This is a genomic window from Spirosoma sp. 48-14 (assembly GCF_001898575.1).
Taxonomy (GTDB): domain Bacteria; phylum Bacteroidota; class Bacteroidia; order Cytophagales; family Spirosomataceae; genus Spirosoma.
This window is the reverse complement of record NZ_MKUD01000028.1, coordinates 57,672-115,342: the sequence shown is the minus strand read 5'-3', so window position 1 is coordinate 115,342 and position 57,671 is coordinate 57,672. Positions and strand designations below refer to the sequence as shown.

The window sequence follows — 57,671 nt, the reverse complement described above, 5'->3', positions numbered from 1 at the left end:
CGGCCCATTCGGCAGAGAGTGTCCCCATCGACTGGTCGGCCGTGTAGGTATCGGTGAAGAGTCGATCACGAAGACCGCTTAGCAATGGATCGAGTTTCGTAAGGAATTCGTCAGAAGGAAGGCCCTCGAACTCGCTATGCCAGAGCGCCTTATGGCCTGCCGCACAGCGTGAATGCTTGAGTGTTAGTGGATTAGTATTGCCCGTCAGCACGGCCGAAATCCAGTCGCAGTGTTCGATCCACGAAAACGCATGTTGCCGAACGGCTTCATCGACGCGCAGGGTCCGAAGCAGTTTGGCCCAGAACCATTCGGACGAATAAATCCCACCGACGTATTTAGTATAGTCGACATCCCAGTGATGAGCCAGATCGTTGATTTCGTCGGCTTCGGCATTGGCAGTATGATCTTTCCAGAGAATAAACATCCCGTTGGGGTTCTCGGCAAAATCGGACCGTAATGCCAGGGGCAGTCCTGTTTCATCAACTGCACAAGGAGTTGAACCGGTGGTATCGATGGAAATACCAACGACCTGCTGACGGGCCTCAGCCGGGGCCTGTGCCAGTGCTTCGTTAATCGTGACTTCCAGCCCTTCGAGGTAGTCAAGCGGGTGCTGACGGAATTGGGACGTGGCCGGGTCGCAGTAAAGACCCTGTTTCCAGCGTGCATATTCGTGGACATGGGTGCCGACTGCCTGTCCAGTGTGTGCGTTAACGACTAACGCCCGTACGGAATCGCTACCAAAATCGACGCCGATAACGTATTGATTATTCATAAAGAAAATGACTGGGTATACCGATAAAGAGAGTCTCTTTTTGAATCGTGTATATGTGACACAATATTAGGACGCCTTTGTGTTATTTCCATGAAAAATAGAAATTATTTTTCGGTTACTTTCTGACAGGATTTGCATGATGTACAGGATATTTTCGATGATCAATCCTGTACATCGTGCAAATCCTGTCAGAAGAACACTATGTCAAAGTCAATTCGGGGAAAAAGCTAACGTAATCGGTGAGGTATTGCTGATACTTCTCGGTATTAAGGCGAAACAATTGCCCCTTTTTGGTGGCTGAAGTTGTATCTTTCTCGCCTGTAGCTACTAATAAGTCCGTAGATAGAATCTTCCGACTGAAATTTCGACGATCGAGCTGGCGATTATAGATCGCTTCGTAGAGTTTCTGGAGTTGTGGAATCGTAAACTTTTCGGGTAACAGCTCGAATCCGATGGCGTGCAAAGCGGCTTTATACCGAAGCTGACGGAGTGCCTGTTCCACCATCTTATCGTGGTCAAAAATCAGTTTTGGCTTTACATTCAGGCCAATCCATGAGGCATTATGCGTCCGAATGGCGGCCACATCCTGATCCTGAATATTGACCAGAGCGTAATACACAACTGAAATCGTGCGTTCGACGGGGTCCCGGTTCACGGCTCCAAACGTTTGTAATTGTTCGAGGTAGTTGTTGGTCAGTCCGGTAAGCGTATACAGAATCCGATTGGCAGCTACTTCAAGGTCTTCTTCTTCGTTGAGAAACCCACCCATCAGTGACCATTTTCCCTGTTCTGGCTCGAAATTGCGTTTGATCAGCAATAACTTAATTTCTTCACCATCGAAACCGAAGATGATACAATCCAGAGCAACCAGAATGCGATTTGGGTGGGTATAATGAATCATAGGCAGTTAATAGTCAGTCAATCTCGGACTAAAAGCGCATGGGGTGTGAGGCTTACTCAATTACATAAATGGCAATCAGCGACGAAACTAAGCACAAAATAGCGTTTCCTGAGAAAATGGGTGGCCAACCCATCAAAAGATCACCTTACTCCTTTACAACTGGTTTCCAGTGATCGCTGCCCGCCAGGATGATATCCGGTTTGTACACTTTGACTTCTTCAGCCGATAATTGCTTCGACCAACTTACCCGACTCGTGGGATTAGCGCCTGGTCCTTTAGAGCCATACTCAGCGTAGAATGTTGTTTTTTCAGCATTGGGTTTGTCCCAGTTGTGCCAGCCTTCGGGTTTGATATGACCGCCCAGTTGGCAATGGATAAACACGGTTTTGGCAAAGTCGCGCCAGGGGCGACCCAGGTAAATGCTGGCGGCTGGCGCGTTGCTGGTGAGCGTGCAGTTCAGGAATACAAACCCATAGGGTTTCCCTTCAGGTGTGGCGGCTGCGGTTACGTAATTCCCATTCGTTTTACTGCAAATCGTGCAGTGGTCAAATACTGCCGTGGCCGACCCGAAAATGAAATCAATCGTTCCTTCGATATAACAGTCTTTGTAATACTGCCGACCGTATTGGCTGGGCATACCGGTATAGAGCGTGTCCTGATTTCCCAGAAAACGGCAGTTGATAAACACCGCCCGGTCGCCGGTTACGAAAGCGGCCACCGCCTGACCGACTGGCCCGGCCGTATTTTCGAACGTCAGGTTTTCGGCCCGGAAATCATTGCCAAAGATGTAGAAAGAGCCTGATGTTGAGGTTCGTAATTTCGTGCCATCGGGGAGGGGCTTGCCCGAATAATCGTCGTAGGTAAGTATGGTCGTGGCTTTGTCTTCTCCAATCAGGGTGACGTTATGCTGGGTGGAGTCGAGCTTTAGTTTCTCCTTATACGTCCCTTTTTTGATGTAGATCGTGATGCGCGTTGAGTTATTAGCCGGAACCGTGTTGAGGGCAGCCTGTACGGTTTTGTAATCGCCATGACCATCCTGCGCTACCGTAATGCGCTGTCGCTGAGCGATGGCTGCTGTGAGATGGACGGATAAAAGAAGGAGTAAGCCAGGAAGAGGTATCCGTAAACGCATAAGTAAAGGTTAGGGCACAAGTATGTTTAGGTAGATTTCGATATTGGTATACTGATCACTCAGCTTGAACTGGCTGGCATCGGCAGGGTCTTTGGGATTCAGGCCGGTTGCTGCTTCCCAGCTATCGGGCATGCCGTCTGCGTCGGTGTCGACTTGGGACGCTTCAGACTTCAACACAGGCCAGCCACCCACATCCGTTTGGGAGTCGATGATTCCTTTTTTGTCTTTACCGGCTGAGGCTATTCCCATGCGGGCGTCGGCAACGATCCTGGTATCGACGGCATCGCGATGAAGACTAGCTCCGGCTTTCGCCAGTACCTGTTCGTACGCTTGTTGAGCGTTTTGTTCGGCAATACGTTCGACCAGAAACGGTTGCGTTGCAATGGCTGAGTCGGGCTGGTCGCATTGTACACCCCCAGCAAGGTTATTAAGGCTAAGGGCTTCATCACCCGATACGACATTGCCCGATACGTAAAATTTGCCATAAGGCTTCGACGGATTGATAATTCGATTCCGGAGTTTTTCGGGCGTTGCCGGACCAGGCTTGTAATAATTGTTGACCAGGTTATGATTGCCACGTTCACCACCATACGCACTGTTGATGCCCCAGTTATAAATTACGTTGTTCCGGAAATCAACGATCTCGCGCGTTGGCTGATTATGATAGCGGGCTCCGCAGAAACGCGGGTTGCGGCTATGCTGGTGCGCGAGCAAATTGTGATGAAAGGAAGCGCCCAGACCACCCCAGATTCCACCGTAGCCATGCTCACCTTTCTCATGCACCGACTTGTTCAGGCTTTCGGAGACGATACACCACTGCATCGTAAAATTTTCGTTGTCGTAAAACGAAGCGCATTCGTCGGTAGCCCAGCTCATGGAGCAATGATCGATGATGATCTTCTTCTGACGGAGTCCCGTTATGGCGTCGTCCTTTTGGCGGGCTTCGTCGCCCAGCCGGAATCGCATATAGCGAATAATAACGTTGTTGGCTTCGATGCTCAGGTTATAATTTTTCAGGCAAATACCATCGCCGGGTGCCGATTGACCTGCAATGGTCAGATTCCCTTGCCGGATGAGTAGCTTAGACTGAAGGGCAATGGTACCCGACACGGTAAAGACGATGATGCGTGGCCCTCGGGTTTCGATGGCTTCGCGCAGGCTACCGGGGCCACTATCGTTCAGGTTACGAACAATCAATACGTTGCCTCCCCGCCCGCCCGTTGTATAGCGTCCGAATCCTTCAGCCCCTGGAAAGGCAAGTGCTTTGGAGAACGATGTCTGCCCCCACACACCAAGCGGGATCAGTAAACTAAGCAGGAGCGCGAGGAACAGGCTATTGACGCAGGGTCGTATCATGGCGTTGAACGTTGAACCGTATCGGCTGAATAACGTTGAATAAGCTACGGGTTGATACGCGATTATCGGATTTGTTGTAACGCGGGTGGAAACCCGCGCTTTTACGAATGATCCCCTGATTACGACATATCACAACAGGCATTATAGAAAATTATCTTTTTGACTAGCCTCAAATCTGACCAGCACGGGGTTTGCCTTAATTAAGCTCGTGCTGGTTTTGGCAAAAGACGAAATTAAAATTTGATGGCGAAATCATCGTGAACAAGTATATGATTGCCTTTTTTTATGCAATCGTTGCCGGGAACGTTCTCAAAAAGAATTGTTCTACTGGATTACGGGAAGAATCTGGGGGAACAGCAGGGGCAGCCGTGAACCAGTTTAACTGCTCAGCACAGACTAAGAACGATAGGAAGAGGCTGCGTTTGTTCAGAAATCGATTGTAGGATATTATCCTGAAAACGCCCCTTCATTGCGCCTATAGCATAAAAGCTGGAAATTTCGGTTTGATTAAAACAGAACTTCCCGAAAAGCCAAACCTTTCGGGAAGTCACGATCAGATGAGTAGTTACTTTCCGGCTTAAGCCAGGGAAGCATCAACTGTAATCTTTGTATTGAATAGTTTGGAAATCGGGCAATTCTTTTCGGCATCATCGATGGCTGCCTGAAACTTCTCATTATCGATACCTGGCACACTGGCCTTCACAACCAGATGCGATTCGGTGATACCGCCAACCGCCGGATCGAGCGAGATGGTGCATTGGGTGTCAATGGAGTCGGCAGTAAAACCGGCTTCCTGAAGGTTGAAGGCTAATTTCATGGAGAAGCAGCTTGCGTGAGCTGCCGCTACCAGTTCTTCTGGATTCGTACCTACGCCATCGGCAAAGCGCGTGTTGAAGGAATACTGAGTTTGGTTGAGTACAGTGCTGGCGGTAGATACAGTGCCTTTGCCTTCTTTACCTGAGCCTTCCCAGTGTGCAGAAGCATTCCGTTTAATTGGCATACTGACTTGATGTTAAGTGGTTAATGAAACACGTATTGAGCCGTCAGGAAAGACGTTTATTCTCTAAGACAAAAATAGAGCAACTTTGTTTGATGCGACAAGCCGGATGAAAATGTAAAGAATAATTAAAGGTCAGGCACGTTTTTAGCAATAAGGCTAATCAGTGACGAGGCCGAATGTGAACGAATTGTCATCAAACTGTTAATAATATTGGATTTTTCTTGTATAGATTTGATTAATAACTATATTGGCCCGGAGATTGCCTGACTAGTACTAAACTCTGTACAAAACCTTACGAAATACGCTGCAAACAGCGCCGATTGCCAGGAGGAACAACTGGGGATCGGAATGAACTTGAACCGGCTAATCCCCCTCCCAGTGGGAAGGGAGACGCCGTAGTTCAGATTAGGTTGGTTTGGAAAGCATAGTAGATATTCTGCTATGCTTTTTTGTTAAAGACCCCCGACAGCTTTTTCTTACTCATGTATCAACATAAATTATTTCTTTTTAATCGGGTTTTTAACTCCTGCTTGTCCACAAGCGTACAATAGCTGTCCAAAAACGGACAATCGTACAGTATTGATGATTGACTAAAAGCCCTTTTCTGCTCGGAGAGGGCTTTTTTTTTATTTGGTCCGGCATTTGACATACGGAAATAGATGAAATGAGAGCCTCCCGACAGACAGACAGATTAATAGTTGATATATGCGACGAAGTGATTTAGGCGAATTTGAAGAGGTAGTCCTACTGGCAGTAGCGGCACTGTCGCCGAGCGCCTATTCGGTAAGTATTGCGGAAGAACTTGAGCACGAGACAGGCAACGCTGTCAGTACGGGAGCCGTGCATGCGGCTTTACAGCGACTGGAGCAAAAGGGGTACTTGCGTTCGGAACTGGGCGAGGCTACCGCCGAACGGGGTGGGCGACGCAAACGCCTGTTTACCGTTACTGCTCTGGGTGGCCGGGTACTGAGCGATGTACGTGCCGTTCGGAATCGCCTTTGGGACCGTATCATTCCCAATATCCGACTGGAGTGGTCATAATGAAAAATGTAGAATGTGAAATGGACAATGATTTCTGACTAATCCTCTACGTCATTCTCCATTAGTCATTGGCCATTATCCATTACTTTTTATGTCTCCACCTCGCCTTGCCGACCGACTTTTGACCTGGTTCTGCGCTCCTCATCTGCGGGAAGAGGTGCTGGGCGATTTGCATGAACGCTATGCCATTCGGGTGAAGCGGGTAGGAGCGACTCGTGCCCGACGACGCTATTGGCGGGATGTGATGACGTATATGCGCCCGGAGTTTTTGAAACGGCAACCACAAAACTTTTCGAACCCAAAGACTACTGATATGCTACGAAACTATATTACTGTCGCCTGGCGGAATCTGATGACGAATAAGTCATTTACCGCTATCAATATGCTAGGGTTGGCTATCGGGCTGACCAGTTTCATGCTCATTGCGGTGTATGTATATAATGAATTGAGTTATGACAAATACCCAACTCATGCCAATCAAATCTACCGAATACACCTTTCCGTAACTGGCAATGGCGATGTGGCCGTTTATCCGAACGTCGATGTGGCGGTGGGCGAAGGGATGCAAAAGGCTTTTCCTGAAGTAATTGCATCGACAAGGCTTGGGCCTGCCATCGACTACGTTCAGTATAAAGACAATCAGTTTAAAGAAACCCATCTTGCTTTTGCCGATTCTAATTTTCTGCAACTGTTTTCTATTCCCTTTATTAAAGGCAATCCGGCAACCGCCCTGGTAGCCCCCAATAGTATTGTGGTTTCGGAAGAGTTCGCAAAAAAGTATTTCGGCAATGAAGACCCTATGGGTAAATCGCTGGCCGTGGGTACACAACGATCCGCATTTACTGTAACCGGGATCATTGACAAAATACCCGATAATTCACACTTTCATGCCGATGCTTTTCTGAGTTTATCGACCCATCACATCACCAATCCGACCTGGAGTAACCTTGGCTTTTTTACGTATCTGGAATTGAGCGAAAAAGGCGATCCCAAAAAACTGGAAGCGAAATTCCCGCAGCTAGTGGCAAAGTATGTGGTGCCGGAAGTGCAGCGTGATATGGGTATCAGCCTGGCCGAAGCCCGGAAATCCATCGATACGTTCCGTTTTTCGTTGCAGCCGCTTACCGATATTCATTTGTATTCAAATACCAAGTATGAGATGGAGCCAAATGGCGACATCAAATACGTCTATATTTTCTCCGCACTGGCACTGTTTATTCTGTTGCTGGCCTGCATCAATTTTACCAATTTATCGACCGCCCAGGCGGCAAAACGCTCCCGCGAGGTGGGTATTCGGAAGGTGATGGGGTCTGTGAAAAACCAATTGGTTTTTCAGTTTCTGACAGAGTCCGTATTGCTGACACTATTGGCGATGGTTGTTGCGTATGGCCTACTGTTCCTGTTGTTGCCTTATTTCAATCAGGTTGCCGATAAACAGCTTAGTTTTTTCTATTTCCTGGATTACCGGACCATCCTTACTCTTTTTGGGGTTAGTATTTTGTCTGGAATCATAGCGGGTGTTTATCCTGCGTTTTTTCTGTCGTCGTTCAGTATTATCAAGACGCTGAAAGGCGCATTTTTCGGTAAAGGCTCACAGAAAAAATCACTCCATAGCGGGTTGATCGTCTTTCAGTTTGCTATTTCGACCATCCTGCTGATTGCTACCCTGGTCGTATACAGGCAACTACAGTACATGCAGAATAAAAAGCTGGGCTACGACAAAGATCAGGTAATTGCTTTGCCCGATACTCGTCTGTTAGGTGATCAGCAACTAGCGTTTAAAGAGCAACTGGCCCAGAATTCGCACGTTGTTGCGGCCAGTCTGTCGCGCTACACGCCGGGAGGCATCATGATGGATGGTACGCAGATTTACCCCAAAAATGAAACCTCGAATGGTGCCGAAATCCATGCCAACATTTTCCATGTCGACTACGATTATTTACGTACATTAGGTATACAGGTGTTGCAGGGCCGCAATTTCTCCCGAGATTTTCCCACAGACTCTATTTCCGGTATATTGATCAACGAATCGGCGGTGCGCGAATTGGGGTGGAAAAACACGAATCCTGTCGGAAAATCAGTGGTTCGTTCTGGGAATCATGAGTTTAAAGTCATTGGCGTTGTTAAGGATTTTAACTACGTATCGGTCAAGCAAAAAGTGGCTCCACTTATGCTGATGATGGGCCGAAATTCGGGTGGTATTGTCGTTAAAATAAAGACCACCGATGTGTCTGGATTTCTGGACGATTTGAAAAAACAATGGACCGCGTTTAATGCTAATGGCCCGCTGGAGTATCATTTTCTGGACGATCAGTTTGCTACGTTCTATGCCAGTGAGCAACGTACGCAACAGTTGTTTACTGCTTTTGCCGTATTGGCTGTTATCATTGCCAGTCTTGGCTTATTTGCGCTGTCGGCTTTTGTGATCGAGCAGCGTACCAAAGAAATTGGCATTCGCAAAGTGATGGGCTCTTCGATACCGGGCATCGTGCAATTGCTGGTCAAAGATTTTATTCAGTTAGTTGTAATTGCCGTTGTGATTGCTTCGCCAATTGCCTGGTATGCCATGAATCATTGGTTGGAGGACTTTGCCTATCGCATTGACGTTGAGTGGTGGATGTTTGCACTTTCTGGGTTGATGGCACTTTCCATTGCCTTGCTGACGGTCAGCTACCAAAGTATCAAAGCGGCCCTGATGAACCCCGTGAAATCATTGCGGTCTGAATGATTTGTGTAGAGACGCCATCCTTGGCGTCTCCTGACCGGATGGTCCACCTGCCAGATGGTTTATTGCTGACGTAACAAATTGCTGACGCCAATGAGACGCCAGGTATGTCGTCTCTACATAGACTCATGAAACCACCTCGTCTCGCCGACCGACTTTTGACCTGGTTCTGTGCTCCGCATCTGCGGGAGGAGGTGCTGGGCGATTTGCATGAACGCTATGCCCTCCGGGTCAAAGGCCGGGGAGCCGCCAAAGCAAACGGGCGCTACTGGCTGGATGTGCTGGCCTATGTACGACCCGAATTTATTCGAAGACAACCTAGTGACTACCCTCAACCAACAAATACAACCATGCTACGGAATTATCTTAAAATCGCCTGGCGAAACCTGATACGGGAAAAAGGCTATGCATCGCTCAATATGGCCGGGCTGGCGGTGGGCATGGCAGCTTCTACGCTCATTTTCCTCTGGATTCAAAGTGAGCTTACCTACGACCGTTTTTATAGTAAAACGGATCGACTGTTTCAGGTATATAATCAGGATGTATTTAGCGGAAACCCGATGGTGTGGGGAACAACACCCTTACCGTTGGCCCCTACGTTAAAACAAAATTACCCCGATGTCGAGGAGGCTACCCGGTATCGACCCGCCAGTTTACTGCTGACAGCTGGCGATAGGAAGATGAACGTGGACGGCGCTTACGCCGATCCGTCCTTTCTGAATTTATTTGATTTTGATCTCCTCGCGGGTAATCGGGAGAAGGTGCTTTCCGGTGCCAATGGAATCGTAATTACCAAATCCTTAGCCGAAAAGCTGTTTGGAACCAGTGACGCCATTGGTAAAACGCTTCAGATTGACCACAAGGATAGCTTTTCGGTATCGGGAGTTCTGGATGACCTGCCGAACAATACCCAGTTTAACAAGCTATCCTTTCTGCTTCCCTGGGCCTATTTTATACCACCAGGCTGGGACTCTGATGGGTGGGGTTCGAACAATAACTATACGTATGTTCTGCTAAACGATAAGGTTAATGCAAGTGCCGTAAATGAGAAGATCAAACACGTTACGGCAGAAAAACTCAAGGGCGTTATTGAAGACGTATCCCATCGGCAGATTTTCCTGCATCCGGCTAGTAAGTGGCACTTATATGCTAAAGAAGAGAATGGGCAACTGGTTGACGGGAAGATCGTTCACGTGCGGTTATTTAGCCTCATTGCGGGTTTAATCCTGCTGGTGGCAGCTGTCAACTTCATTAATTTAACGACCGCCCGAAGCGAAAAGCGGGCAAAAGAAGTTGGCGTTCGAAAGGTAGCAGGCGCTCAGAAACAGTCACTGGTGTTTCAATTCATCAGCGAATCGTTATTGCTTTCCTTCTTTGCTGGCCTGCTCGCCCTGCTAATTGTACTACTGTTTATGCCGACGTTCAACAGCCTGACCGACAAACAACTGTCTTTGGAGTTAGGGTCGGTTAATTTCTGGTTGGGGGCTATGGCATTCGTTCTATTTACGGGCTTACTGGCGGGTAGTTATCCAGCTTTTGTTCTGGCTAATTTTCAACCCGGAAAGGTGATGAAGGGCATACATCATTCGGTAAACTCTGTTTTCTCACTGCGAAAAGGATTAGTAATTACTCAATTTAGCTTTGCTATTGTGTTGATTATAGGTACGTTGGTTATTAACGATCAAATTCAATACGCCCAGAACCGGGATAACGGATATGACCAGAACAACCTACTGTTTATGAACATGACCGGGGATTTGTCAACGCATTACGCCCCTTTTCAGCAGGAAATGCTCCACAATGGAGCGGCTGTTTCGGTGAGCAAATCCCTTGGCCCGATTACTAGTCTTAATTCCCGGCAATGGGGACTTTCGTGGCCGGGCAGCACAAAAGCCGATAAAGATGTGGAGTTTGATCGCTTTGCGGCCGATGAGAGTTTCCTCAAAACGACAGGTACACGATTGATTGCGGGCCGGGATATTGACGTTCGGAGCTATCCAACAGATTCGACGGCCGTTTTGCTGAATGAAACAGCCGTAAAAACGATGCATCTAAAAAATCCAATTGGAACAAGTATCCGGTTTGATTCGCACGATTGGCATGTTGTTGGCATTGTGAAAGATTTCATCTTTGCCTCACCTTACGAGCCGATTAATCCCGTTGTCGTTCATGGGCCTGCTGGCTCACTTCCGCTTTCCTGGATCAGTGTTCGGCTAAATCCGGCGAACACCACAGCCCAGAATCTGGAAATTGCCGAAACACTGGCTAAGAAATATAACCCTGGCTACCCGTTCGAGTACATCTTTGCCGATGAGTCATACAAGGCGAAGTTTGCCGACGAGCAACGGACTGGTTCATTAATCAGTCTGTTTACGGGTTTAACCATTATCATTTCCTGCTTAGGATTATTTGGCCTGGCAGCCTACACCGCCCAGCAGCGTACGAAAGAAATTGGCGTCCGTAAAGTGCTGGGAGCCAGTGTGACCAGCATTATCGGGCTTCTAACCAAAGAATTCATTCAGCTAGTTGGGATTGCTTTCGTCATTGGTGCACCCATTGGCTGGTGGTTCATGGAGAAATGGTTGCAGGATTACAGCTATCGCATAGCTATTGGTGCGGGGGTATTTCTGCTGACTTTGGTATCTGCCATTCTCATCGTAACCCTAACCGTCAGTGTTCAGGCCATCAAAGCCGCGTTAACGAACCCCGTGAAATCATTGCGGTCTGAATGATTTGTGTAGAGATGCCATCCTTGGCGTCTCCTGTGCGTCAGCAACAAACCATCCGGTCAGGAGACGCGAGTATCGCGTCTCTACATACAAAATACATCCCATGAACCCACCCCGCCTTGCCGACCGCCTTTTGACCTGGTTCTGTGCTCCTCACCTGCGGGAGGAGGTGCTGGGTGATCTGCATGAGCGGTATGCCATCCGAGTGAAACAGCGGGGCGAACCCAAAGCGAAGTGGCGCTATTGGCTGGACGTGCTGGCTTATGTACGACCCGAATTTATTCGAAGACAACCCGAAGAATACCCTCAACCAACCAATACAACCATGCTACGGAATTATTTAAAAATCGCGCTTCGGAACCTGACACGCAACAAGGTTTCGTCGTTCATCAACATTGGTGGGCTGGCAGTCGGTATGGCCGTGGCCATGCTCATTGGCCTTTGGGTGTATGATGAATTTTCCTTCAACACCTACCACGAACATTACGACCGAATTGCTCAGGTGCAGAGCCGTGAATATGGTGAACATGGAGTAGGCATAAATAACTCAATACAGTATCCGTTGGGTACTGAACTCAAAAAGAACTATAAAACTCATTTCAAGCACCTTGTCATGGCATCGTGGAATGTCGACAATGTGCTGTCTGCGGGAGACACGAAAGTCTCCCGAAAAGGGCTTTTTATGGAACCCGCAGCCCCTGAAATGTTGACACTGAAAATGGTGTACGGCTCTAGGGCTGGCCTGAACGATCCGCATTCCATTTTACTTTCCGAGTCTACGGCCAGGGCATTATTTGGCGATATTGACCCCGTCAATCAATTGATGAAAATCAACAACAAGCTGGACGTAAAAGTGACGGGGGTATATGAAGATTTGCCACTGAATACGCAGTTTAATGAGGTGAAATTTCTGGCCCCATTCGACTTGTGGGTATCCGATAATGCCTGGATCAAAGAGAAGGCCATGACCGATTGGCAAAATCATTTTCTTAAAGTCTACGCCGAAATCAACCCTAATACTGATTTCGAGACCGTTTCGGCCAACATTAAACAGGCAGAAATGAAGAATCTGGCTAATTTTCCGGAACAGGCTAAACTGACTCCTGAGGTTTTTCTGCTGCCTATGCGTGACTGGCATCTGCACAATTATAAACGTGGTGTTATTGACCAGGGGCCGATGCAGATGGTATGGCTCATTAGCATTATCGGGGCCTTTGTGCTGTTGCTGGCCTGCATCAACTTTATGAACCTGAGTACGGCCCGAAGCGAAAAGCGGGCCAAAGAGGTAGGCATCAGAAAGTCGGTAGGGTCGGTGCGAAGTCAGTTGGTGAATCAATTTTTCAGTGAGTCGTTTTTAGTGGTTGTATTGGCCTTTGGGCTGGCTCTTTTACTGACTTTTGTTGCCTTGCCCTGGTTCAACGACGTAGCCGCCAAGCAGATGGCAATTCCCTGGACGAATCAATGGTTCTGGATCGCTAGTTTACTCTTTATCGGTTTTACAGGCTTTATCGCTGGTAGTTATCCTGCGTTGTATCTGTCTTCATTCCAGCCCGTTAAAGTGCTTAAGGGGACTTTTCGGGTGGGGCGTTTGGCCGCTATACCCCGCAAAGTGCTGGTGGTAACACAGTTTACGGTTTCTGTTACCTTGATTATTGGCACCATTATCGTCTTCCGGCAGATTCAGTTTGCGAAAAATCGGCCAGTGGGCTATACCCGTGATGGGCTGTTGATGGTGGAAATGAAATCGGGCGATTTTTATGGCAAACATGAGGTACTCCGAACCGAGCTTCAGCGTACTGGGGCGGTCGAAGAAATGGCCGAATCAATGGGAAAGGTTACCGAGGTTTGGTCGGGCAACGGTGGGTTTAACTGGAAAGGGAAAGACCCGTCATTGGACGATAGTTTTGGAACACTGGTCGTAACGCCGGAGTACGGCAAAACGGTTGGCTGGCAGCTCGTAAAGGGGCGTGATTTCTCCCGCGATTTCATAGCCGATTCGTCGGGTATCGTTATCAACGAAGCGGCTGTTAAGTACATGGGATTGAAGCAGCCGATTGGCGAACGGGTTAGCTGGAAATTTCAGGATCAACCCATTCTGAATTTCAGAATTTTAGGGGTCATTAACGATGTGGTGATGGAATCGCCTTATGAGCCAATCGTTCCAACGGTTTTTATGATTCGGGCACATGGCCTCCCCAACTGGATGCATATTAAAATCAAGCCAACCGTTAGCGTGAGCGAAGCGCTGCCTAAGATCGAAGCCGTCTTTAAAAAGCTAATTCCGTCGGCTCCCTTCGAATATAAATTTGCCGATCAGGAGTACGCTCTAAAATTTGCCGCCGAAGAACGGGTGGGTAAGCTGGCTTCGTTCTTTGCCGTATTGGCCATCTTTATCAGTTGCCTGGGCCTGTTCGGTTTGTCGTCGTTCATTGCCGAGCAGCGTACTAAAGAGATTGGTGTTCGCAAAGTGCTAGGGGCCAGCATACTCAATCTGTGGGGATTACTCTCCAAAGAGTTTGTGAGTTTAGTGGCTGTTGCGTTTGGTATTGCCACGCCGATTGCGTATTACTTTCTCAGCAACTGGCTTCAGAAGTACACCTATCGAACCGAACCGTCGTGGTGGATTTTTGTCGCTACAGGTGTGGGTGCTTTGCTGATTACCTTATTGACGGTCAGCTTCCAGAGCATCAAAGCGGCATTGGTAAACCCTGTGAAGAGTTTGCGATCCGAATGATTTGTGTATAGACGCCATCCTTGGCGTCTCCTGTGCGTCAGCAACAAACCATCCGGTCAGGAGACGCGAGTATCGCGTCTCTACATACAAAATACATCCCATGAACCCACCCCGCCTTGCCGACCGCCTTTTGACCTGGTTCTGTGCTCCGCATTTGCGAGAGGAAGTGCTGGGAGATTTACATGAACGCTATGCTCTCCGGGTCAAAGGCCGGGGAGCCACCAAAGCAAGCGGGCGCTACTGGCTGGATGTACTGGCCTATGTACGACCCGAATTTATCAAACGTAAACCCGAGGAATATCCTAATCCAGCAATGACAACTATGCTACGGAGTTATCTTACGATTGCCCTTCGAACCCTGCTGAAAAATAAGGGCTATTCGGCTATTAATAGTGTTGGGCTGGCGCTGGGTATCGCCTGCTGCATGGCAATTGGTCTGTACGTCGTCGACGAGTGGCAGTATGACCGTTTTCACGCCAACTTCAATCGGATATACCGGGCGGTTGAGCACCAGAAACAGGCCGACGGGATGCATAATGTGGCGGTTACACCCGGTCCGCTGGCTCCCACATTGACTAAGGATTTTCCGGAGGTAGAGCAGACCGTCCGAATTGGCCGCTGGTCGGGGACCGTCGGTTACAAACAGAAAGTCGCCGAAGCGACCGGTATGCTGATTGTAGACCCTTCATTTTTTCAGGTGTTCGATTTTCCGCTGGTGGCTGGCAACGCCCGGAAAGCGCTGTCGAGCCCTAATGAGATTGTTATTAGCGAGAGCATGGCCGAGCGGCTGTTTGGGCTGAACTGGGCGCAGCAGCCTATTGTTGGCCAACCCATTGAGTTTACGAAAGACGACCATTTTACGCTGGCGGGCGTAGCGAAGAATCCGCCTGTCCGGTCGCACCTTCAGTTCGATGTATTGCTGCCCTACAAATGGCTGGAGAAAACCGACGAATGGAGCCAGAAATGGAACAGCAACAGCTACCATACCTATATACTCCTAAAGCCTGGTCTGAGTGATGCGTCTGAAGACCTGGCTCGTTTCGAAACTAAACTAAGTGGACAGCTCAAGCACTATCAGAGCGACACCGAGAATACGCTGTATCTGCAACCGTTGCGTGACATTTATCTTCGGTCGGTATTTGATTTTCAGACCGATTGGGGCAAACGAAGCGATATTCTGTACGTGCGCATATTTCTGGCAGTGGGCTTTATTGTGCTGCTGATTGCCATTGTCAATTTTATAAATCTGGCTACGGCGCGGGCTTCGCAGCGTGCACGCGAGGTGGGCGTACGAAAAACAATAGGGGCGAAACGGTCGGGATTGATTATGCAGTTTCTGGGCGAATCGCTGCTGATGACAAGTCTGGCCGTTACGATTTCTCTGGTACTATTACAGACCAGCATGCCGCTTTTCAACGATCTGACGGCTAAAAGCCTGGAACTGCCTCTTCATGAGCCAATGTTCTGGCTAGCGCTGTTCGGGCTGACCCTGGTGGTTAGTCTATTGACGGGTCTTTATCCGGCCTTCTTTCTGTCGTCGTTTCGTCCTGTACAGGTGTTAAAAGGAACAGTGAACTCGCTGGGACTGTCGGTGCGGTCCGGCCGTCGATTCCGTCAGTCGCTGGTGGTGGGGCAGTTTACCCTGGCTATTGCATTGGCTATCGGGAGCGTCGTGATTTATCGGCAACTAGCCTTCATTCAGGATAAAAAGCTGGGCTTCGATCAGTCGAAACTACTGTATGTCCGGATGAAAGGCGACCTGCGGTTCAACGCTCTGCGGCTCAAGCGCGAGGTCGAAAAGCTTCCCGGTGTAGCCCGCGTATCGGCCACGACAAGTGATCTGGTAGACATCACCAACTCCTCTAATGTTGAGTGGGAGGGGCAGCAACCTAACGATGCGTTTCTAATCACGAATATGAATGTCGACGCCGATTTCGTATCCACAACGGGTATGCAACTGGCGGCTGGCCGCAATTTTTCCTGGCGAATCCCGTCGGATACGTCCTCAACGATGGGCGCGTTTCTGATTAACGAAACGGCCGCCAGGCGCATGGGCTGGACGCCCGAACAGGCTATTGGCAAACGTATCCGGTTCTGGGGGCCATTGGGTCGGGTAGTGGGCGTATTGAAAGATTTTCATTTCCGGCCCCTGCGTGTTTCCATTGAGCCTTTTCTATTCCGTTTCCGTCCAGATAATGCGTATTTCAATATGCTGGTGAAAACTGCACCGGGCGCTTCGTCCGAGCGAGTCATTGCCGGACTATCGTCCGCTTACAAAAAATTCGAGCCGGTGAGTTCATTCCAGTATGGCTTTGTGGATCAAGACCTGGATGCGCAGTATCGGACCGAACAGCGTACGGGACGCATCATTCTGTATTTTTCTATTCTGTCGATATTCGTTTCCTGTCTGGGGCTGTTTGGCCTGGCGGCTTTCACGGCTGAGCAACGCACCAAAGAGATTGGCGTTCGGAAAGTGCTGGGGGCTAGTGTCGCCAGTATTGTTACGCTGCTTAGCAAGGACTTCCTGAAACTGGTGTTCGTAGCCATTGTGCTGGCCTGTCCACTGGCCTGGTATGCCATGAATCGCTGGCTTCAGGATTTCGCTTACCGGGTCGATATCGAATGGTGGATGTTTGCCCTGGCGGGCCTGCTGTCGGTGACTATTGCGCTATTGACGGTTAGTTTCCAGAGTATAAAAGCCGCGTTGATGAACCCCGCCAAATCGTTGCGGTCGGAATAGCGAGAAGAATGGCGTGAGTTCGCTTGTCAGTTCTTCGTTTTCTGCATCGTGGGTAAGGTGTTTACTGCATAGCCAATGGCCGATAAGCCGTATGAGTACATATTGGAAAAAGCTCTGATCTGATTGAATGGCGGAAGCGTACCATTATCGATCTGCAAACTCCTTCGGCGACTGACCCGTAAACTTGCGAAAAGCCCGGTTGAAGGTAGCTTTGGAGTTGAAACCGCAATCCAGCGCGAGGCCAAGTAGGCTTAAATGGGCGTTGGCTGGGTTACGTACCTGTAGTTTAAATTCTTCGACCCGGTATTCGTTGATGAAATCGTTGAAGTTCTTACCTGTCCCCACATTAATTACCTGCGATAGAACGACCGCATTGGTGTGTACCATTCGGGCCAGGTCGTTTAGGGATAAATCAGGTTCGAGGTAGGGCTTTTCAGTGGTCATATAGCCGAGTAGTTTATCCCGCAGCGTAAGCAGTTCATCCGAAATAGCGGGGGACAGGGTCGCTGGGTTTTGTAATGGCTGGCTGGAGGCAACGGTTTCGGTTAATTCGGACAGGGGTATTGACAACGTTGCTGTTGTCAATACCGGGGCTGATTCGGGAGTATGAAAGGCCAGTCGCCTGCCGGGTTGGAGCTGTGAAAAACCATTGATGCTGACGTAGTAAATAAGGACTACCTTCGCCAGTTCGTCCCACCAGTCCTGCCAGAAAGATAACTTTAGGGAGATACTTAAGCCGGTCATCAGAAAGCCAAAAACAGTGGTCAACGTCAGGGCGATAATAAAGTTTCGGAACCAGCGAAAACTGATCGTCTCGGTTTCTGAAAACTGGTTTTTGATCCATTCCCGGTATTGACGGTACAGGCGCAGGCTGAGGTATAAGTAAAACAAATCGATTAAAACGCCGATCCAGAACTCGATGGAATCAATGTGGTAGAGGGCCTGTACGTTGGCTTCCCAGAAACGTACAAAATCGCTCCCCATGGCAAACACACTAAGGTGATATATAGTCTGAACCAAAAACGGTACGGTATGCCAGAGGTCACGACGGGAAAATTGAAAATCGGCGTTCACCTGCGTGCGCAGGTAGAAATAGCATAAAACCGGAAACAGATACCCCAGCGTTCGGGGGAAGAATTCCAGCTGCTTCCATAATAGTTCAATGCCACCGAAGCCCAGCATGTACTCCCAGATGTTGAACGCCATGCCAACCAGCACCCACCCCAGCAAAATGTCGGACAGGCGTTCTTCACGCCGGCCACGCAGCCAAAGTAAAATGGCGTAGACCCAGGCTTGCAGGAAGCCAAACAATAAGGGGGAGGAGTAGGCACTGAAATAAAAATCCATGAACGAGTTGTGGCTTCGCGCTTACGAATTACTCAAAAATGTCGAATATGTGAAAATTATCGGCCTGACGAACCGTCAGAAAGGGCTTATGCTGGTCAATACGTTTTCCGCTCATAACCAGGTCCACCTGCTTAGGGTTGGCTATGTATAGCTTTGTGCCGGGTGGAACGTTGACTTTTCGAACACCTAAAGGCCATAAAATAGCAATTGTCGTTCCGTTTCCTGCTTCATCGGGCCGGTACGTGATTAAGGCAATCCGGCGGGGTAAGAAGCTGTTGTTCCGCAGCAGGACCGTCACATTAGTTGGTTCCCCAATCGGTTTAGTCACCTTTGGTTTAGTGTCCTTTACGTCCATACCGAGGGTTTCGCCAGCGTCGGCTGCCGTTACGGTCAAAATTAGCCCGGCTGTCGTTTCGCCATCCTGACTAAAGTATAACTTCGACCCCACTGGCCAGTTGCAGGCTACACTCTCCCGTTTGTTCATCGTGAAACCATAGGCAATGCCGGGGCCTTCGACACGAAACATGCGGTGGTAACCGAGGGTGTTTTTCAGGGTGAACGGTATACGGGGAACGCTTTCGGGGCTAGCCTGTTGGGCCTGCGCGGCCAATGATAGAAAATAGATAACAAGAAGTAGAAGGACGTATTTCGTTTGCATTGTCGTTGTAAGTTTTCGTTAAGGAATTAATTGAATTTGTTTCCCATGATCATCCGGCTTTGCCACTAACAGCAACCTGCCCGTGGGGCTAAGGCTTTTCATCGTTGCGTTAATTTCCTGCTGATTGATCTGGGAGAGTGGAGTAACAATTCGGATGGTCACGTCATGGATTTGCCCCGGAAATAGATTGATTGTGAAGTCGTTTCAAGATCGGTTCTGTTTATAAGTTTCCTTTGGTTTTGATACGTCCGGCGTCCTGGCCAGTTTCCCGTTCGCGGGCGGCTTTCACGTCGCTGCTACCCAGTCGGTAGCTAAACCGAATCGTTAGCCGACGGCTTTCCCATTTACGGTCAATGTAGAATTGCTGAGTCTGACCTTCAGCTAGTTGAGGGTTGCCAGTCCATGAAATGTCGGATTGCCGTGTACTGCTATTGGACCATCGCCACCGCATGGTGTTAAATACGTCGTCAATACCGATGGTGAGTTTACCCCGGTCATGCAGGATTTTTTTCTGAACACTGAGGTTTAGCGCCCCCAGCCCCCGATAATGGTAAATGGTTTGGTTGGTTGGCGCATTCCAGAAGCCTGATACCTGCGCCGACCAGGAGGTCGAGAGCGTAAACGAGTGCTGCATATACCCCTCAAAGGCGAACGTACGGGTGTCGAAGGAGCTTGACGGTGTGATGTTTCCCGTAAAATGATTCCAGGTGGCCCCGGCGTAAACATAACTGCTCCACCATTTTGTGAACTGATAGGGCGTGCTGAATGATAGGTTCAGTGCATCGGCCCGGCCTACGTTGGCAACTGTAGCGTAAGCCGTTATGCCCTGTTGTTGAATGACTTCCTGCGTATACCCATCGGTACGGCCATAGCTTATTTTTAGGGTCGAGGCCCATTTGTATGTATAACTCAGGGCCAGTGTATGCTCAAAAGAAGGTCGTAAATACGGATTGCCCCGTTCGCTGGTGTAAGGATCGACAGGGAAAGTGAAGGGGTTTAGGGATTGATAATTAGGACGGTTTATGCGACGGCCGTAGTTCAGGGCGAATTGGCTGTTGTTGGTCATCTGATACTGGATAAAAGTCGTTGGGAACAGGTTCAGGTAGGTGGTATCGGGCCGGTCGATCCGTTGATTCAAGAGGTCGGTCGAACGCCCCCGAATGGTGGAATGTTCGGCCCGAAGCCCTGCCTGTAAGCTCCACTTTCCCGCTGATCGATTCAATGACGCATACGCTGCACTGACCTGTTCGCGGTAGGTAAACCGATTGGTCCGGCTTACGTCGATCTGTTCCGACAAGCCGCCATAAGCCTGTAAATCGTTGGTTGTATTGACATCGGTATGCTTCAGCCCCATTTCGAGCTTCAGGCGTTTGCTCTTCCATTCCTTCACTGCGTCGGTTTTCAGGGTCAAAATGGTAATGGCTGTTTGGCCGTCCTGCCGCGAATGCCGGGTAAACAGTGGTTCGCCAGCCAGGGCGTAATAAACGCTGGTTAGTGTGTTGGGAGCCGTGTTGCTAAAGCGGGTGAGGTCGGCATCCAGGTTCAACTCGAAGCCTAGCGTATCAGTGTATCGGTAGTTGAGGGCTGCGTTGAATCGGTGGTTTCGGGATGGATTATCCACTGTGTTGGCAATGCTGGAATCAGGCTGGTTTTGGGTGTTGAAAATTCGGGTAGTCGTGTATGTTCCAAAGCGATTGGCCGCATGGTTACCTGATACAATCAGGCCGAGCGTTTGTTTGGCGTTGATAAAGTAGTCGATGCCGGTTTTATAAACGATAGCCTGTGTCCCATCGTGGTCGGCCCCTCGTTGTTGAAAATATTGGTTAGCTGTCAGCCGGTCAACGGCTACGTTAGTAATCTGAAAATTGTCACTGACCGCTACGTTACCGAACAGGTTCAGCCACCTGGTGCGATAATTCAGGTCGAGGGCTGCGTTGGCGCGGTGATGATCGCTTTGGCCATACCCACCCGATACGTTTCCGTTCAGACCCAGGCTCTTGTCGCGCCGGAAGCGGATGTTGATAATGCCTGCCCCGCCCTGAGCGTCATACCGAGCTGAAGGGTTTGCAATTAGTTCAACGTTCTCAATGTTGGTAGCGGGGGTTGCCCGTAGTAGATTGGCCAGGTCGTTTGCCGAAAGATTCGTTGGTTTTCCATCGAGGTATACCGTTGCGCCCTGTTTTCCCGCCATTTTAATGTTATCGTTTGGGTCGATCATGACGCCGGGTGCCTGCTGGAGCAGTTCATAGGCGGTTTTACCCTGAGCCGTGGCGTCAGCGGCTATATTCAAAACAGTTTTGTCGATCTGTTGCTCGATGTATGCCTTCCGACTACGTACCGTTATACTCGCCAGTATCTGGGTAGAGGTTTGCAGCCGGAGTGGTTCAACGGTTAGTGACTGCCCCGTATTTAGTGTAACGGCGTCGCTGATGGCCGTCGTCATACCAATCAGTGATGCCTGAATGCGATACACCCCGACCGGAATAGCAGCCAACACATACTGCCCATCCTGATTGGCTACGGCACCTCTTACCAGTGTGGAGTCTGTCAGACGGAGTAGTTTAACGACAGCGTAGGCGGCTGGCTGCTGGTTAGCATCCTGAACCGAGCCGGAAATTGTTTGGGCCTTACCCGAAAAAGCGGTCAGTAGCAGGGGAAGTATGTAAAGGAAGCGTTTCATAAGCGTGTCATCATTTGGGCTGATTGATGACACAAAGGTGGCTAAGCAGCTTTCTCGCTTCGACTCATGAATAATTTGAGACGGCTCAGGTTATAATTTGAGACCTAAATGATAGCTCAGGGCCATTGAGGGGCTAATTGTAAGCCATTACGAGTCGATATTGACTGGTGGACGTTTACCCTGAGCTGTCATTGACCATTGCATTATTGGTAGCTAGTTTCCAGAGTGATTAAAGAGCGAAAGAGTGAATGAGTGAAAGAGCGAAAACCTGCCGGACGGCTTCGCTCTTTCACTCATTCACTCTTTCGCTCTTTAAAATCAGATCAACTTATTCGTAATCGCTAGTTTGATCAACTGGGCAGTGTTTTGGACGTCGTATTTGGCCAGCATGTTTTTTCGGTGGCTGTTGACGGTACTGACGTCGATAAAGAGCTGGTCGGCAATTTGCTGGTTGGTCAGGCCATCGGCGATTTTAATCAGAATCTCTCGTTCCCGTCGGGTCAGTACAGGAAGGGCTATGGCGTCGGGTTTGTTGAGGGTTATTGAGGCTGACAGACTAAAGTATTTTCGATGCTGTATGACCGTTTTGATGGCGTCTACGATTTCGTGTTGAGCTGCATCTTTCAGGATATAGCCGCTGGCCCCGTTTTCGATCATCTTTTTAATTATGCCTTTTTCATTGTTAATGCTAAGCGCCAGAATATGAATCGCGGGGTGGTTTGCCTTAACCTGCTTACAAAGGTCGAGACCGTTGCTATCGGGGAGGTTGATGTCGAGGACAATCACATCCGGGTGTTGGTGCTGAAGCTTACTAAGCAGGTCTTTACCCGTAGCCATTACGCCCAGACAATTGATGTCCGGTTCACGCTCGAATATGGCTTTCAGCCCCTCCGAAACAAGCGGGTGATCTTCTACAACCAGTAGGTTAATCATGGGTTAGCGGAATTTCGATGTAGTACGAACAGCCTTTACCGGGTTCAGTCTGTAGGTCGATGCTGCCTTTAAGATACGTAATCCGATGGTAAACATTCTGAATACCCATGCTTCGGTTATCATTCACTCGCCTGGGGTCGAACCCCTGCCCGTTATCTTCAATGGTAAGATTAATCTGCTGGCTCTTCGCCATGATCTGAACGAGCACCTCGGTCGCGTTTGCATGCCGAACAATATTTGTCGTCAGTTCCTGCACCACGCGATAGATGGTCGTTTTATACAGATTGTCGAGGGGAACGCTATCGAGCCCGAAGGTTTGGTATGTAACGTTGATGCCCGTGTTTTCGGTTAGATCTTGGATGTAGTCCCGGAGGGCATCTTCGAGGCTGAGCCTGACTAGTGTTTCTGGCATCATATTGTGCGATACCCGGCGTAGTTCTGCCAGGGAAGCATCCAGCAGGTTCATGCTTTTTTCGAACGCCAGCGCGTTTTCTTCCGATAGGACAAAGGTTTGTTTCATGGCTTGAAACGAATATTTAACACTGGATAAAATGCCGCCGAGGCCGTCGTGCAGGTCTTTGGCCAGGCGGCTCCGTTCGTCTTCCTGTCCTTTCACAATGGCGTGGCTGGCCAGCAACTGCTTTTCGTGTTCCAGTTGCCGGAGCGTTTGTTCGTACAAGGCCTTTTCCTGCTTCCGAATCCGCGCCCGGTTCTGCATCCAGAGGCCAAAGAAAAACAGGGCGCCTACCAGCACAATTATCGAAAATGCCAATAGACTGACGAGTCGCTTCCGGTTCTGATTTTCGAGCGAAAGTTGCTGAAGAGCAGCCTCTTTCTTTTCGGTTTCGTACTTCGTAGCCAGTTCGCGTGTGGTTTTTACGATGCTGTTGTTCAGGCTCACATCCCGCAGTGAGTCGGCCAGTTGCTCGTAATGGGCGGCTCGCTGCGGGTCACGTTTATCGGCCAGCAACAACCGGGCGTAATGGGTATAGTAGGCCTGTAGGTGCTGAATATTGCCCGATTTACGCCCTTCGATCAAGGCCGTTTCGAGATGGGATAGGGCAGGGGTAAACTGGTTTTGATAGTAATAACCGACCGAGAGCCAGTAATGAGCCTGAGCTGTTCGGTCGGGCGATTGCAGGCCCGGACTTAACTGCTGCAAGGCCTGTGCATGAGGTAAAATAGTCTGAAAATGCCCCGTTTCCAGATCGTGCTGACATTCGTTTTGCAGCGCATCGGCCATGGCTACGGTGTCGTTGAGTTTCCGGGCGAGTGTCATAATCTGTTGGTTCGTCTGGTTGGCTTCGGTACGTCGGCGCAACTTCCAGAGAATGGCTTCTTTATTGACCAGATGACTTAGGTAAAACCCGTCTTCAAACGCCCGGCTAATGGCAATGGCCTTGTTGATGTACGTCAGGGCAGTTTCTGGTTTATCGGTTTGCATAAATACCGAACTGAGGTTGTTGTACACATTCGCCAGTTTGACGCTGTCCTGAAACGACTCGAAAATGGGCATCGACTTAAAATAATAGACTGTTGCCGAATCGAGCCGCTGCATTAGTGCAAAGGTATTACCCATATTCTCATACATGATGCCTTCGCGCATGGGGTCTTTTCGGGCCCGACTCAGCGCAACGCCCTGTCGGAGCAGCACCATGCACTGATCGTATTTGCCTTCCAGATTCAGCAGTTCGCCCTCGCTCGAATAATACCGGATGATGCCTCGCACAAAGCCCAGTTTCTGGCTCAGCAGGTAGCCATCGTGGTAGTAGCGCCGGGCTGTTTTGATGTCGTTGTAGGCATACTCGTCACCAAGTTTGTTCAGGAGCTTAACCCGGTTTGTATCGGGTTGGGAGGTAGCCAGCTTTTGTCGCAAGGCCACCAGGTTACCCGTCTGTGCCCAGCAAGTCATATCGTGCCTCAATATAAGTAAGACAGCTAAAGCGATAAGGAAGCGGCTGGCAGTCAGCTTCATGGCTTATAGGTAAGGATTGGAATAAAGACTCAAAAAAAGGGCTTTTTCGGTAATAAAAATTCCCCTTTTTTGGGGAAATGGAATGCCGGCCATTTTCCTACTTTTGGCTCGTTTCCCAGACCTCCATTCCCGATTATGAAACGAGCCCTTATGAGTTGCTTTCTGTTATTGGCTGCTTATGGACTTACCTATGGCCAGTTAACGACGCTATTCCCACCAGCAACCGCAGGTTATAAACCCGTGGGCAAACCCGACTGTACGTCGATGAACATGGCTGGTCTACCGCCCATGAACACCTGTTCGCAGAAATACAGCAATGGCAAACAGATCATTACGATCTCCCTAACCGAATATCCGAAGGGCAATCCCACGATGGTGGACTATGGCGCTGGTGGCAATCGGCAGGGCGATGACCCATCTGCGGGTGCGCACAGCTACGAAAAGCTGGTTGTGGGCCGTGCCAAAGGGAGTGTTACGTTTATGAAACAGACAAAATTAGCTACTGCATCGCTGACTGTAGATAACACGCTATTGCTGGACGTAAATGGTGCCAATCAGCCTGATGCCGAAGCTGTAAAAGCCTTAGCCAAAGCGTTGAAACTATGAAAACAGCTCTTTTGCTGCTGATCGGTTGCATGGTATCAGGCGCCTGTTTGGGGCAGGAGGGCCGTCCGGCTCTGGAAGCTGAAACCGCCGAAGATGAGCGGGTAAAAACGATCATTCAGAAAGCATTACCGCATGACCTGCCAGATTGGCGAGTTGAGGACGAATCGAAAACGACGGGCGTCACCTGGTTTCACGACGGGGGGGCAGCCGTAAAGTACCCGTTCGCACATGGTTATTCGATTCGCTATGTCCGGCAGAATGTGAGTGAGGCCGAAAAAGATCAATGGCGAAAAATAGCCGTAGATGTGGCCGGTGTTCAGAAGATGCTGGATGAAACCGAGTGTGAGATTAAGGTTCGGGTAAATGGTTTCAGTAGTCGGTTAGAAACAGATGGCACTGCCCAGAAACGCGGTTTCCCGTCGTTTGATCTGGCACTGATCGGTCCACATGAAAGCCGGCTGATGATGGGAATTGGCTGGAATACAGCGAAGGCCGAAGCCCTGGATGACCAGCGAATGGCTTATTCGCTGTTGGCTCCTTTGAACCGGGCAATGCCAATGACTCAGATTCAAACGGTGCTTCTGGAGGTGAAAGGATCGCCTGCCGTGCTCGACTATTTTTTGAAACAGATGGATATAGCTGCTTTGCGTACGTTGGTAGGAGCGCAGAAAATAAGTAATCAGGCGATTTCATCGGCAAAGGCAGTCGCGAACGAAGTTGAAAAACCGTTGACCAACCCACTGGCTGGCATCAATGAAATAGAATTCACCCTCAACGGAGGTAATTTTCAGAATCGGCATATTCGCCTGAAGCATTCCAGCGATGGTGAATTCGGTTATCTACGCAATAACCACCCTAACCCAACTACCACTGAAAATGCCGTAACGCGTATTCTGATTCAGGAAGATGACGACTTTAAAACGAAAATGAAGAGCGGCTTTCTGGATATTACTATCCCATTCATCCGAAAAACAGGCACATTTGAGGTTTATGCCGGTGCCGAAAAGGCGTCGTTTTCGGGAGGCATTAACTGCTGGGATGGCTGCGAGTACAGTTTTGATGCCAATGGGCTGACGGTGACGGTTACGCGTTATGATCCCGTCGGTGGGTTTATTGAAGGTACATTTACGGGCGACGTAAAAGTAGGCTATCGGCTCAATCAACCTTTGGATAACGATCAGAAAAAACGGCCCAACGCCCAAATCAATGGCCGGTTCAAAGTACGTCGGAAGGCCGACCGATTCTAAAATTTAACCATTCACAATCACGAAAAACGAATTATGCAAACGTACTTTTTATTGGGCATTGCCCTGCTTACAGGTGTAGGCGCATTCGCTCAGGATATGAAGGCCTATCAGAATTATGATTTTGTAGCCGGGGATAAGATCATCTTTAGCGATGACTTTCAGGATAGTCAGGTGGGCGAATTCGGTACCCACTGGAAGTTGAAAGAAGGGCAGGCCGTTGTAAACAAATCAGGCGACGAAAAAGCCTTTTTCATTACCAAATTTTACACGGCTTTAGCCCCCCGCGTTAAAACGCCAGCCTATTTGCCGAAAGACTTTACCGTCGAATTTGATGCCTGGCTGGATGCTGGCTACGACTCAAATCCGGGAGTGAGGGTTGAGTTCACGAATGGTGAGGATGCCGTTATTACTGTGGAAACGAACCGGGATTATACCACCTTCTACGGGCCAGAAGGGAAACTGAATGGCGACAACCCGGAAGAGGTCCGGGCCGAAAATTATTTCAACAAATGGATTCACTATGCCATTGCTGTAAAAGGTAACCAGCTAAAAGTATATGTCAATCAGTACAGGGTTCTGACTGTGCCCGATGTGACGTTTAAGGCTACCAGCTTATTGGTAAAAGGGGATGCCAGTGAAGGCAAACCCATGGCATTCAAGAATTTTAAACTAGCGGCTGGCGGTGACCAAAACCTGATTGGCAAAGCCTTTACCGATGGCAAATACATCTCTCACGGGATCAACTTCGATGTCAACAAAGCCGTCATCAAACCGGCGTCGATGGGTGAAATCAATGCCATTGCCAACATTCTCAAACAAAATCCATCGCTTAAGTTTGAGGTGGGCGGCCACACCGATTCGGATGGTGATGATGCCAGCAATCTCAAACTGTCGGAAGCACGGGCCAATGCCGTAAAAGCTCAGTTGGTATCGATGGGGATTGATGCTAGTCGGCTGATGATCAAAGGGTATGGCGAAACTAAGCCCATCGGCGATAACAAAACCGTGGAAGGTAAAACCGAAAACCGTAGGGTGGAATTTGTGAAAATTTGACTCTACGGTTTTTGCATCACGCTCCTTGATCCACGCGTTCAATACACGACAACCTCCGGTTTAGAAGACTGTAATTTCTGGTACGGATTAGTCAGAAATTCCTGTATCAGACGGCCCCATTCGGCCCCACCAACGCCATGAGCGTGATTCTTAAACAAAACTCGCTGGCTATTGGGCATGTAGTGATGAATCCTGTCGATATACAGTGGACGGCAGGCATTATCCATTTCACCGTCGGCCAGTAAGGCTGGTTTCGCTGAATAAAAAGGCTGTTTAGTGGCTGGTGTTATGGGCGGTACGTTCCAGCAATCACACATGGCTTTATACACGTCATTAATAGGATAGCCCTTTAGGTACGGATAGACTTCATAGAGTTGCTGAAGAACTTTTTCGCTGTGATACGCTGTCTGATCGGCGCAATACACAGAAATACGCATACCTGAAGGGCCGTTTGTTCGTTCGAGTTTGTGCTCCAGGAAAGGCCTTATGTATCGGTTGTGGTTACCTTTTATCATTTCTGTGATAGCATACGGCACTTCCTTCATCGATGTATTGACCAGAATATCCAGCAACTCCCTACGCGTATAGTTGATCAGTAGCGTATCCGTTTTACCTTTGGCTACGTAAGGCATTGTAAACTTTTTGCCGTCGATAGCAGTAAAATACTGCTCGAATTTTGCCTTCAGATTCCTATAACGCGCTTTATCCGTCGAATCGCTTTCTACATGCCGAAACAGCACGTTCAGGGATTCGGCAAAATTGGCTGGTTCATCTTCATCAATCGGTACAAACGTTGGCAGCGGTGAATCCAGGATTAAAGACCTAATTCGTGAAGGGTCGCGCTGGAGCACAGCAGTCATTAAGCCACCACTATAGGAAATGCCAATTAAATTGACCGAATCGACCTTGAGCGTTGCCAGCAGATCGTGCATATCCGATACGGTTTCATCGGTATTATAGCCAGTAAGGTCAATGCCTTTCGCTTCCAGTGCTTTTTTATAGCGTTTTACCCCAACCACTACCATACTGTCTTTGTCCAGATTTCTCCGATAGGATTCTGCGATGGCATCCGACAACTCATTACTCCACAGGTTCGGCACCGCAAAATGAGTACCTCGCTGTTCAAAAGCAATGCAATCGCGGTCATTGATAATGAGCGACTTCGATGCACCCTGAGCCCAGCCTAATGAACTGCCGCCGGGGCCACCACTCGTGAACAGCACGGGGTCTTTCCGTTTAGCAGGATTTTTACTCTCGACCCAAATGAAAGGCAGCTTAATGGTTTTGCCATTCTTCTTTTTCCGATTTTCGGGGACAATCAGATAGGCACAATGCGTCCGAAAACTGCTGTCTATGTTGACCTGGCAAGGGCAAGCCTCTAACTGGCGAACAACACCCGGCTGGCTTCTAACCGGGGTCAGGAATGAAACGAAAAGGGGAATGAGTACGGTAACGATTGATAATCGGTTCATCAGCTGCTGTTTTTTCTGCAAATGAATCGGAATTTTCACGCCGATTTTAGTAAAAAACGGACATTCTCAATCCAGGCAGCTTATTGAAAAGTTACTTTCGAAATCGTACAGGTTGTATCCATTCCTGAACAGAGCCACGTTGTTATTGCCCCAAAACAATCAGGTTGATGAGGTAATCTGTTCGTTCTTACGTTCTGCGCTCGTTGACTTTCTGCCCCGTAAATCTGACGACATCCCTGTAGAAGTGGCTCATGTCGTAATAGCCAAAGTCATCGGGTGAGAAGCGATCGTTATGGGCAACATAACTGGATAAAGCTGCCCGCACTCTCATCATCGAAAGGTATTGCTTGGGTGGGGTGCCGATAACCCGATGAAAATACCGATTGATGGTTTTTGATGTCAGAAACATCCGATCGGCGAGTTGGCTCGTGTTTAGTTCCATGCCGTTCGCGCCGAACGTACCAATCGTATCACTCACCATTGTCCGGTAATGATCGGCCTTTTTACGGTCCTGTAACTGGTTTAAAAAGAATGACTCAATCAGATGGACGCGCTCTTCGAAATGGATGGCCTGTTTAATGCGCTGAATAAGCAGGATGGGTAAAACCGTTTCCAGCGGCACCACCTGATCTTTGAATTGAACCTGATTGATACCTGAAATGGCTTCCAGACCGCCCGGAAAAAACTTGATCGTGAAAATGTGATCGGTCGGCAGATTATGCCGCTCAACGATGTTGTTGCGCAGAATGAGCACATCGGTCTGTTTCTGAATCTGGTATACTGTTGGGCCCACAGTTAGCTGATACGGTTCCCCTAGATTGATGTAACAGGTTGGGGTCCAGCTCGGAAACATCCTGACTGTAAACGAATTATTGGCCACGTGCCGAAAGGTTTCTTCTGCCGACGATTCTGAAATGAACTCAATGTAATCCGTCAGTTCATTGTTGGGAATGTAGAAGCGATAAAGCTTTCGGATGTTGTCAAATATCTCCGTCATTCTTTTATGGATAGGGAACTTCTTTTATCAATATGTCCAATCGGTATCTCCGTTTGTTTAAACCCTGTATGTTTCTGCTCCACTTCCACTAATGCTGTTGATGCGATTTTGTAAGATCGATAATTTTTCAATAAGGGCGGCAAACGATAGTGTTTCGCCATAAATCATGTTTTCCTGCATTTGGCGATAATCGACTTGCCATTCGGCTAGTAAGTGGTCAGGTGGCACAAAGGCCAGTTTGTCGGGGCTATGATTGCTGTAATCTATCCCGGCAATGGAGGTGAACCGTTTGCGGTGGTCCACAATGGTTTGGTATAAATCAGTATCGTTTAAAGCGATGTCGGCAAAGGCAGATTGGCTTAGCTTTTCAATGTCGTACAGGTGGCGGCTCAGGCGATCGACTCGGATTTTGTCGGCGGGTTTCTGAAATTCTTCGTGTAGCAGAAAGATTTTTTCCAGAAAGGTTCGTTCGGGATTTACCACCGGGATGGTTATTGGCGCGTCGGCAAAGGGACGGTCGCTAAACTGCTCCGCAACCAGTGTCGTAAAGGTTCGGGCGGTGGTTGGTTCCCTCAGCGATCGACAACCAACCTCAACCAGCACACGGGGCTTTACGTATGTCTCCTGCTCGGTCAGACTTGGATAATAAATCTCAATAATAACCGGGTCCTGATCCGAATGCCCCGTATGTTGATAGCCTACGGTTACACCCCTAAAGCCAGCTTCGTTGAATGTAGTGGTGAGTTCTGGTAGGAACGTTTCCGTCATGAATTGGTACGACTTTTTACGAAGCTTTTTGATGGTTTGCCGGTCCAGATCGCCCGGATAGCCAAGGTAATCCCGGTCGATAGCCAGGTCAATATCTTCGGAAAACCGCTGAATCAAGCCCCAGCCTTTGCTTAACGATGTGCCGCCTTTGAAGATCAGCGCAGGGGCGCATTCCATCGAAAACACCAAATCCAGTGTATGTACCACCCACCAATCTTTCTCGATAGCCACAGCGGGCAATCCCATGCGCCGGGCTGTTTCAGTAAAAATAGCTAGCCTGGTTGCATCGGGCAATTGCAACCATGTCTGCAAACGTACTTTATCAATCATGCATACGTGTATTGATGAGTGGGCGCAGGAGTTGCCTTATCCATTCTGGCGCTACGTTAATGTCGTGCTGGAGATGATGTGGCTTTTCGTCTTTAAGCCGCTCTCCAATAAGTCGTAATTCATCAGCCGTTACCTTGTCTTTGCCAATGGTACGCAGTGCCTGAATGACTAGCTTACTGATTTCGCCGGTAGCTGCCAGATTTCGGGCACTGGCTTTCTTAAAAGTAATTGTCTGTTTGCCTACTGTTACTTTTCTCGGAGATGCATCGGTATAATAAACGATGTTCAACGGAACCTGTGTAGTAAGTCCTAATTTATAAAGCGCATAGCTGCCAGTGGGTGCTATCCGGGCTTTGTCGCGTTTGGCAATGGCAGCCGCAATGGTTTCAATTCCTGGCAGAATCGGCCCAAGAATCTCGTCCTCAACGGGCCTTACGTACATACCAGTAGCAACACGGTATAACTTCCCATCTAGTACTAATCGCTCCAGTGCTTTGGCTACCGTTTTCGCAGTAGCAATACGTAAAAAACTATCGACGAAAAACACTGTACCCTTTCGGGAACGTAATACTTCTTCAAGTATTTGTATTTCAGTATTTTCTATCATTTTTTTATATACGTTTCGTCGCAAATTTAGTAATAATTTGCGACGAAATCAGACCATGAAGCCCATTGTACTAAGGTGGCCTTTCACGCGCCAGTTCAATTCTTTACGGTATTGGTGTTTCGTAACGTTCGGCCAGTTCATTAGCGGTGTCGTCGCTAAAGAGGAAGATAAGCTCTTCAAGTTGCTTCTAAATAGCCGCTTTGCTGATTTTTTCTTTGTCGTTGATGACCTTGTCGCGTAAGAAATTTAAGGGTTTTCATATTGGTATTAATTGTCGAAAAGAATTGAAATTGAAACCAAGTGATCTATAGATCATTCCGAAATGAACTCAATATACTCCTTCATTTCGTTGTTCGGAACATAGAATTGTACAGCTTTCGGATGTTGTCGAAGATTTCCGTCATTGGCTTTAAAGCTGCTTAAAATGCCTGATATACGAGCTTATCCTTTGTGCGTAATCTAATATCATTTACGGCTCCCGTTCCCCGAAATCCATAGACGAGTCCTATGATTTCTACCTTCTTCGCTGGAAGTGCTGCTGAATAAGCCACTTTATCATTGACAGTATAATATAGTTTTTGCCCATCGCTATGACAGGCTACATGGACCCAATCGGAAAAGTCGACGCCCAGCCCGGACAAATCCGTGTTTTTCCCCAATACAGTCCGTGCTCCGTCCATCAGCATCAGTTCCGAAACGCAGCCTTTCGTACAGAGCGGTATTGAGATGGGCATGTCGTTGGTCATCAGCACAATCCATGATACCTGGCAGGTAGCGGAACCTTCGCTGTATTCATTTTTTACCCGGCAGTCAAAAGCGAAATCCGTTACGGGTACGGGTTCGAAATTGCCGACGTTGAAATACTTCACTAAAGGGGCTTCGGGCTGTAAGGCTACGTTTTTCTGCTGAATGGCGGTGATGGGCAGCCGAAGCTGCCCCTGTGCTATAAAATCAGTCGACTTCAAATAAATTGGTACCGGCTTCGTGGCAATGGTACCTAGCCAGCCATTGGTGGGAATCAGCAGCGAATGTTCCTTCACAACCTCATGACCCACCACCAGCTTGGCCCGGTAGAACCCCGGTTCATAATAGATGGATGTGTGGGTATTTCCGTCTTTGGCGACCACTTCACGGCGGGTCTGATCCCAGGATTGCTGAATATAGACCGAATCGGTTGGAGAAGCTGAGGCATCGTAGGTAAAAATAACCGAGTTTGGAATGGTGCGGGTGAGTGGTTTGCTACTGAAGCTATACTGAGTGGCATCGACCTGCGGATTCTTCTGCTCAAACGCCACTACGCCAAGCAGAACGGCCACAAGTACAACGCCTGACATCCAGCCTAGCCGACGCCAGTTGATGGATGGCTTCATCGGTATAGCTAGAATTGATTCCGTCGGTTCCGCGATTTGAGATGGCGATTCAACAGATGTTTCCTGCGACCGAACGAACTGCCGCCAGTCGGCATAACCGGCAAACTGAGCCAGCGTATTGAGTGTGGTAGTACTGGGTAGATGCTGATAATCTACCCGTCCCCAGATTCTTCGTAGCGTACTCGCGCTTAACGAGACACCGGTTTCGTCCAGAATCCGTTGCTGTAGATTCTCAAAATCGGTACTGGTCCAGGTTTCGACCGCTCCCCAATCGAGTTTCTGTTCGATCAATTGTTTGCAACGGAGCAAATCGGTAGAGTCGGAAACCATTGTCTGTCAGTGTGATATAACTTGAAAAAACTTGAATTCGGAATGATTTTACGCAGATGTCCTTTTGCGATACGTTTGCTAGCGTATTCTTAATCAGTGTACGAGTTTACATGTTTTTACGATCAATTCCGATGCAGCCTGTTGCCTTTCAAACGATCACGAATCACTTTTTCGTCAATCCGAACGCCTTAATCACTAATCGTATGTACCGACTTCCTTTTCTTCTGCTTGTTCTGCTGGTTTTTGTTCGGCCAGTATACGCTCAGAAAACGACTGCCCGTAAACCGCAGGAACTACACATCCCAATGACTGCCGAACGGTGGAGTTATGCTCCGGGGCAGGTCGAATTCATGACTGGCAAAGAGGCTGGCATCATGAAAATTATAAAAGGTCCCAAAAGCATCGTGCTGAAAGATGTGACCTTCAGCAATGGTACCATTGAATACGACGTCGAACTTACGGGCCCTGGCTTTCCGGGTATTAATTTCCGAATGGACGCCGATCAGCAGAATGGCGAAAATTTTTACATACGTTCGTTTGGGAAAGTGACGCCCGATGTTCGGACCACGCTGCAATATGCCCCCATCATTAAGGGAATGAGGATGTGGGATATGACGGACGAATACCAGACGGGCGCTACCATCGCCGAAACGGGCTGGAACCACGTAAAGCTGGTGATTTCGGGTCGGCAGATGAAAGCGTATGTCAACGACATGAGCAAACCAGCGCTGATTGTACCGGAACTGGAAAGCCCGGAACTATCGGGGAGTATATCGCTGAGCGGTGCGGTCAATTATGCCAATTTCGTCATCAAGCTTGATGCTACCGAAGGACTCAATCCAGAAGCTGGTTATAACGTACTGGCTCATGATTCCCGGTATCTGAGAAACTGGCTGGTCAGTGAGCCTGTCATATTTCCGTTTGGCAAAGAGCCGGTCGTTGGCGTACAGAGTACCTACGGAAAAGCGGGCCGGGCTGAACTCCCCGACAGCACTACGCGCTGGTCGCCCATCAAAGCCGAAAGCCGGAATATGGTCAACCTGAGCCGACGGTATGCCCATAAAGATGGTGAAGTTCGGCTGATGGCCTGGCTCAAAACCAGTATTCAATCCGATAAAGCGCAGGAACGGCTGCTGAATCTGGGCTTTAGCGACGAGGTATGGGTGTTTGTAAATGGGCAATTCCTATATGCCGACAAAAATTACTTCGGCACCCCGCAGCAGAAATACCCGGCTGGTCGGTGTACAATCGAGAATACGACCATCCGGCTGCCGCTAAAAGAGGGTAATAACGAAATCCTGATTGGGCTGGCCAACTATTTCTACGGCTGGGGCATCGTGGCTCGTCTGGACGACACCGTCGGCATTCAGACGATGAAATAGACGCAGAAACCCAATCCCACTTTTTAGCTTGTCAATCAGTATATAACATGAACAAGTTCTTTCAAAGTCTCCTCGTTATCAGTGTTTTTAGTCTGTCGCAGCTCAATGCCCAGACGTTGTATGTCGATGCCGTCAATGGCAAAGATAACGCTTCCGGCACGCAGACTTCGCCTGTGGCTAGTATCGAAAAAGCCGTAGCACTGGCGCACGATTTTTCGGGGAACGAACCCGTAACTATTAAACTATTTCCAGGCTTATACACGCTCCAGAACCTGGCCGAACTTAGAACAAAGCAACAGCCCGACAAGGCAGGTTCGTACACGCTGGAAGCCATTATTATGCCCGATGATGATGACTGGAAGCCCACCAAAATGCCGGTCATTCAAAGCGTGTCGGCCAACAATTCAACGGTTCAGTTTGCGCACTCAGTGGGTTTTTTAGTGGACCAGAATAATGTGCGTTTCAAGGGACTCAAGTTTGTTGGGAATGCCAATCCGGCTGTGAACTATTACTACCCCATCTCCCGAAAAAACGAAGCCCTGAACGGACTGACAGTTTCGCAGTGCTATTTCATTGGTGAGAAAAACTCATCGCCTATTCAGGGCGCTATTTGGGCGCATGGAGGGGGGACGCACGTAGATCACACCATTTTCTACGGCTGTAAAAACGCCCTGCTGTTGTTCAAATCCATCAGCGATTTTTCGTTGACGAATTCGATTGTTTCCGGCTCCTACGAAGCTGCGGTATGGTTCGGCAAAAATGACCCTGACTTTCAATTTAGCAACAACCTGATCACCAACTGTGAGTACGTCTGGCTCCGACCCGAAAACACCGCGCCCAGGTATACCTTTTGGAATTCGGTCATGGCTGGAAACACGCATTACATGGGATTTTTTGGTCCCAAAGGGGCTGTAGAAGCCACAGAAAATAATCAGGTCGAACAGAATGTGAAAAAATCGGGGACTGTTGTATTGAGTGAGGTGAAAACCAATGGCTTACCAGCCGACTATTTGAATCCGTTGCCACAGTCTGAAGGCTATGCGTTGAAGGCTGGCATTTTTAAGAAACCGAAGCAATAAGACTGATTAGAGCTGTGCTTACGGGCTACGCCCTACTTTATTGTCTATTAAAAAAGCCAGACGACGTGACGTTGACTGGCTTTTTAGTTCGCTTACTAGAACAGTTATTACTTAAAAATCAGATGCCTTTTACAGCGTCTCTGTCTATTAGCGATTCATGAGTGTATAACATTATAACGGTAGCGTTTGTTAAACGGTCTGAAAAATTGTGTAATAATTTTTCAGATTATTACTGATTGCTAAACGGTTCCCGATTTTACGGTTGTCCAGGTTCGTACAAAAACTGTCCACAAACGGACAGTTTGATTAGATGGAATTTTATCAAAACAGGCCAATTCTCGCTGGATTGGCCTGTTTTGATATGTGGCAAGGCATTTGTTATACATTTACACAACTAATCCTTGCGTATGAAAGGGACTTATTTAGGTGAGTTTGAAGAAGTCGTGCTGTTGGCCGTTGCGATTCGGGCGGGCGATGCCTATGGAGCGGCAGTCGTCAACGAGATTGAGCTGCAGATGGAGCGTACTGTCAATCTGGGAGCCGTTCATTCGGCATTGAACCGACTTCAGGAAAAAGGGTTGGTCAGCTCGGAAATGGGTGGTATGACTGCCGAGCGCGGTGGGCGTCGGAAAAGACTATATACTGTAACCGCTTACGGCCGTCGGGTGCTGGAAGAAGTTCGGCAACTGCGCAATCAAATGTGGGATGCAATACCCCGAACGGCCTGGTCATGAAACACACTGATCCTCCTCGCTTTATCTCACATTTTCTTCATCTGTTCCTGCCTTTGCATCGGGCCGAAGAGTTGGAGGGTGATCTGGATGAACTGTTTCAGCAGCGAGTCAATGAAGTTGGCCTACGAGAAGCCCGTTGGCGGTATATGCGCGATGTAGTGAGCCTGTTACGACCCAGCCTGATGCGTAGAGGCAAGGCATGCCTTGCCTCTACAACCACAAATAATATATCCCCCAAACCAACACATACAACCATGCTACGGAACTACCTCAAAATCGCTTTTCGGAATCTGGCCAAGAACCAGGTCTACTCCTTCATCAACATTTTTGGGCTGGCGTCGGGTATGGCTGTGGCGATGCTCATTGGCCTTTGGCTGTACGACGAGCTTTCGTTCAACCGACAGTTTAAGAAGCATGATCGGCTGGCTATGCTCTGGCAGTTTGTAAAGTTTGACGTAGAGAAAGTTGCTTACGATATAATGGCCATTCCGCTGGCTCAGGAACTACGGAGCCATTATCCTGATTTCGAGTCGGTTGCTCTGTCGAAATCGCGCGATGTGATTGTAGCTGCTGGTGATCGCAAGCTGCTAAAAACCGGAAACTACGTTGAACCTGAGTTTATCGACATGCTATCGCTAAATGTGCTATCGGGCACACGGTTTGGGAACAATGATGTCAATTCAATTTTGCTGTCGAAGTCGCTTGCGCAAGCACTTTTCGATACCCGGAACCCACTTAATAAGCTGATCAAACTGGACAATAAACAGACGGTGAAAGTGGCGGGTGTTTATGAGGATTTTCCAGCCAACAGTACGTTCGATGATGTCATGTTTCTGGTTCCCTGGAAATTTTATGCGGCTAATGATGAGAATGCCAAGCGCGACCGTGATGAATGGGATTCCAATTCATATCAGATTTTCGTCCAACTCAAACCTGGTGCCGACTTCCGCCAGGTATCGACTAAAATCAAAGACATACGGATGAAGCGGGATAACCCGCCGGGTTATAAACCTGAATTTTACCTGCATCCGATGAGCAGGTGGCACTTGTATTCCGATTTTAAAGACGGCATCAACACAGGTGGGCTCATTACGTTTGTCTGGTTGTTTGGTAGTATCGGTGTTATTGTGTTGCTGTTGGCCTGCATCAATTTCATGAATCTGAGTACCGCCCGAAGTGAAAAACGAGCCAAAGAAGTCGGGATTCGGAAGGCAATCGGATCGCTACGCACCCAGTTGATTGCCCAGTTTTTCAGTGAATCACTGCTTATGGCGTTGCTGGCGTTTGCTGTTTCCATTCTGTTCGTACAGTTTACGCTTCCCTTCTTTAATCAGGTGGCTGAAAAAAAGATGACCATTTTGTGGGCCGATCCACTATTCTGGTTGGCTGGTTTAGGTTTCAGCCTGCTAACGGGCCTGATTGCGGGGAGCTATCCGGCGCTGTACCTGTCTTCGTTTCAGCCCGTTAAGGTACTCAAGGGCATTATGCGAACCAGCCGCTCAGCTACTATTCCACGTCGGGTGTTGGTGGGCTTTCAGTTCACCGTTTCAGTAACACTCATAATTGGCACCATTATCGTCTTCCGGCAGATCGAACATGCCAAAGACCGTCCGGTGGGGTATAGCCGTAGTGGGCTGATCGAAATCGGGATGAACGCACCTGAGTTGTACGGGCACTATACGGCCTTACGGGATGATCTGCTCAATACAGGTGCCGTAGCCGATATGTCGGAGTCATCGAATCCGATAACAGTACAGGCTGGTGGCACCACCGATATTTCCTGGAAAGGCAAAAAGCCTGGTAGTAAGCCTCTGGTTATGACAAACTACATAACGCACGATTATGGCAAAACGGTTGGCTGGCAGATTAAGGAAGGTCGGGATTTTTCAAGAGCCTATTCAACCGATACCGCGTCGGTCATCTTAAACGAAGCGGCCGTCAAACTGATGGGATTCAAGAATCCAATCGGAGAAATCGTTCGTCGGGGCTCCCCAAACCGCCAGTTTAAAGTTATTGGCGTTGTCAAAGATATGATCAAGGAAGATCCGTTCAGGCCAGTTAGCCCATCGTTTTTTGCTGTTGAATACGGGAATGTCAATACCATCAATATCCGGCTGGCTCCGCAGTTATCGACTAATGAATCGCTGGCGAAAGTAGAGCAGGTGTTTAAACGCTACAGCCCCGATTCGCCGTTCGATTACAAATTTGCCGACGAACAATATGACCGAAAATTTGGGGCCGAACAACGGGTTGGGCGACTGGCGGGAGGCTTTACAATATTGGCTATTTTGATCAGTTGCCTGGGGTTGTTTGGGTTAGCCTCGTTCATGGCCGAACAGCGGACGAAAGAAATTGGTATCCGCAAAGTGCTCGGCGCATCGGTTTTCAACGTCTGGCAACTGCTCTCGAAGGAGTTTGTCATACTGGTCGTTATCGCGTTTTGCCTGGCGACTCCGCTGGCGTATTATCTACTATCGGACTGGCTTCAGAGCTACCAGTATCGAACCGAATTGTCGTGGTGGGTTTTTGCCTTGTCAGGTTTCGGTGTATTGACGGTTACGTTGTTGACCGTCAGCTTCCAAAGCATTAAAGCCGCGTTGATGAATCCGGTTCGCTCCCTGCGGTCGGAATGAAAAATGGACAATGAAGAATGCATAATACCCGATTGCCATAAATGACGCCCCTCATTATTCGTTATCAATTATTCATTTTTCATTATCCATTATGAACCCACCCCGTTTCGCCATCTACCTGCTACACTGGTTCTGCCCACCCCACCGGGCCGAAGAACTGGAGGGCGATCTGGATGAACTGTTTCAGCAGCGCGTGCGGGAATTAGGCATTCGAAAGGCCCGCTGGCGATACGTGCGCGATGTGGTGAGTTTGTTGCGTCCTAGCCTGATCCGTAGAGACAACACATGCCTTGTCTCTACAAATGAAAATACCTACCCCAAACCAGCCTATACAACCATGTTACGCAACTATCTCAAAATCGCATACCGGAATCTGGCCAAGAACCGGGTCTATTCATTCATCAATATCGGAGGGTTGGCTGTTGGTATGGCCGTCGCTATGTTGATCGGTCTCTGGATATACGATGAACTGTCGTACGATCGATATTTTGATAACTACGGCCGCATTGCCAAAGTCATGCAAAAAGGTGAGTTTAATGGAGAGGTGTTTCATGGCGAATACAATCCGGCACCGATGGGCCCCGAACTGCGAACGATTTACAGCGATGATTTTTCGCATGTCGTCATGTCGTCCTGGACTAAAGACCATATTCTGGCCTATGGTGAGAAAAAATTAACCAAAATGGGCAATTACCTGAGTGCCGATGCGCCCGATATGTTTACGTTGAACATGCTTAGTGGTACGCGGGCGGGTTTAAAAGACCCCAATTCGATTTTGCTATCGGAGACAACAGCTAAAGCCTTATTTGGTGAAACCGATCCAGTGGGTAAACTGATGAAGATCGATAACAAGCTCGATGTTAAAGTAACGGGCGTGTATGAAGATTTTCCGTACAATACGGAGTTCAAGGATATGAAGTTTATCGCTCCCTGGGATCTGTACGTGGCATCGGAAAGCTGGGTAAAACGGGCGCAGGATAATGTTGAATGGGGAAATTTCTCCTGGCAGGTGCTGGTGCAGATTGCCCCTAACGCTGATTTCGATGCGGTTTCAGCCAAAATCAAAAACATACGGCTGAAGCATAATCCCGAAGTCGCGTTTATCAAGCCCGTGGTATACCTACTTCCCATGAGCCAATGGCACCTCTACTCAGGTTGGGATAAATCGGGCAACCTCGAAGGTCGGATACAATATGTCTGGCTGTTCGGCATCATTGGGGTATTTGTGTTGCTGCTGGCCTGTATCAACTTCATGAACCTGAGTACGGCCCGTTCTGAGAAGAGAGCTAAAGAAGTGGGTATTCGGAAAGCCGTTGGTTCGGTACGGAGTCAGTTGATCAGTCAGTTTTTCAGCGAGTCGCTGCTGGTGGTTGCGTTTGCGTTCGTAGTGTCTATTCTGTTCGTGTTGCTGATACTCCCGATATTCAATGAAGTAGCTGATAAACAGATTGGTATTTTATGGACGAATCCCGTCTTCTGGCTTTGTGGTGTTGGCTTTAGTCTGCTAACCGGACTGATTGCGGGTAGCTACCCTGCCTTGTATCTGTCGTCGTTCCAGGCGGTTAAAGTGCTAAAAGGCACGTTCCGGGTGGGGAGATTTGCATCGATCCCGCGTCAGGTCCTGGTGGTGGTGCAGTTTACGGTTTCCGTGACACTGATTATTGGAACGATCATTGTATTCCGGCAGATTCAATACGCTAAAGATCGTCCAGTCGGATATGACCGCACTGGACTGATCACGGTGGCGATGAATACACCGGAGTTATATCAGCATTACAATGCTCTACGGGATGCCCTTCTCCAAACAGGAGCCGTGGTGGATATGTCAACTTCATCGGCTCCGGCAACCGATCTGAATTCGCAGAATAGCGGTTTTAGCTGGCCAGGAAAAGATCCCAACTTTAAAGAGAGTTTCGGGACCATTGCCGTTACCCACGACTTTGGTAGAACGGTGGGGTGGCAGTTTGTAAAAGGGCGCGATTTGTCGCGGCAATTTACCAGCGATTCTTTGGGCATGGTGATCAATGAAACGGCCGCTCGGTACATGGGCGTTAAAAACCCTATTGGGATGCAGGTCAAATGGAACGATACCCAATACCGGATTGTGGGCGTCATTAAAGATATGATTATGGAATCGCCGTTTAAGCCGGTTACCCAAACGGTTTATGTGCTGAATTACGGCTGGGCGAATGTGATCAATATCAAGCTTAATCCAGCCCGCAGCTCACGAGAATCCCTGGCTAAAATCGAAGGTGTTTTCCATAAATTCAATCCGGGCAGCCCGTTCGATTATCGGTTTACCGATCAACAGTATGCCCTAAAGTTTGCGGCCGAAGAACGTATCGGAAAGCTGGCATCCGGTTTTGCCATCCTCGCCATTCTGATTTCCTGCCTGGGATTGTTTGGATTAGCCTCCTTCGTAGCCGAACAACGCACGAAAGAAATCGGCGTTCGGAAAGTGCTCGGCGCATCGGTGACGAATCTGTGGGCTCTGCTCTCAAAGGATTTTTTGATACTGGTTATCATCTCGTTTGGCATCGCTACGCCCATAGCCTGGTATGCCCTGAACAACTGGCTTCAGAAATACGAATACCATACAGATATGTCGTGGTGGATTTTTGCGATAGCTGGTTTAGGAGCGTTAGCCGTTACGTTGCTGACTGTCAGCTTCCAGAGCATTAAAGCCGCGCTGATGAACCCAGTTCGCTCCCTGCGGTCGGAATGAAAAATGGACAATGAAGAATGCATAATACCCGATTGCCATAAATGACGTCCCTCATTATTCGTTATCAATTATTCATTTTTCATTATCCATGATGAACCCACCCCGTTTCGCCACCTACCTGCTACACTGGTTCTGCCCACCCCACCGGGCCGAAGAACTGGAGGGCGATCTGGATGAGCTGTTTCAGCAGCGCATCCGGGAGTTTGGATTGCGGCAGGCCCGCTGGCGATACGTGCGCGATGTGGTGAGTTTGTTGCGACCCAGCCTGATGCGTAGAGACAAGGCATGCCTTGTTTCTGCAAACACAAACAATACCTACCCCAAACCAACAAATACAACCATGTTACGCAACTATCTCAAAATCGCTTTCCGGAATCTGGTCAAAAACAAGGCCTATTCGGCTATCAACATTGGCGGCCTGTCCATCGGGATGGGTGTGGCGATGCTTATTGGCCTGTGGGTGTATGATGAATTGAGCTTCGATAAACAGATTCCGAAGTATGACCGCATTGCGCGGATCAGGCGTGTGGCTACGGAGCCATCGACTGGCATTTCGCAGGGTACTGATGCCTGTCAGATTCCAATGGCGACTATGCTTAAAGCGAAGTATGCGTCGTATTTCAAACATATCCTGATCGGATTTTGGCCGGGAAACTACATGGTAGCAGATGGGCAGAAAAAATACACCCAAAAGGGCCAGTTTATCGAAGGCGGGGTGATCGATATGCTATCGCTTCAGATGGTGCATGGTAGCCAAACGGCTCTGGACGATCCACATTCGATTATACTATCCAATACAGCCGCTGAGGCCATTTTTGGGCAGACAGATCCCGTTGGGAAACGGTTGAAACTTGATAACCGCATGGATGTAACGGTGACCGGTATTTATGCCGATCTACCCAAAAATTCGACCTATAGCGATTTGCAGTTTTTTGCCCCCTGGGCCTTGTGGGTATCCTCGAACGATTGGGTGAAAGCTAGTGAGAACGATTGGGGGCGTAGTTCCTTCCCCATTGATGTCCAGATCGCGGATAACACGTCGATGGAAACGGTCAATGCCGCTATCAATGATTTTTACCAAAAGAATTCGCCCCCTGATTTTGTATCTGGTGCCCGTGACTATAAGGTGGAAACATATTTGTATCCGATGCGGCAGTGGCATTTGTACTCGGAGTTTACTGACGGACGTCCATCGGGTGGGCGCATCACCTTCGTCTGGCTGTTCGGCATTGTGGGTGGATTTGTGCTGTTGCTGGCCTGTATCAACTTTATGAACTTAAGTACGGCCCGCTCGGAGAAACGGGCTAAAGAAGTAGGGATTCGGAAAGCGGTAGGTTCGGTTAAATCGCAACTGGTCAATCAGTTTCTGAGTGAATCCTTTCTGGTGGTTTCGCTGGCGTTTGCGGGTTCGTTGGGGCTGGTGTTGCTGTCGTTGCCGTGGTTCAATGAACTGGCTGATAAAGCCATCGCCTTTCCCTGGCAAATGCCTTCTTTCTGGCTGGCCAGTGTTCTGTTTCTGACAGTAACCGCTCTGTTGGCAGGGCTTTACCCGGCTTTTTACCTGTCTTCTTTTCAGCCTATCAAAGTTCTGAAAGGCACGATTCGAATGGGTCGTCTGGCTTCGCTCCCTCGCCAGGTGCTGGTGGTTGTGCAATTTACCGTATCTGTTGTATTGATTATTGGCGTTCTACTCGTCTATAAACAGATTCAATATGTAAAGAACAGGCCGGTGGGTTATGAACGGGCAGGGCTGCTGTCGATTCCGATGAATGATCCGAATTACAAAGGAAAAGAAGAGGTTCTGCAGCGGGAACTGATGGCGACGGGAGTGGTTGATCAGGTGGCTTATTCGTCAAGTCCACTAACCAGCGTCTGGAATAACATAGGTGGATTCGAATGGGATAACAAACCACCCAAAGCAGAGTCTGGTTTTGCGGTAATGGACATCTCCACCAATTTTGGCAGAATGGCAGGCTGGCAATTTGTGGCTGGTCGTGATTTTTCCAAAGCGTTCGCCACTGACTCAGGCGCGGTAATTATCAACGAAACGGCGGCCCGGTATCTGGGCCTGAAAAAGCGCAACGGTCAATGGGTCGTTGGGGCTTATATTCGGCAACCGGATTTCCACTGGAAACGCCAGATCATCGGGGTCATTAAAGATATGGTGATGGATTCACCCTTTGAGCCGGTGAAACGAAGCTTTTATTTTCTGGACGCTACATACGGAGCCGCAGCCCGGCTCAACCTACGGCTGAAACCCACCGTCAGTGCACAGGACGCCCTTCCCAGTATTGAATCGGTTATTCGCAAAACAGTACCTTCGGCGCTATTTACCTATTCCTTCGTCGATCAGGATTTTGCTGCTAAATTTTCGACCGAGCAGCGCATTGGTAAACTGGCATTGGTCTTTGCTGTTCTGGCCATATTTATTTCCTGCCTGGGTATTTTTGGGCTGGCTTCGTTTGTGGCCGAGCAGCGTACCAAAGAAATTGGGGTTCGCAAAGTGCTGGGAGCGAGTGTGCTAAATCTGTGGGGACTGCTTTCGAGGGACTTTATAATTCTGGTAGGTATTGCCTTCAGTATCGCCACGCCCATTGCTTACTATACACTTACAAACTGGCTCCAAAAGTATGCATACCGGACCGAGTTGTCGTGGTGGATTTTTGCCGTATCAGGCGCTGGGTCTTTGATGATTACCTTGCTGACGGTGAGTTTTCAAAGCATCAAAGCCGCCTTGATGAATCCGGTCAAATCGTTACGGTCGGAATGATTTGTGTAGAGACGCATCCTTGCGTCTCCTGACCGGATGGTTTATTGCTGACGCACAGGAGACGCGAGGTATCGCGTCTCTACATCTGGAATATCAATAAAATCACATCTGGTATCCTTTCAATGAATAGTATTATTCTTTCAATAAGTTTTTTGAGGGCCACTGGTCGGAATGAGGCTTAAATACTTGATATCCACTATTTATTCTGAATTTTGATAGTTTTTCTCTATGAGGTGATTGATAAAAATCATATTTCTAGAACGCATGGATGGTTTAATTTGCACTTGAATAAGAACATGTGTTGCATACAACCATCATAAATTCTATGAAAAATCATATTGTTTCTGTCGGGTCGGAATTTCCTGAATTCAAGAAGTTAGCTGTTGTTTCGCTGGATAAGGATAAAGAATTTTACGAAATCTCGTCGGAAGATCACAAGGCGGCTGGTCAGTGGCTGGTCATGTTCTGGTGGCCAAAAGATTTCACCTTCGTTTGCCCAACCGAAATTGCTGAATTCAACAAGAAGTTCGAGGATTTCCAGGATCGCGATACGATGGTGATTGGTGCTTCGACCGATAGCGAATTCGTTCACCTGGCCTGGCGCAAAAACCACGACGATCTGCGTGGCCTGAAGTTCCCGATGCTGGCCGATACGTCGAAATCGCTGGCCGAAGATCTGGGCATTCTGGAAGCCAACGAGAAAGTAGCGTACCGGGTTACCTACATCGTTGATCCACAGGGTATTGTTCGTTGGGTAAGCGTAAACGACCTGTCGGTAGGCCGGAACGTAAACGAAGTACTCCGCGTACTGGACGCCCTGCAAACCGACGAACTCTGCCCCTGCAACTGGACAAAAGGAGAAGCCACGCTAACGGCCTAATTTAAAGAGCGAAAGAGTGAAAGAGCGAATTGCTGAAACACTCACTCACTCACTCACTCTTTCGCTCATTCACTCTTTCGCTCTTTAAAAAGATGACAACTACACAAAACGAAACCGTTACGTCGCTGCTGAACCTGGTGGGACTGAGTGCCGAAGGGGAGTATCCCCGACTCGACGCGCTGGCCCAGGCCGAGCATCGGTATCTGCGCGATCTGAAAATAAATGTCGGTAATGTGCTGAATAGCAGTCAGAACCTGACAAAGAAAGAAGCGGTATTATTGGCACTTTCGGTTGCTGTAAATGAAAAACACCAGCCGTTGGTCGACTCGCTGACAGGTGCTGCAAAACAGGAAGGGGCTTCGGATGCCGAAGTGGCTGAAACGATTGCCTGTACGTCGCTGTTGAGCACCAACAATGTATTTTATCGGTTCCGGCACTTTGTTGGCAAAGACTATTATCAGCAAACGCAGCCGGGTATTCGCATGAGTATCATGATGAATCCAGTGCTGGGCAAAGAGTTTTTCGAATTGATGAGCCTGGCCGTTTCGGCGGTCAATGGCTGTGAACTCTGCGTACGGTCGCACGAAGAGAGTGTGCTGAAACATGGTGCCAGCGAAGCCCGTGTATTCGATGCGATTCGGCTGGCGTCGGTAATCAAAGGGTTCATCACGCTGCTCTAGGGCATAACTTTTTTGAAAATAGAATCCCTTCAATCACCACCTAATTACTGAAAAATGGTGATTGAAGGGATTCTATTTTAGGTGATTAAAATCAGGTTTTACGGATGCGTGTCAAGCTGTAACGATTCTTTTTTCTCCAACTGACGCAAAATGGATTGTTTGTCCAGTAACGCTTCCCGGAGTTTCTTATCCGACATACGTTTCCAGCTATCGCCGTTGTGCTTATGGCTGGGTTGACTCGCATTGCCGTAGCTGAGTGATACCTGCGCCCGTACCTTCTCACCAAATTCTGTCACGGCCACGTAGGTATCGCCTGCAACGGCCCGGTTCAATTGAGGTTGTTTGGGGTCTGGTACAAAATGGATGTTTCGGTAAATACCGTATTGCTCTGAACCGCCATTGGCCGGGTAGTCCTGATCGGCTGGACCGAATCGATTCACCTCTCCCCAGGCAATATCCAGTCGCCCATATTTTTGACGGACCTGACTGGCGGCATTTCGCAATAAATCAACGGCTTTTTTAGGGTCTTTCAGACCGTCGGGTGTACTTACGGGACGTTGCGGATTCCAGCCAACGGCTACCATGCCCGGATTGAACTGATCGAACCAGGCCGTAAACAAAACGGCTCCTCTGCTATCGCGGTTGGTGGTTTTGTCCCAGGCTTTGAGTACCGAAGCCGCTTGCTGAGTCAAGGAGTCGGGGTATTGTTCAACGGCTGCCAGGAGGTCGTCCAGAAAGCGGTCGGCGGCTTCCAGGCCTGTATTTAGTTTGTAGCCCACCAATTCATCAAAACTAATCGACGCATCGTCTTTTACCAGATTGATTGCCCGTTGCGGACGCAGCCGTATGGGAATGCCCACGGGCGACATGTATGGAGGAAAAACCTTTGGGTCCAGTACGGACGGGTATGTACAGCTCCAGGGTGCATCATTGGCGTTCTGAACAAACCCCGACGATGGATTGAGTACGCGGGGAAGATCGTGATACGGATGTGTTTGGGTCCAGATGTACTTCGACCTAGAACCGTCGACGGGGCCTTGCCAGAATGGCCAGTCGCCTTCGCTGCGGATTGGTACGCTGCCATTGAACAAATACAAAATATTACCGGCCTTATCGGCATAGATGACGTTGAACATGGGCAGTTGCATCCGTTGAAGAGCGGTTTCGAACTCAGCCAGATTTTTAGCTTTCGCCATCGCATGGTGTTGAGCCGCTATTGCCGGATTGGTCAAACCTGCAAACCGCATGGCGTAGGTTTTGCCATCTTTGCTTTCCATCACTGGCCCCTGTTTGCTGTATCGATAGGTAAGTTGTTGCGGCTTAAGTTGACCATCGGGCTGGCGAACCTGAAGGGTAACTGCTTTTCTCTCAAAAGCTTGTTTGACACCGTCCAGCATATACCCACCATCTTGCAGGTTAAGTACATATCGGTCGGCTGCGTCGATGGTATTGACGGTGTGTGTCCAGCCCAGATTCTGGTTAAAGGCAATGTTGAGCACTGGCTGGCCCAGCAAGGAAGCACCGTAGGCCATAAAATCCGGACCGTTTAGATGAGCTTCAAAAAATAGGAAGAAGCCTTCCCAGGGCAAGTGTGGGTTCGCCATCAGCATTGCTTTTTTGGAAGCAGACTTTGCGGGTGCAATGGCATATGCATTCGAACCGGGGGGCATTACCCGAGCGGCTCCGGCTTCGGCTCCACCAATAAATTCCAGGCCGATCACCCGGCTGGCGTGGGCCAATATATCCTGGGGTGTAATAGGCAGCACCTGTTTGAATTCAGTGCCGATAGCCTCCGGGTGCGCTTTGGCATAGGCATTCAAACCGCTGACGAAGCTGTCTAGGCACGGTTTGTAATCGGCGGGTTGTTGTGTATACTGCTTCTGCGCCTGCTCAGGTACGCCAAACAGGGTTACAATCTTATCAGAGTCCAGGTACCTCGGCCCCCAATACTCAGCTGCCCGGCCTCTTGCCTGACCATATAACTGGAGAAGCAAGTTGGCGTGATTCTGCATCTGAGCATAGCCAAAGCCGTAATACATGGCTTCCAGTGTTTGCCCGTAGATATGGGGAACCCCAGCACTATCCCATAAGATTTCGACAGGAGCCGTTGCTCGCGAAGTCGTTTTCAGGCGTTCAGATTTACTGGTTTGCGCCAGGGTGGTTAGGCTCAATAGCCATAGATAAATGGTCAGGAATTTCATACACTGATACAAGGGGTAAGGAAGTTAGACATTGTAAAGCGGGTGGAAACTCGCGCACTTTAGTCAACATTGCGGGTCTCTACCCGCGTTACATGAAACCCCTGCGCTACAAAAAGCTGGCTTATTCGCTTTTTAGGTAAAGAACCGGGTTGGTTCGGACGGCTTTTAGCGCCTGACGATAGATGGTTAGAGCGGTTATCAATACGGTTAGGAGGAGAGTGCCCGCCAATAACCACCCATTTACCGAAATGCGATAGGCGTACTGCTGAAGCCAGCTTGCCAATAGCCAGGTGCCGAGTGGTGCCGATACTAAAAAGCCCAGACCCAGTAGTTTACCGAACTCCCGGCCCAGCAGCCAGAGAAGCTGCGGAGTTTGAGCCCCTAACACGCGTCGTACGCCAATTTCTTTCGCTTTGGCTTCGCTCAGGAACGTGACCAGCCCGTAGAGGCCGAGGCAACTTAGGCCAATGGCAACCAGAGCAAAGGCCTGAACCATTCCGGCTAGTAGACGCTCGATCTCGGTAAAGTTTTCCATCAGGTCCGTCAACGTTTCGGCATGGTAGACCTGATCGGGTAAGACTTTATCCCACACCTGCTGTATACCCTGCTGAGTTTGGGGCGAATCCGTTGGACTCAGACGCAGCATAGCTATCCGGCTGTGTGGAAGATCATGAATGAGCGTTACGGGTAAAACCGGCTGGTGTAGATCGCCACTGCGGAAGTCGCGCACAACACCGACAATAATCCGGTCGGCATCTTTTATACGGATGCGTTTACCCACTATCGTTGCTGGTGAGGTAATACCCAATTGCTTCACCAGCGTTTCGTTGACCAATACATCCCGGCCGGTTGTATCGGTGGCCCGGACATTTCGACCGGCTATCAGTCGTAAGTCAAAAACCGACAGATAGTGGTCATCGATTGCCCGCACGCGGGTTTCAAACGGTTCGGGTTCGGTAGACGTATGGTAACTGAACGAGCTGGACCGATTATAGGGCGATGCGGGTGGATCACTACCGAAGGTTACCTGCTCGACACCGGGTATGCCTAACCAGTGTTCGCGCAGTAGGGGCAAGGGTGAAGCCTCGCGCTGGGGTAGGAAAATAACCAGTGTCGATTCGCGGTGGAAGCCCCATTCGGCCTGGCTCATATGCCGAAGCTGGATCGTAATGACCAGTACACTTAGAATAAATAACTGCATCAGCACGAACTGGCCTAGAATAAGTGCCTGTCTGACGGTTAGCCGACCCGTAAACCGGGTTGTCGATTGGTTGGCAAAGGCCGTTGCCGGGTTGAACCGGGCCAATACAAAGGCTGGGTATAGACCTGACAGGATGATAACGCCAATAACCAGACCCAGAAACCACCCTATGGCTCGTTGCTGAACCAGATCGGCAACGGACATATTCGGTTGAAGCTTTTCGATCGTAGCGGCCAGAATCTGATTGATAAAGGGCAAACACAATTGGGCTAGCACCAGCGCAACGACTATGGCCAGGCACACGAGTAAGGCGGTTTCCAGCATAAACTGACCGATCAACTGCCAGCGTGTACTTCCCATCACTTTTCGAACCCCAACTTCCCGCGCCCGTTTGAGAGCCCGCGCCGTTGCCAGATTAACGAAATTGATGCAGCCTGCCATCACCAGCAGTATGCCCACGCCAATGAGCGCATAGAGGACTGGTCGCGGAGCCATACCACTACGTTCGTGATTGAGATCGGCCAGGGGGAAAACCTTATAGTCGAAATGGTTAGCCTCTTTAGGGGGCAGATTTTTGCGTCGAATAACGGGTAGACTTTGACGAAGTAGCGTAGGGTCGGCTCCTTCGCGCAGTCGCACGAAGCACATGGCCTGCAATCCCTGCCAGTCGGCCAGAGCGTTCGGGCCTTCCAATACCGGAATGGTGGCATACGAGACGAAGGCATCGAACCGAAGCTGGGTGTTGGCGGGCGGGTCTTTCACAATCCCGGTTACGGTCAGGTCGGTGCGATTATCCAGCCGCAGGGTTCGGCCCATTGCCGGTTGGGAGTCAAAAAATTTGCGGGCGTACCGTTCGCTGATGACAATCGTGTTGGGGGCATTCAGGGCCGTTTTGCGATTGCCACTCACCCAGTCTACCCCAAACAGGTCAAAGTATTGAGGTTCTGTGAAGCAGACATTACGGGCTTCGGCAAACTTCTTGACCCAGCCGCCCTTGCCGTTCGGAACGCTCAATGTTCGCCCAAAGAAGGTTTCCAGTCGGGTTGAATTTTCCACGAAGGCATAATCACGCCGGAGTACTTCAGCGAGGGGTCGGGGAGCCGCATCGGTGGGCATGACGCGTTCCCGCTTGATGTCGGTAACGATCCAGTAGCTCCGATCCAGGTGGGGGTGGTAGCGGTCGAAGCTAAACATATAATTGACCACCAGAAAAATAACCAGTCCGCTGGCTAGTCCTATGCCCAGCCCGAGTACGCTAATTAAATTGACATGACGATTCTGCCACAGGTGGCGCCGGGCCACTGTGAGGTAGTGAAAAAGCATCGGAAAAGGGAGTTAGGTTAGAGTTGGAGGGGGTTTCTACTGGGAGGTCTATTTAGATTTAGGCGTTTTTGTGTGACCCCGCTGGGGTCAAATGTCTATAGGATATTATGGGAGCTATAAACCTTTGACCCGTCGGGGTCACACAGAACGACTTTATCAAACTTAATTCTGCTTGGTGGCTCAGGTAGTCTGGTATCGTTTCGGTTTAGGATTTCTGCGCGACAGCCACCATCGAATAGCCAGTATACCCGTTAAGCCCAATGCGCCCCAGCCTGTTCGGAATGCATCGATGGGTATCGCGAGTGGCCGACTAACCACGACCAGAAAGCCCATTAGAATCAGAAAGGTAAGCACACTGGAGAGTAGCATATATTGAAACGGCTTGGTTGCCGGGCGACGCTGATGCCGTAACCCAATCCGTGTGGGGCGTAGGAGTATCGTTGATGACTGGGTGGGGAACTCCTGAAGGTAGAGATCTTTCAATTGGTCCAGTGCCTGCGGATTGGCCTGTTGGATTACCTGATCGAAAGCGTCGGAAAAGGAGTGCCCCTGATCCATGCGCTGTTCAATCAGAGAGGCCATATGGTCTAGCAGTTCGGCTTGTAATGCCTGATGGGGCCTGGTTTGCTGAAGCTGTTGTTCCAGGCGGGTAAGTTGATCGCGAGATAGTCTGTTCATAACTAACTGAAGGGCTGAGGTGAAGCAATAAATTAATGCCCGAAAGTCACGGTCGGGGATGGATTGATGAGCAGCCGCATGAGCTGGATAAATCGTTCGAACTCATCGACTTTCCGAACGGCTGTGGCGCTGCCGGTTGGGGTAAGCATATAATACTTGCGGAGCCGCCCATCTACCTCCTGACTTTGGGTAACCAGTAAGCCTTCATCTTCCAGCTTATGGAGCACTGGATATAGAGCACCAAACGTAAGCGTTAATTCGCCACTCGTGCGCTCCTCAACGGCCTGGGTAATCTCGTATCCATACATTCGACCCTGTTGGGCCAGCAGTCGAAGAACAATCGTCCTGAGTGTTCCCCGTAAAAATTCCTGATTCGCTGAATCCATAGGATTAAATAGATCATTAGCGTTTAATTTGAAACAAAAATATATAAGAAAATTATATATACAAGGAATAGTGTGAATTTTGTAGAGACGCCATCCCTGGCGTCTCATGAGCGTCAGCCAAAACCATCCGGTCATGAGACGCCAGGGATGGCGTCTCTACAAACGAAAATGCCCTGATCAGCCAGCAATGGCTGATCAGGGCATTTTCGTTGTAAACGCTCTATCGTCTATTTGGTCAGGCCAAGAGAAAAAAGGCCGTTACGGAATCGGGCAGTAGCGGTGCTATTATCGGACCTACTCACTAACGTTACCTCGAATTTTCCTTCCAATACGTTTGCAACGGTATCGGCTTTAGTTATCTCTATCCACCCACTGGCGGGCTCTTTGGCGATGTAAGATGAAAATACGGCATCGCCACCAACAATCAACCCGTAATTTACGCCCGTTAATGGCGTGGAGGCACAGGTATTCAGGCTGGCTATATCGTATTTCCCGACAGCTAACGGAACTTTCTCAAAGCTAAGGTATTGGGTTCTGTCGCAAGGACCTGCACAGATGGATGGTGCTGCCTGTCGTAGCCCTTTTGGATAGGGTAATGCGTTTGAGATAGACAGGTTAAACCGATTTTTGCCGCAATCGCCGTTTACCAGGGGCGATACTCTGGAGGCTACGCCATGACCATACCAGACAGAGTCGTTCAGCGAAGCCGTTACATTTTTGGTGTCGTCGAGCGGGGGAATCGTCGCGTCATCGGTTGATCGGGAGCAGGCCCAAAAGCAACCGAACAGGACAAGCAGGTAGAAGCTGGTTTTCATGGTCATCGAGCGTCTTTTTTAGCTAGATTCCAGAATGACTATATCCGTTGGAACAGGCTGCCTGGTTCTTACTGCTTTAGGAACTGAATGGCGCAGCCACCGCCTTTGGCCAAATGAATTGGAAGCCGGGTTTTGCTGTTTACGGGCTTTTTCTCAATGACGTAGGCTTCCGGGTTCGACTGCCAGTCAGCAGTGAGGGCATCGCGGTAGATGGTGGCTTCGTAGGTTTTTCCGGGTTCCAGAAAATCCAGATCTACTGAAATGTCACGGCTGTTTTCGTCGGTGATGGCGCCCAGATACCAACTGTCTTTTCCCTTGGTTTTGCGGGCAATGGTGATGTAGTCGCCGGGTTCGGCAGCGATGATTTTCGTATCATCCCAATCGACAGGCACATCGCGGATAAACTGAAATGCGTCGAGGTGCTTTTCGTAGTTTTCGGGCAAATCGGCCGCCATTTGTAGAGGGCTGTAGATGGTGAGATACAACGCCAGTTGCTTCGCCAGTGTGGTACGGACGCGGGTTGTGCGCGTATTGTCGAACTGATCCAGCTTGAATCGGAACAGACCCGGTGTGAAATCCATTGGCCCGCCCAGCAACCGGGTAAAGGGCAGAATGGTCGTGTGCTCCGGCGTAATGCCGAGGGTAGGAGCGTTGTTGAATTCGCTACCGCGAGCCGCTTCGCTGGCCATCCAGTTCGGGTAGGTGCGATGCAAGCCCGTTGGATGCGCCGATTCGTGGGAGTCGATCATAATCTTGTACTGGGCCGCTTTTTCGGCTACCCGCTGGTAATGCCCCACCATCCACTGGCTATCATGGTGCTCTCCACGCGGAATAATCCGGCCAACATAACCCGTTTTGACGGTGTTCATGCCTTCTTTCTGCATGTATTGGAAGGCCGCATCCATCCGCCGTTCGTAGTTGGTAACCGAGCCAGACGTTTCGTGGTGCATGATGATCCGAACGCCTTTCTGCTGGGCGTATGCCGTCAGTGAATCCAGGTTATAGTCGGGGTAGGGGGTTACGAAATCGAACACGTTCTCTTTCCAGTTGCCAAACCAGTCTTCCCAGCCTACGTTCCAGCCTTCGACCAGCACCCCATCGAAACCGTATTTGGCGGCAAAATCGATGTACTTCTTCACGTTCTGCGTATTGGCTCCGTGTTTGCCACCGGCTTTTTCCCAGGTCGCTTTGCCGATGTGCATCTCCCACCACATGCCCACGAATTTCTGCGGTTTTATCCACGACGGATCGGCAATAGTTGAGGGTTCGTTCAGATTCAGAATCAGCTTCGACGCCAGCAGATCGGTCGCTTTATCGCTCACCAGAATCGTGCGCCAGGGTGTTTGTGCGGGCGTTTGCAGGTACGCTTTGTTGCCAACAGCATCCGGCGTTAGCTGTGAGGTTAACGTCAGTTTTTTCTTGTCCAGTTGCAGGTGCATGACTGGGTAATTGAGCAGAGCGGCCTCGTAAATACTGATGTAGAGCCCATCGCCCGTTTTAATCAGCAATGGGGTTTGAATGGCGTTGGGGCCGATGACCGATTTTAGCGCTGTATCTTTTTCCTTATTTGAGGCAGCTACAGCATCAATTTCACTGAGTCGGGTCGTGTTGTATAAGTATTCGTTGGAGTCGTAATCGCCCGGCTGCCAGAAGGTTTTATGATCCCCCGATAGCGCAAACTGGGTTTTTTCGTCGGCGACGATAAAGTGCGTCAGTGTTTTCTGCTCCGGGAATTCGTAGCGAAAACCAACTCCGTCGTTGAACACCCGAAAGCGTACCAGTAACCGGATACCTGATGTGCCTTTGTCGGTTAAGGTCAGGGCCAACTCCTTATAGTGATTGCGAATCTGAGCCACTTCGCCCCAGACGGGTTTCCAGGTATCGTCGTGCGTGGAGGAGTCGATAGCGGAGAGCGTAAACTGGGTAAGCGATACCTGTGGCTTGCTCAATACAAAGCCAACCCCCGACGGCTCCATGGCCTTTTTGCCCTTGTACGAAATTCGATAGGTAACGTTGCCGGCTTCAGTAGCCTGTACCGATAGCTGTATGGCTTTGTCGGGCGAGGAAAGCGAGATGGTACGCTGGGCTGATAACCGTGAGGCTGTTCCTATGGTAAGGAGAAAAAGCAGAAGGGGTTTGATAGAAAGCATGTTGGCTTATCGACTAAAAAATCACGATGGGGCCAACAAGGTAGTGCGTTCGTCGCAAGGAATCAATAAAACTGAGATTATTTTAACTGACTTCTGTACTTTTTTAACCGAATGTAGTCGGAAGAACCTAGTCCTATGCCTTATTTAACTCCTCCAGTTTTATAGGTAGTTGCCGGAATCGTATACCCGTGGCGGCAAACAGAGCATTGGCCAAAGCAGGGGCAATCGGGGCAACACCAGGCTCGCCAGCCCCACCCATTTTAGCTGTGCTGGGAACAATATGTACGTCGATGACGGGGGTATCAGTCATACGGAGCATTGGGTAATCGTGGAAGTTGCTTTGCTGAACCTGCCCATTTTTTAAGGTTATTTCCCCATGAAGCGCAGCCGTCAGTCCGAACACAATGCTGCTTTCCATCTGGGCCCGAACTCCGTCTGGATTGACAGCTAAGCCACAGTCGATAGCGCAAACTACCCGATGAACACGGATGGTCTGTTTATCAATGGATAATTCAACAACCTGCGCAACGTAACTACCCATCGCTTCGCAAACGGCGATGCCTCTGAATTGGCCTTTGGGCAAGGGATTGGTCCAGTCTGATTTTTCGGCTGCCAGATTCAGCGCAGCCAGATGCCTCGGATGATTAATGAAGAACGCACGACGATACGCAACCGGGTCGATTTTGGCGAGGAAAGCCAGTTCGTCGATAAGCGTTTCTATTACGAATGCGCTGTGTGTACTGCCGACAGAGCGCCAGGGAAGCACCGGGACATTGACGGTTGTGGTGTGAAGTTCAAAGGAATGGTCAGGAACTGAATTGGAGTAAGGGGCACCGGTCGTGACCGAGCTGTAATCAATGCCATTGTGCACAATCATGTCGGCCAGTGGGGTGTTTGTAAACAGCGATTGCCCCACAATTCGGTGCTGCCAGGCGGTCGGAAAACCATTGGTGCCGATGGCAATTCGTACGTTGTGTACGTAAACCGGTCGGTAATAGCCCCCTTTAATATCATCTTCGCGCGTCCAGACCAGTTTTATGGCCTTACCACTTGTTTTGGCGATGTGAACCGCTTCCATCACCCAGTCGGAGCTAAAGGAACCCCGCCGACCAAAACTGCCTCCCAGATAGGGTGTATAAAACTTGACCTGCTCCGGTTTTAGCCCCAGAAACCTGGCTACCTCGGCCTGATGCAGCAACGGCGATTGCGTACCTGTCCAGACTTCACAAGAATCTGTTCCGATATTTACGGTGCAATTCAGCGGTTCCATGGGTGCGTGCGCGAGGTAAGGAAAGCTGTAGTCGGCATCCAGAGTCCGTTCGGCTTTAGTCAGCGCAGCCGTTACGTCTCCTTTTTTACGAATCGTTAGCCCGTCTGTTTTCGCTATTTTTCGATAGCTATCCGTCAGCGCCTGACTATCCAGATCGGCGTTTTTTCCAGGATTCCACTCAATTTGTAGCGCATCACGACCTTGTTTTGCCGTCCAGAAATTATCAGCCAGCACCGCGACACCCGTCGGAATCCTTACAACATCCCGGACACCGTTTATCGCTTTGGTCTGGGTAGCATCCACTGTTTTTACGGTTGCATAAAAAACTGGAGGATGGGCAACAACGGCGGTCAGCAAGCCGGGAAAATGAATATCCAGTCCATAGGTAGCCTTGCCGTTAATTTTTTCGGGAGTATCGAGCCGTTTTTGCGATTTGCCGATGTATTTCCAGTCTTTAGGTTCGCGAAGAGTAACGTTCGGGACGGGTAGTTTGGCGGCTTCGGTCGCGACTTCGCCATAGCTGATGCGCTTATCTCCGGCGATAACGTAGCTGTTCTCAGTTCGGCAATCTTGTGGTTGTACGCCAAGTCGTTTGGCTGCGGCAGTTACCAGCATTGTACGGGCGGTGGCTCCGGCCATACGATAGCGGTCAAATTCCTGAATGGTTGTTTCTGAACCACCGGTGGATTTATAAACGGGGTTTTCCAGGAAGTCACTGGCTTTCCCCGGTGGACTTTGCTCGACCTTTATCCGGCTCCAGTCGCAATCAAGTTCTTCGGCAATGAGCATGGGTAACGTAGTCCAGATACCCTGTCCCATTTCTACTTTCGACAGAATAATATGGATGCTATTGTCTGTACCGATCTTCAGGAACGCATTTAGCGCAGCTTCGCGGGAGGGCTTGGGCTGAGCAGGCGTAACTTTATCGGGCAGGGAAAAGGCCACCAACAATCCACCGCTGGCAAACGTACCGATTCTCAGAAAATCCCTTCGGTTTATTCGACCGTTTTTGCTCATAATATGACTACCTCATTAGGCGTTTTCGTCAGAATGACAAAAACGCCTAATGTCTAGTTTCACGTATAACGCCCGCACGTGGCCGTCCAGGCTACATCAATATGGCCTAAACCTCATCCAGCCTGAACGGTAAGGTACGAATGCGTTTACCGGTCAGGTCGAAAATGGCATTGCATAGGGCAGGAGCGAAGGGAGGGAGGCCGGGTTCGCCAACACCGCCAGCGGGTTCGTCGTTTTCCATGAT

Annotated in this window: 39 protein-coding genes (2 of these 39 cut by a window edge); 16 read left to right on the top strand and 23 right to left on the bottom strand. The window is 49.3% G+C overall.

What is annotated here, in order from left to right; all coding sequences use genetic code 11:
- From BGO59_RS16615 to BGO59_RS16595, 5 genes are all read right to left on the bottom strand, one after another.
- On the bottom strand, nt 1-772 hold the 5' end (the start) of the coding sequence (locus tag BGO59_RS16615; RefSeq protein ID WP_293684771.1) for a ribulokinase. Its footprint begins 863 nt before the window's first position; 772 of the gene's 1,635 nt are visible here — the first part of the coding sequence; the start codon lies at nt 770-772; the stop codon falls past the left edge of the window.
- 199 nt (nt 773-971) lie between these two features.
- Nucleotides 972-1,673: an NUDIX domain-containing protein gene (locus BGO59_RS16610; RefSeq protein ID WP_293684769.1), complete on the bottom strand. Its 702-nt coding sequence runs from the start codon at nt 1,671-1,673 to the stop codon at nt 972-974.
- A gap of 145 nt (nt 1,674-1,818) precedes the next feature.
- Nucleotides 1,819-2,805 (bottom strand): pectinesterase family protein, encoded by a 987-nt coding sequence (locus tag BGO59_RS16605; RefSeq protein WP_293684768.1) that lies wholly within the window; start codon nt 2,803-2,805, stop codon nt 1,819-1,821.
- 9 nt (nt 2,806-2,814) lie between these two features.
- Complete coding sequence (locus BGO59_RS16600; RefSeq protein ID WP_293684766.1) at nt 2,815-4,161, bottom strand: pectate lyase; 1,347 nt, start codon at nt 4,159-4,161, stop codon at nt 2,815-2,817.
- A gap of 577 nt (nt 4,162-4,738) precedes the next feature.
- Nucleotides 4,739-5,161: an OsmC family protein gene (locus BGO59_RS16595; protein WP_293684764.1), complete on the bottom strand. Its 423-nt coding sequence runs from the start codon at nt 5,159-5,161 to the stop codon at nt 4,739-4,741.
- Between the two features lie 705 nt (nt 5,162-5,866).
- Here BGO59_RS16595 and BGO59_RS16590 point away from each other — a divergent pair.
- From BGO59_RS16590 to BGO59_RS16570, 5 genes are all read left to right on the top strand, one after another.
- Nucleotides 5,867-6,202 carry a PadR family transcriptional regulator gene (locus tag BGO59_RS16590; protein ID WP_293684762.1) on the top strand — a complete coding sequence of 112 codons (336 nt, stop codon included), beginning with the start codon at nt 5,867-5,869 and terminating at the stop codon, nt 6,200-6,202.
- 91 nt (nt 6,203-6,293) lie between these two features.
- Nucleotides 6,294-8,930, top strand: coding sequence for an ABC transporter permease (locus BGO59_RS16585; protein WP_293684760.1), 2,637 nt, complete (start codon nt 6,294-6,296; stop codon nt 8,928-8,930).
- 125 nt (nt 8,931-9,055) lie between these two features.
- Entirely contained in the window at nt 9,056-11,659 is a 2,604-nt protein-coding gene (locus BGO59_RS16580; RefSeq protein WP_293684758.1) for an ABC transporter permease, read from the top strand.
- Between the two features lie 100 nt (nt 11,660-11,759).
- A complete protein-coding gene (locus tag BGO59_RS16575) occupies nt 11,760-14,390 on the top strand; it encodes a permease prefix domain 2-containing transporter (RefSeq protein WP_293684756.1) in 2,631 nt (876 codons plus the stop codon).
- 100 nt (nt 14,391-14,490) lie between these two features.
- Complete coding sequence (locus BGO59_RS16570; RefSeq protein WP_293684754.1) at nt 14,491-17,130, top strand: ABC transporter permease; 2,640 nt, start codon at nt 14,491-14,493, stop codon at nt 17,128-17,130.
- A gap of 144 nt (nt 17,131-17,274) precedes the next feature.
- Here BGO59_RS16570 and BGO59_RS16565 read toward each other — a convergent pair whose 3' ends face one another.
- The 5 genes from BGO59_RS16565 to BGO59_RS16545 all read right to left on the bottom strand — a co-directional run bounded on the left by BGO59_RS16565 (nt 17,275) and on the right by BGO59_RS16545 (nt 24,660).
- Entirely contained in the window at nt 17,275-18,477 is a 1,203-nt protein-coding gene (locus tag BGO59_RS16565; RefSeq protein ID WP_293684752.1) for an AraC family transcriptional regulator, read from the bottom strand.
- 28 nt (nt 18,478-18,505) lie between these two features.
- The gene (locus BGO59_RS16560; RefSeq protein ID WP_293684750.1) at nt 18,506-19,135 is read right to left on the bottom strand and encodes a hypothetical protein; all 630 of its coding nucleotides are present in this window, start codon (nt 19,133-19,135) and stop codon (nt 18,506-18,508) included.
- Between the two features lie 220 nt (nt 19,136-19,355).
- On the bottom strand, nt 19,356-21,815 hold the full coding sequence (locus tag BGO59_RS16555; RefSeq protein WP_293684748.1) for an outer membrane beta-barrel protein: 2,460 nt from the start codon (nt 21,813-21,815) through the stop codon (nt 19,356-19,358).
- Between the two features lie 318 nt (nt 21,816-22,133).
- A complete protein-coding gene (locus BGO59_RS16550) occupies nt 22,134-22,748 on the bottom strand; it encodes a response regulator transcription factor (RefSeq protein ID WP_293684746.1) in 615 nt (204 codons plus the stop codon).
- Complete coding sequence (locus tag BGO59_RS16545) at nt 22,741-24,660, bottom strand: tetratricopeptide repeat-containing sensor histidine kinase (RefSeq protein ID WP_293684744.1); 1,920 nt, start codon at nt 24,658-24,660, stop codon at nt 22,741-22,743. The genes BGO59_RS16550 and BGO59_RS16545 overlap by 8 nt, the downstream gene beginning before the upstream one ends.
- Nucleotides 24,661-24,858: 198 nt before the next feature.
- Between BGO59_RS16545 and BGO59_RS16540 the strand changes: the two genes are divergently transcribed.
- The 3 genes from BGO59_RS16540 to BGO59_RS16530 are packed head-to-tail and all read left to right on the top strand — an operon-like array spanning nt 24,859 to nt 27,629.
- Complete coding sequence (locus BGO59_RS16540) at nt 24,859-25,329, top strand: hypothetical protein (protein WP_293684742.1); 471 nt, start codon at nt 24,859-24,861, stop codon at nt 25,327-25,329.
- Entirely contained in the window at nt 25,326-26,576 is a 1,251-nt protein-coding gene (locus BGO59_RS16535; protein ID WP_293684740.1) for a hypothetical protein, read from the top strand. Before BGO59_RS16540 ends, BGO59_RS16535 begins: the two co-directional genes overlap by 4 nt.
- 33 nt (nt 26,577-26,609) lie before the next feature.
- The gene (locus BGO59_RS16530; protein WP_293684738.1) at nt 26,610-27,629 is read left to right on the top strand and encodes an OmpA family protein; all 1,020 of its coding nucleotides are present in this window, start codon (nt 26,610-26,612) and stop codon (nt 27,627-27,629) included.
- A gap of 38 nt (nt 27,630-27,667) precedes the next feature.
- On the opposite strand, the gene BGO59_RS16525 is transcribed toward BGO59_RS16530, so the two are convergent.
- From BGO59_RS16525 to BGO59_RS16505, 5 genes are all read right to left on the bottom strand, one after another.
- Nucleotides 27,668-29,101 carry an alpha/beta hydrolase gene (locus BGO59_RS16525; protein ID WP_293684736.1) on the bottom strand — a complete coding sequence of 478 codons (1,434 nt, stop codon included), beginning with the start codon at nt 29,099-29,101 and terminating at the stop codon, nt 27,668-27,670.
- Nucleotides 29,102-29,288: 187 nt separating this feature from the next.
- The gene (locus BGO59_RS16520) at nt 29,289-30,098 is read right to left on the bottom strand and encodes a helix-turn-helix domain-containing protein (protein WP_293684734.1); all 810 of its coding nucleotides are present in this window, start codon (nt 30,096-30,098) and stop codon (nt 29,289-29,291) included.
- Between the two features lie 57 nt (nt 30,099-30,155).
- Complete coding sequence (locus tag BGO59_RS16515; RefSeq protein ID WP_293684732.1) at nt 30,156-31,196, bottom strand: nucleotidyl transferase AbiEii/AbiGii toxin family protein; 1,041 nt, start codon at nt 31,194-31,196, stop codon at nt 30,156-30,158.
- Nucleotides 31,189-31,803, bottom strand: coding sequence for a DUF6088 family protein (locus tag BGO59_RS16510; protein WP_293684731.1), 615 nt, complete (start codon nt 31,801-31,803; stop codon nt 31,189-31,191). The genes BGO59_RS16515 and BGO59_RS16510 overlap by 8 nt, the downstream gene beginning before the upstream one ends.
- Before the next feature lie 419 nt (nt 31,804-32,222).
- Entirely contained in the window at nt 32,223-33,503 is a 1,281-nt protein-coding gene (locus BGO59_RS16505) for a hypothetical protein (RefSeq protein WP_293684730.1), read from the bottom strand.
- Nucleotides 33,504-33,613: 110 nt separating this feature from the next.
- Here BGO59_RS16505 and BGO59_RS16500 point away from each other — a divergent pair, with 110 nt between their 5' ends.
- The 8 genes from BGO59_RS16500 to BGO59_RS16465 all read left to right on the top strand — a co-directional run bounded on the left by BGO59_RS16500 (nt 33,614) and on the right by BGO59_RS16465 (nt 46,386).
- Nucleotides 33,614-34,885: a hypothetical protein gene (locus BGO59_RS16500; protein ID WP_293684729.1), complete on the top strand. Its 1,272-nt coding sequence runs from the start codon at nt 33,614-33,616 to the stop codon at nt 34,883-34,885.
- A gap of 47 nt (nt 34,886-34,932) precedes the next feature.
- On the top strand, nt 34,933-35,964 hold the full coding sequence (locus tag BGO59_RS16495; RefSeq protein WP_293684728.1) for a right-handed parallel beta-helix repeat-containing protein: 1,032 nt from the start codon (nt 34,933-34,935) through the stop codon (nt 35,962-35,964).
- A 407-nt stretch (nt 35,965-36,371) separates the two neighbouring features.
- Complete coding sequence (locus BGO59_RS16490) at nt 36,372-36,698, top strand: PadR family transcriptional regulator (protein ID WP_293684727.1); 327 nt, start codon at nt 36,372-36,374, stop codon at nt 36,696-36,698.
- Complete coding sequence (locus tag BGO59_RS16485; protein WP_293684726.1) at nt 36,695-39,331, top strand: ABC transporter permease; 2,637 nt, start codon at nt 36,695-36,697, stop codon at nt 39,329-39,331. The genes BGO59_RS16490 and BGO59_RS16485 overlap by 4 nt, the downstream gene beginning before the upstream one ends.
- Before the next feature lie 91 nt (nt 39,332-39,422).
- Nucleotides 39,423-42,056, top strand: coding sequence for an ABC transporter permease (locus BGO59_RS16480; protein WP_293684725.1), 2,634 nt, complete (start codon nt 39,423-39,425; stop codon nt 42,054-42,056).
- 88 nt (nt 42,057-42,144) lie between these two features.
- Complete coding sequence (locus BGO59_RS16475; RefSeq protein ID WP_293684724.1) at nt 42,145-44,826, top strand: ABC transporter permease; 2,682 nt, start codon at nt 42,145-42,147, stop codon at nt 44,824-44,826.
- Between the two features lie 325 nt (nt 44,827-45,151).
- Nucleotides 45,152-45,706 (top strand): peroxiredoxin, encoded by a 555-nt coding sequence (locus BGO59_RS16470; protein ID WP_020598868.1) that lies wholly within the window; start codon nt 45,152-45,154, stop codon nt 45,704-45,706.
- Between the two features lie 92 nt (nt 45,707-45,798).
- Entirely contained in the window at nt 45,799-46,386 is a 588-nt protein-coding gene (locus BGO59_RS16465; protein WP_293684723.1) for a carboxymuconolactone decarboxylase family protein, read from the top strand.
- A gap of 98 nt (nt 46,387-46,484) precedes the next feature.
- Here the strand turns inward: BGO59_RS16465 and BGO59_RS16460 are convergent, their stop codons facing one another.
- The 8 genes from BGO59_RS16460 to BGO59_RS16425 form a co-directional block, all read right to left on the bottom strand.
- Nucleotides 46,485-48,587 (bottom strand): acylase, encoded by a 2,103-nt coding sequence (locus tag BGO59_RS16460; RefSeq protein WP_293684722.1) that lies wholly within the window; start codon nt 48,585-48,587, stop codon nt 46,485-46,487.
- Nucleotides 48,588-48,708: 121 nt separating this feature from the next.
- Nucleotides 48,709-51,111, bottom strand: a complete 2,403-nt coding sequence (locus tag BGO59_RS16455; protein WP_293684721.1) for an ABC transporter permease — start codon at nt 51,109-51,111, stop codon at nt 48,709-48,711.
- Nucleotides 51,112-51,291: 180 nt separating this feature from the next.
- Nucleotides 51,292-51,789, bottom strand: coding sequence for a hypothetical protein (locus BGO59_RS16450; protein ID WP_293684720.1), 498 nt, complete (start codon nt 51,787-51,789; stop codon nt 51,292-51,294).
- A 32-nt stretch (nt 51,790-51,821) separates the two neighbouring features.
- Nucleotides 51,822-52,175: a PadR family transcriptional regulator gene (locus BGO59_RS16445; RefSeq protein ID WP_293684719.1), complete on the bottom strand. Its 354-nt coding sequence runs from the start codon at nt 52,173-52,175 to the stop codon at nt 51,822-51,824.
- A gap of 227 nt (nt 52,176-52,402) precedes the next feature.
- Nucleotides 52,403-52,990: a hypothetical protein gene (locus tag BGO59_RS16440; protein ID WP_293684718.1), complete on the bottom strand. Its 588-nt coding sequence runs from the start codon at nt 52,988-52,990 to the stop codon at nt 52,403-52,405.
- Nucleotides 52,991-53,058: 68 nt separating this feature from the next.
- On the bottom strand, nt 53,059-55,140 hold the full coding sequence (locus BGO59_RS16435) for a glycoside hydrolase family 97 protein (protein ID WP_293684717.1): 2,082 nt from the start codon (nt 55,138-55,140) through the stop codon (nt 53,059-53,061).
- 133 nt (nt 55,141-55,273) lie between these two features.
- A complete protein-coding gene (locus BGO59_RS16430; RefSeq protein ID WP_293684716.1) occupies nt 55,274-57,427 on the bottom strand; it encodes a xanthine dehydrogenase family protein molybdopterin-binding subunit in 2,154 nt (717 codons plus the stop codon).
- 106 nt (nt 57,428-57,533) lie between these two features.
- On the bottom strand, nt 57,534-57,671 hold the end of the coding sequence (locus BGO59_RS16425) for a xanthine dehydrogenase family protein molybdopterin-binding subunit (RefSeq protein ID WP_293684715.1). 2,025 nt of this gene lie beyond the right edge of the window; 138 of the gene's 2,163 nt are visible here — the last part of the coding sequence; its start codon lies beyond the right edge, outside the window; it ends in the stop codon at nt 57,534-57,536.

Excerpts from the sequence above, each read along its gene's own strand:
- BGO59_RS16610 (WP_293684769.1), bottom strand. The coding sequence starts at position 1,673 with ATGATTCATTATACCCACCCAAATCGCATTCTGGTTGCTCTGGATTGT.
- BGO59_RS16605 (WP_293684768.1), bottom strand. The coding sequence starts at position 2,805 with ATGCGTTTACGGATACCTCTTCCTGGCTTACTCCTTCTTTTATCCGTC.
- BGO59_RS16600 (WP_293684766.1), bottom strand. The coding sequence starts at position 4,161 with ATGATACGACCCTGCGTCAATAGCCTGTTCCTCGCGCTCCTGCTTAGT.
- BGO59_RS16595 (WP_293684764.1), bottom strand. The coding sequence starts at position 5,161 with ATGCCAATTAAACGGAATGCTTCTGCACACTGGGAAGGCTCAGGTAAA.
- BGO59_RS16590 (WP_293684762.1), top strand. The coding sequence starts at position 5,867 with ATGCGACGAAGTGATTTAGGCGAATTTGAAGAGGTAGTCCTACTGGCA.
- BGO59_RS16585 (WP_293684760.1), top strand. The coding sequence starts at position 6,294 with ATGTCTCCACCTCGCCTTGCCGACCGACTTTTGACCTGGTTCTGCGCT.
- BGO59_RS16580 (WP_293684758.1), top strand. The coding sequence starts at position 9,056 with ATGAAACCACCTCGTCTCGCCGACCGACTTTTGACCTGGTTCTGTGCT.
- BGO59_RS16575 (WP_293684756.1), top strand. The coding sequence starts at position 11,760 with ATGAACCCACCCCGCCTTGCCGACCGCCTTTTGACCTGGTTCTGTGCT.
- BGO59_RS16570 (WP_293684754.1), top strand. The coding sequence starts at position 14,491 with ATGAACCCACCCCGCCTTGCCGACCGCCTTTTGACCTGGTTCTGTGCT.
- BGO59_RS16565 (WP_293684752.1), bottom strand. The coding sequence starts at position 18,477 with ATGGATTTTTATTTCAGTGCCTACTCCTCCCCCTTATTGTTTGGCTTC.
- BGO59_RS16560 (WP_293684750.1), bottom strand. The coding sequence starts at position 19,135 with ATGCAAACGAAATACGTCCTTCTACTTCTTGTTATCTATTTTCTATCA.
- BGO59_RS16555 (WP_293684748.1), bottom strand. The coding sequence starts at position 21,815 with ATGAAACGCTTCCTTTACATACTTCCCCTGCTACTGACCGCTTTTTCG.
- BGO59_RS16550 (WP_293684746.1), bottom strand. The coding sequence starts at position 22,748 with ATGATTAACCTACTGGTTGTAGAAGATCACCCGCTTGTTTCGGAGGGG.
- BGO59_RS16545 (WP_293684744.1), bottom strand. The coding sequence starts at position 24,660 with ATGACTTGCTGGGCACAGACGGGTAACCTGGTGGCCTTGCGACAAAAG.
- BGO59_RS16540 (WP_293684742.1), top strand. The coding sequence starts at position 24,859 with ATGAAACGAGCCCTTATGAGTTGCTTTCTGTTATTGGCTGCTTATGGA.
- BGO59_RS16535 (WP_293684740.1), top strand. The coding sequence starts at position 25,326 with ATGAAAACAGCTCTTTTGCTGCTGATCGGTTGCATGGTATCAGGCGCC.
- BGO59_RS16530 (WP_293684738.1), top strand. The coding sequence starts at position 26,610 with ATGCAAACGTACTTTTTATTGGGCATTGCCCTGCTTACAGGTGTAGGC.
- BGO59_RS16525 (WP_293684736.1), bottom strand. The coding sequence starts at position 29,101 with ATGAACCGATTATCAATCGTTACCGTACTCATTCCCCTTTTCGTTTCA.
- BGO59_RS16520 (WP_293684734.1), bottom strand. The coding sequence starts at position 30,098 with ATGACGGAGATATTTGACAACATCCGAAAGCTTTATCGCTTCTACATT.
- BGO59_RS16515 (WP_293684732.1), bottom strand. The coding sequence starts at position 31,196 with ATGATTGATAAAGTACGTTTGCAGACATGGTTGCAATTGCCCGATGCA.
- BGO59_RS16510 (WP_293684731.1), bottom strand. The coding sequence starts at position 31,803 with ATGATAGAAAATACTGAAATACAAATACTTGAAGAAGTATTACGTTCC.
- BGO59_RS16505 (WP_293684730.1), bottom strand. The coding sequence starts at position 33,503 with ATGGTTTCCGACTCTACCGATTTGCTCCGTTGCAAACAATTGATCGAA.
- BGO59_RS16500 (WP_293684729.1), top strand. The coding sequence starts at position 33,614 with ATGTTTTTACGATCAATTCCGATGCAGCCTGTTGCCTTTCAAACGATC.
- BGO59_RS16495 (WP_293684728.1), top strand. The coding sequence starts at position 34,933 with ATGAACAAGTTCTTTCAAAGTCTCCTCGTTATCAGTGTTTTTAGTCTG.
- BGO59_RS16490 (WP_293684727.1), top strand. The coding sequence starts at position 36,372 with ATGAAAGGGACTTATTTAGGTGAGTTTGAAGAAGTCGTGCTGTTGGCC.
- BGO59_RS16485 (WP_293684726.1), top strand. The coding sequence starts at position 36,695 with ATGAAACACACTGATCCTCCTCGCTTTATCTCACATTTTCTTCATCTG.
- BGO59_RS16480 (WP_293684725.1), top strand. The coding sequence starts at position 39,423 with ATGAACCCACCCCGTTTCGCCATCTACCTGCTACACTGGTTCTGCCCA.
- BGO59_RS16475 (WP_293684724.1), top strand. The coding sequence starts at position 42,145 with ATGATGAACCCACCCCGTTTCGCCACCTACCTGCTACACTGGTTCTGC.
- BGO59_RS16470 (WP_020598868.1), top strand. The coding sequence starts at position 45,152 with ATGAAAAATCATATTGTTTCTGTCGGGTCGGAATTTCCTGAATTCAAG.
- BGO59_RS16465 (WP_293684723.1), top strand. The coding sequence starts at position 45,799 with ATGACAACTACACAAAACGAAACCGTTACGTCGCTGCTGAACCTGGTG.
- BGO59_RS16460 (WP_293684722.1), bottom strand. The coding sequence starts at position 48,587 with ATGAAATTCCTGACCATTTATCTATGGCTATTGAGCCTAACCACCCTG.
- BGO59_RS16455 (WP_293684721.1), bottom strand. The coding sequence starts at position 51,111 with ATGCTTTTTCACTACCTCACAGTGGCCCGGCGCCACCTGTGGCAGAAT.
- BGO59_RS16450 (WP_293684720.1), bottom strand. The coding sequence starts at position 51,789 with ATGAACAGACTATCTCGCGATCAACTTACCCGCCTGGAACAACAGCTT.
- BGO59_RS16445 (WP_293684719.1), bottom strand. The coding sequence starts at position 52,175 with ATGGATTCAGCGAATCAGGAATTTTTACGGGGAACACTCAGGACGATT.
- BGO59_RS16440 (WP_293684718.1), bottom strand. The coding sequence starts at position 52,990 with ATGAAAACCAGCTTCTACCTGCTTGTCCTGTTCGGTTGCTTTTGGGCC.
- BGO59_RS16435 (WP_293684717.1), bottom strand. The coding sequence starts at position 55,140 with ATGCTTTCTATCAAACCCCTTCTGCTTTTTCTCCTTACCATAGGAACA.
- BGO59_RS16430 (WP_293684716.1), bottom strand. The coding sequence starts at position 57,427 with ATGAGCAAAAACGGTCGAATAAACCGAAGGGATTTTCTGAGAATCGGT.